At 69.5% G+C, this 57,314-nt stretch carries 47 protein-coding genes, 1 tRNA gene and 1 pseudogene (1 of these 49 running past the window's edge); 17 read left to right on the forward strand and 32 right to left on the reverse strand.

Annotated elements, in window-relative coordinates; genetic code table 11:
• Positions 1 to 166: 166 nt before the first annotated feature.
• Positions 167 to 826 carry a hypothetical protein gene (locus tag LG391_RS32500; protein WP_225772962.1) on the reverse strand — a complete coding sequence of 220 codons (660 nt, stop codon included), beginning with the start codon at positions 824 to 826 and terminating at the stop codon, positions 167 to 169.
• A gap of 193 nt (positions 827 to 1,019) precedes the next feature.
• On the reverse strand, positions 1,020 to 1,919 hold the full coding sequence (locus LG391_RS32505; protein WP_225772963.1) for an AraC family transcriptional regulator: 900 nt from the start codon (positions 1,917 to 1,919) through the stop codon (positions 1,020 to 1,022).
• A 171-nt stretch (positions 1,920 to 2,090) separates the two neighbouring features.
• Here LG391_RS32505 and LG391_RS32510 point away from each other — a divergent pair, with 171 nt between their 5' ends.
• The gene (locus LG391_RS32510; protein ID WP_225772965.1) at positions 2,091 to 3,044 is read left to right on the forward strand and encodes an aldo/keto reductase; all 954 of its coding nucleotides are present in this window, start codon (positions 2,091 to 2,093) and stop codon (positions 3,042 to 3,044) included.
• Positions 3,045 to 3,276: 232 nt separating this feature from the next.
• Here the strand turns inward: LG391_RS32510 and LG391_RS32515 are convergent, their stop codons facing one another.
• The 3 genes from LG391_RS32515 to LG391_RS32525 all read right to left on the reverse strand — a co-directional run bounded on the left by LG391_RS32515 (position 3,277) and on the right by LG391_RS32525 (position 7,695).
• Complete coding sequence (locus LG391_RS32515) at positions 3,277 to 4,920, reverse strand: calcium-binding protein (RefSeq protein ID WP_225772967.1); 1,644 nt, start codon at positions 4,918 to 4,920, stop codon at positions 3,277 to 3,279.
• An 86-nt stretch (positions 4,921 to 5,006) separates the two neighbouring features.
• Positions 5,007 to 7,016, reverse strand: coding sequence for a hypothetical protein (locus tag LG391_RS32520; protein ID WP_225772969.1), 2,010 nt, complete (start codon positions 7,014 to 7,016; stop codon positions 5,007 to 5,009).
• Positions 7,017 to 7,371: 355 nt separating this feature from the next.
• The gene (locus LG391_RS32525) at positions 7,372 to 7,695 is read right to left on the reverse strand and encodes a hypothetical protein (RefSeq protein WP_225772971.1); all 324 of its coding nucleotides are present in this window, start codon (positions 7,693 to 7,695) and stop codon (positions 7,372 to 7,374) included.
• Here LG391_RS32525 and LG391_RS32530 point away from each other — a divergent pair.
• Positions 7,694 to 8,731: a LacI family DNA-binding transcriptional regulator gene (locus tag LG391_RS32530; RefSeq protein WP_225772973.1), complete on the forward strand. Its 1,038-nt coding sequence runs from the start codon at positions 7,694 to 7,696 to the stop codon at positions 8,729 to 8,731. The two genes, LG391_RS32525 and LG391_RS32530, sit on opposite strands and share 2 nt — an antisense overlap.
• 9 nt (positions 8,732 to 8,740) lie before the next feature.
• On the opposite strand, the gene LG391_RS32535 is transcribed toward LG391_RS32530, so the two are convergent.
• Positions 8,741 to 9,241 carry an MmcB family DNA repair protein gene (locus LG391_RS32535; RefSeq protein ID WP_225772975.1) on the reverse strand — a complete coding sequence of 167 codons (501 nt, stop codon included), beginning with the start codon at positions 9,239 to 9,241 and terminating at the stop codon, positions 8,741 to 8,743.
• A gap of 287 nt (positions 9,242 to 9,528) precedes the next feature.
• Here LG391_RS32535 and LG391_RS32540 point away from each other — a divergent pair.
• The 4 genes and pseudogenes from LG391_RS32540 to LG391_RS32555 all read left to right on the forward strand — a co-directional run.
• Positions 9,529 to 11,184, forward strand: a pseudogene (locus LG391_RS32540) (type I secretion system permease/ATPase); the annotation flags it as partial.
• A 214-nt stretch (positions 11,185 to 11,398) separates the two neighbouring features.
• Positions 11,399 to 12,649: an HlyD family type I secretion periplasmic adaptor subunit gene (locus LG391_RS32545; RefSeq protein WP_255646974.1), complete on the forward strand. Its 1,251-nt coding sequence runs from the start codon at positions 11,399 to 11,401 to the stop codon at positions 12,647 to 12,649.
• A gap of 140 nt (positions 12,650 to 12,789) precedes the next feature.
• Positions 12,790 to 12,866: transfer RNA gene (locus LG391_RS32550), tRNA-Arg, on the forward strand.
• 519 nt (positions 12,867 to 13,385) lie between these two features.
• Positions 13,386 to 14,942, forward strand: a complete 1,557-nt coding sequence (locus tag LG391_RS32555; RefSeq protein WP_225772979.1) for an FAD-dependent oxidoreductase — start codon at positions 13,386 to 13,388, stop codon at positions 14,940 to 14,942.
• Here LG391_RS32555 and LG391_RS32560 read toward each other — a convergent pair.
• Entirely contained in the window at positions 14,939 to 15,823 is an 885-nt protein-coding gene (locus LG391_RS32560; RefSeq protein ID WP_225772981.1) for a polysaccharide deacetylase family protein, read from the reverse strand. The genes LG391_RS32555 and LG391_RS32560 overlap by 4 nt on opposite strands.
• 91 nt (positions 15,824 to 15,914) lie before the next feature.
• On the opposite strand from LG391_RS32560, the gene LG391_RS32565 reads away from it, so the two are divergent.
• Entirely contained in the window at positions 15,915 to 16,817 is a 903-nt protein-coding gene (locus LG391_RS32565; RefSeq protein WP_225772983.1) for a LysR family transcriptional regulator, read from the forward strand.
• A 211-nt stretch (positions 16,818 to 17,028) separates the two neighbouring features.
• Here the strand turns inward: LG391_RS32565 and LG391_RS32570 are convergent, their stop codons facing one another.
• From LG391_RS32570 to LG391_RS32585, 4 genes are all read right to left on the reverse strand, one after another.
• Positions 17,029 to 17,715 (reverse strand): NADPH-dependent F420 reductase, encoded by a 687-nt coding sequence (locus LG391_RS32570; protein WP_225772986.1) that lies wholly within the window; start codon positions 17,713 to 17,715, stop codon positions 17,029 to 17,031.
• A 34-nt stretch (positions 17,716 to 17,749) separates the two neighbouring features.
• Positions 17,750 to 18,865, reverse strand: a complete 1,116-nt coding sequence (locus LG391_RS32575) for an alpha/beta fold hydrolase (RefSeq protein WP_225772987.1) — start codon at positions 18,863 to 18,865, stop codon at positions 17,750 to 17,752.
• Positions 18,862 to 19,431 carry a TetR/AcrR family transcriptional regulator gene (locus LG391_RS32580; protein ID WP_225772989.1) on the reverse strand — a complete coding sequence of 190 codons (570 nt, stop codon included), beginning with the start codon at positions 19,429 to 19,431 and terminating at the stop codon, positions 18,862 to 18,864. Before LG391_RS32580 ends, LG391_RS32575 begins: the two co-directional genes overlap by 4 nt.
• A 460-nt stretch (positions 19,432 to 19,891) precedes the next feature.
• Positions 19,892 to 20,641 carry an SDR family oxidoreductase gene (locus LG391_RS32585; protein ID WP_225772991.1) on the reverse strand — a complete coding sequence of 250 codons (750 nt, stop codon included), beginning with the start codon at positions 20,639 to 20,641 and terminating at the stop codon, positions 19,892 to 19,894.
• A gap of 95 nt (positions 20,642 to 20,736) precedes the next feature.
• On the opposite strand from LG391_RS32585, the gene LG391_RS32590 reads away from it, so the two are divergent.
• Positions 20,737 to 21,702, forward strand: coding sequence for an AraC family transcriptional regulator (locus LG391_RS32590; RefSeq protein WP_225772994.1), 966 nt, complete (start codon positions 20,737 to 20,739; stop codon positions 21,700 to 21,702).
• Positions 21,703 to 21,745: 43 nt separating this feature from the next.
• On the opposite strand, the gene LG391_RS35100 is transcribed toward LG391_RS32590, so the two are convergent.
• Genes LG391_RS35100 through LG391_RS32625 form a run of 7 tightly spaced genes read right to left on the reverse strand, consistent with a single transcriptional unit; the run spans position 21,746 to position 28,053 of the window.
• Positions 21,746 to 22,102, reverse strand: coding sequence for a transposase domain-containing protein (locus LG391_RS35100; RefSeq protein ID WP_374200826.1), 357 nt, complete (start codon positions 22,100 to 22,102; stop codon positions 21,746 to 21,748).
• 47 nt (positions 22,103 to 22,149) lie between these two features.
• Entirely contained in the window at positions 22,150 to 22,806 is a 657-nt protein-coding gene (locus LG391_RS32600; RefSeq protein ID WP_225772996.1) for a flavin reductase family protein, read from the reverse strand.
• On the reverse strand, positions 22,803 to 24,248 hold the full coding sequence (locus tag LG391_RS32605; RefSeq protein WP_225772998.1) for a Xaa-Pro peptidase family protein: 1,446 nt from the start codon (positions 24,246 to 24,248) through the stop codon (positions 22,803 to 22,805). The genes LG391_RS32600 and LG391_RS32605 overlap by 4 nt, the downstream gene beginning before the upstream one ends.
• Positions 24,249 to 24,273: 25 nt before the next feature.
• Positions 24,274 to 25,077, reverse strand: coding sequence for an ABC transporter permease (locus tag LG391_RS32610; RefSeq protein WP_225773000.1), 804 nt, complete (start codon positions 25,075 to 25,077; stop codon positions 24,274 to 24,276).
• The gene (locus LG391_RS32615; protein ID WP_225773002.1) at positions 25,070 to 25,897 is read right to left on the reverse strand and encodes an ABC transporter permease; all 828 of its coding nucleotides are present in this window, start codon (positions 25,895 to 25,897) and stop codon (positions 25,070 to 25,072) included. Before LG391_RS32615 ends, LG391_RS32610 begins: the two co-directional genes overlap by 8 nt.
• Positions 25,898 to 25,902: 5 nt before the next feature.
• Positions 25,903 to 26,943, reverse strand: coding sequence for an extracellular solute-binding protein (locus tag LG391_RS32620; protein ID WP_225773004.1), 1,041 nt, complete (start codon positions 26,941 to 26,943; stop codon positions 25,903 to 25,905).
• 21 nt (positions 26,944 to 26,964) lie between these two features.
• Positions 26,965 to 28,053, reverse strand: a complete 1,089-nt coding sequence (locus LG391_RS32625) for an ABC transporter ATP-binding protein (protein ID WP_225773006.1) — start codon at positions 28,051 to 28,053, stop codon at positions 26,965 to 26,967.
• A gap of 352 nt (positions 28,054 to 28,405) precedes the next feature.
• On the opposite strand from LG391_RS32625, the gene LG391_RS32630 reads away from it, so the two are divergent.
• The gene (locus LG391_RS32630) at positions 28,406 to 29,098 is read left to right on the forward strand and encodes a GntR family transcriptional regulator (protein WP_225773008.1); all 693 of its coding nucleotides are present in this window, start codon (positions 28,406 to 28,408) and stop codon (positions 29,096 to 29,098) included.
• A 103-nt stretch (positions 29,099 to 29,201) separates the two neighbouring features.
• Here the strand turns inward: LG391_RS32630 and LG391_RS32635 are convergent, their stop codons facing one another.
• The gene (locus LG391_RS32635; RefSeq protein ID WP_374200827.1) at positions 29,202 to 29,525 is read right to left on the reverse strand and encodes a transporter substrate-binding domain-containing protein; all 324 of its coding nucleotides are present in this window, start codon (positions 29,523 to 29,525) and stop codon (positions 29,202 to 29,204) included.
• A 77-nt stretch (positions 29,526 to 29,602) separates the two neighbouring features.
• Positions 29,603 to 30,472 (reverse strand): LysR substrate-binding domain-containing protein, encoded by an 870-nt coding sequence (locus tag LG391_RS32640; protein ID WP_225773010.1) that lies wholly within the window; start codon positions 30,470 to 30,472, stop codon positions 29,603 to 29,605.
• Positions 30,473 to 30,698: 226 nt separating this feature from the next.
• Between LG391_RS32640 and LG391_RS32650 the strand changes: the two genes are divergently transcribed.
• The gene (locus tag LG391_RS32650) at positions 30,699 to 32,372 is read left to right on the forward strand and encodes a calcium-binding protein (RefSeq protein ID WP_304608582.1); all 1,674 of its coding nucleotides are present in this window, start codon (positions 30,699 to 30,701) and stop codon (positions 32,370 to 32,372) included.
• A gap of 37 nt (positions 32,373 to 32,409) precedes the next feature.
• A complete protein-coding gene (locus tag LG391_RS32655) occupies positions 32,410 to 33,843 on the forward strand; it encodes a calcium-binding protein (RefSeq protein WP_225773011.1) in 1,434 nt (477 codons plus the stop codon).
• Positions 33,844 to 34,038: 195 nt separating this feature from the next.
• Here LG391_RS32655 and LG391_RS32660 read toward each other — a convergent pair whose 3' ends face one another.
• Together LG391_RS32660 and LG391_RS32665 are read right to left on the reverse strand one after the other, a co-directional pair.
• The gene (locus tag LG391_RS32660; RefSeq protein WP_225773014.1) at positions 34,039 to 35,097 is read right to left on the reverse strand and encodes a transporter substrate-binding domain-containing protein; all 1,059 of its coding nucleotides are present in this window, start codon (positions 35,095 to 35,097) and stop codon (positions 34,039 to 34,041) included.
• A gap of 435 nt (positions 35,098 to 35,532) precedes the next feature.
• Positions 35,533 to 36,582, reverse strand: coding sequence for an AraC family transcriptional regulator (locus LG391_RS32665; protein ID WP_225773015.1), 1,050 nt, complete (start codon positions 36,580 to 36,582; stop codon positions 35,533 to 35,535).
• A 90-nt stretch (positions 36,583 to 36,672) separates the two neighbouring features.
• Here LG391_RS32665 and LG391_RS32670 point away from each other — a divergent pair, with 90 nt between their 5' ends.
• From LG391_RS32670 to LG391_RS32685, 4 genes are all read left to right on the forward strand, one after another.
• Positions 36,673 to 36,939, forward strand: a complete 267-nt coding sequence (locus LG391_RS32670) for a DUF1127 domain-containing protein (protein ID WP_225773017.1) — start codon at positions 36,673 to 36,675, stop codon at positions 36,937 to 36,939.
• Complete coding sequence (locus tag LG391_RS32675; protein ID WP_225773019.1) at positions 36,936 to 37,883, forward strand: homocysteine S-methyltransferase family protein; 948 nt, start codon at positions 36,936 to 36,938, stop codon at positions 37,881 to 37,883. The genes LG391_RS32670 and LG391_RS32675 overlap by 4 nt, the downstream gene beginning before the upstream one ends.
• A gap of 50 nt (positions 37,884 to 37,933) precedes the next feature.
• A complete protein-coding gene (locus LG391_RS32680) occupies positions 37,934 to 38,986 on the forward strand; it encodes a class I SAM-dependent methyltransferase (RefSeq protein WP_225773020.1) in 1,053 nt (350 codons plus the stop codon).
• A gap of 211 nt (positions 38,987 to 39,197) precedes the next feature.
• The gene (locus LG391_RS32685; RefSeq protein ID WP_225773022.1) at positions 39,198 to 40,529 is read left to right on the forward strand and encodes a beta-propeller fold lactonase family protein; all 1,332 of its coding nucleotides are present in this window, start codon (positions 39,198 to 39,200) and stop codon (positions 40,527 to 40,529) included.
• Here LG391_RS32685 and LG391_RS32690 read toward each other — a convergent pair.
• The 4 genes from LG391_RS32690 to LG391_RS32705 all read right to left on the reverse strand — a co-directional run bounded on the left by LG391_RS32690 (position 40,463) and on the right by LG391_RS32705 (position 49,591).
• On the reverse strand, positions 40,463 to 41,380 hold the full coding sequence (locus LG391_RS32690; RefSeq protein WP_225773224.1) for a hypothetical protein: 918 nt from the start codon (positions 41,378 to 41,380) through the stop codon (positions 40,463 to 40,465). The genes LG391_RS32685 and LG391_RS32690 overlap by 67 nt on opposite strands.
• Before the next feature lie 228 nt (positions 41,381 to 41,608).
• Positions 41,609 to 44,875 (reverse strand): efflux RND transporter permease subunit, encoded by a 3,267-nt coding sequence (locus LG391_RS32695; RefSeq protein ID WP_225773024.1) that lies wholly within the window; start codon positions 44,873 to 44,875, stop codon positions 41,609 to 41,611.
• A complete protein-coding gene (locus tag LG391_RS32700; protein ID WP_225773026.1) occupies positions 44,872 to 47,988 on the reverse strand; it encodes an MdtB/MuxB family multidrug efflux RND transporter permease subunit in 3,117 nt (1,038 codons plus the stop codon). Before LG391_RS32700 ends, LG391_RS32695 begins: the two co-directional genes overlap by 4 nt.
• Before the next feature lie 265 nt (positions 47,989 to 48,253).
• A complete protein-coding gene (locus LG391_RS32705) occupies positions 48,254 to 49,591 on the reverse strand; it encodes an MdtA/MuxA family multidrug efflux RND transporter periplasmic adaptor subunit (RefSeq protein ID WP_225773028.1) in 1,338 nt (445 codons plus the stop codon).
• A gap of 173 nt (positions 49,592 to 49,764) precedes the next feature.
• Here LG391_RS32705 and LG391_RS32710 point away from each other — a divergent pair, with 173 nt between their 5' ends.
• A complete protein-coding gene (locus LG391_RS32710; protein WP_225773029.1) occupies positions 49,765 to 51,093 on the forward strand; it encodes a hypothetical protein in 1,329 nt (442 codons plus the stop codon).
• Between the two features lie 3 nt (positions 51,094 to 51,096).
• On the opposite strand, the gene LG391_RS32715 is transcribed toward LG391_RS32710, so the two are convergent.
• The 5 genes from LG391_RS32715 to LG391_RS32735 form a co-directional block, all read right to left on the reverse strand.
• The gene (locus LG391_RS32715; protein ID WP_225773031.1) at positions 51,097 to 51,693 is read right to left on the reverse strand and encodes a hypothetical protein; all 597 of its coding nucleotides are present in this window, start codon (positions 51,691 to 51,693) and stop codon (positions 51,097 to 51,099) included.
• Entirely contained in the window at positions 51,690 to 52,274 is a 585-nt protein-coding gene (locus LG391_RS32720) for a hypothetical protein (protein ID WP_225773033.1), read from the reverse strand. Before LG391_RS32720 ends, LG391_RS32715 begins: the two co-directional genes overlap by 4 nt.
• Entirely contained in the window at positions 52,271 to 52,864 is a 594-nt protein-coding gene (locus tag LG391_RS32725; RefSeq protein WP_225773035.1) for a hypothetical protein, read from the reverse strand. The genes LG391_RS32720 and LG391_RS32725 overlap by 4 nt, the downstream gene beginning before the upstream one ends.
• A gap of 89 nt (positions 52,865 to 52,953) precedes the next feature.
• Positions 52,954 to 55,071 carry a pyridoxamine 5'-phosphate oxidase family protein gene (locus tag LG391_RS32730; protein ID WP_225773037.1) on the reverse strand — a complete coding sequence of 706 codons (2,118 nt, stop codon included), beginning with the start codon at positions 55,069 to 55,071 and terminating at the stop codon, positions 52,954 to 52,956.
• Between the two features lie 188 nt (positions 55,072 to 55,259).
• Complete coding sequence (locus tag LG391_RS32735; protein ID WP_225773038.1) at positions 55,260 to 55,889, reverse strand: glutathione S-transferase family protein; 630 nt, start codon at positions 55,887 to 55,889, stop codon at positions 55,260 to 55,262.
• Between the two features lie 107 nt (positions 55,890 to 55,996).
• Here LG391_RS32735 and LG391_RS32740 point away from each other — a divergent pair, with 107 nt between their 5' ends.
• A complete protein-coding gene (locus tag LG391_RS32740) occupies positions 55,997 to 56,920 on the forward strand; it encodes a LysR family transcriptional regulator (RefSeq protein WP_225773041.1) in 924 nt (307 codons plus the stop codon).
• Here the strand turns inward: LG391_RS32740 and LG391_RS32745 are convergent.
• Positions 56,917 to 57,314: the 3' portion of a DMT family transporter gene (locus LG391_RS32745; RefSeq protein WP_225773043.1), read on the reverse strand. Its footprint extends 466 nt past the window's final position; only the last 398 of its 864 coding nucleotides appear in the window; the start codon falls outside the window, past its right edge; the stop codon is at positions 56,917 to 56,919. The two genes, LG391_RS32740 and LG391_RS32745, sit on opposite strands and share 4 nt — an antisense overlap.

Raw genomic sequence — 57,314 nt, forward strand, 5'->3', positions numbered from 1 at the left:
ACCCCTCCCCCTGCCCCCTCCCGCAAGGGGAGGGGGAGAATGGAAGGCTGCGGCGGTGTCGATTTCGCGGGTTGGGTTCGCGGCACGCGAACCAGTTCCCGTTCCCCAGCTGATATGCCCGAGGTCGTGCATCCAGAGATGCGTCGACATTTTCTGGATTGCCGGGTCAAGCCCGGCAATGACAGCTGGAGGGATCGCGTCTACCCGGTGTCCGGCGGCTTGCGCCGGGCAGGGGCAGCGGAACGCGGCTCGGGCGGATCCGCGGCGTCCTCGCCGTCCTGCGGCGCAGGAAGCCGAGCTCCTCCATCGCCTCGTCGGCCATCTCCAGCCACTGCTCCACCCGCACCGGATAGCCCCAGCGCCGGCACAACGCCGCCACCGCCACCTCCGGCCGGCTGGCCTCGATCAGCTCCACCACCTCCGGCCGCTCCAGCCGCTCATGCATCTCGGCTTCACGGCGGTCGGCCTCCTCGCCGTCCCCGGACACCTCATAGGCCGCCGCCATCATCGCGAGATTCACCCGCAGCCCGTGCCAGTCCTCCTGCGCCGCCTCGCGCTGCGCCGCCGCCTTGCGCTTCTCCTCCGCCTGCCGCGACAGCTTGGCCTCCAGCAGCAGGGTCAGACGCAGCGACCGGGTGACGACGGCGATCCGCTGGCCATAGTCGACGCCGGGCTGCGGCGCCTCCACCGCTTCGGTGCGGGTGGCCTCGATGATCTCCATATGGACGTCCGCCGCCCGGGCGAGCATGCGCAGATGCCGGGCCGTCCGCTCCTCCTGAGGAGCGGGCGCGGCCTCCGATGTCCGATCGGTCTGCGTCGCGTCCATGGAACATAGCATGAACACGAACAAGCCGCCCTCGCAATGAACATTGTGTTTACAGCACCATCTTGGCCCTCATCGGCCTTCCGCGTCATCGCGAGGTGCGAGGCACCATGGCGATCCGGAGGCGGAGCCGCTGGTATAGCCGGGCGCGCACTTAAGAGCGGTATTCTGATGCGCCGACATCGGCAGGCTGAACTCAAGCCACCACTGCCAAGCCCGGCGAGGCGCGCAAACGGGCTATGTCGCGTGCCGGCGGTTCTCCAAAGTGGCGGCGATATTCGCGACTGAACTGCGAAGGGCTTTCGTAACCCACACGGAGGGCGGCGGTCGTGATGTCGATGTCCTCTACCAGCATCAGGCTGCGCGCGTCCTGCAGCCGGAGCTGCTTCTGAAACTGCAGCGGCGTCATCGCCGTTACGGCGCGAAAATGCTCGTGCAGGCTCGACGGACTCATGCCCACTTCCGCGGCAAGCCGTTCGATGCTGAACCGTTCCCGGACGTGCTGCCCGATCCAGGCGATGGCGCGGCCGATCTGGGCCACCCGACCCTGGCTGGAGGTGATGTGGCGCATCCTGGCGCCGTCCGGGCCGACCAGCAGGCGATAGAGAATTTCCTGCTCGGCAAGCGGCCCGAGCACGGGCAGCGCTGCCGGATCGTCGAGCAGACGCAGCAGGCGCAGGACCGCGTCGAGTAGTTCGGTACCGGCGTCGGACACCGTCTTGCCTATGGGCGGTGAGGGCGCTCGGGGCGGAGGCGGCACGCGCAACGCCAACTGCCCCAGCATGACCGGATCGAAATCGAGGTACAGGCAGAGATAGGGCCTATCGGGCGTCGCCTCGACCACCTGACCCGTTACCGGCAGGTCATGGGTGACGATCCCATAGCGGCCCGGTGCATATCTGAACACGCGGTCGCCCAGCGTGACCTCCTTTCGCCCCTGCGCGACGAGGCACAGTTGCGGCCGGTAGACATTCGGCATCGGCATTGTGACCGCGGAGGATCGAACAAGCGTCATACGTTCGATCGAGGTGCCGTGAAAGCCATCCCTCGAGACATGCCGGGCAATTATCCCGGCGATTCCAGTCAGTGGTTCCATGAAACGGATCGTCGCACGCGCGCGGAAGGTCGTAAACGCGCGACGCGGCTTCTGGAGGATCGGGCAGAAATCCCGGCCTATCGGGCTAACGGCTCGGCGTCACCACGCATCACGATGCCGGCAGCGCCCGGGTCACGGCAAACCGGGCTGCGGAACAGGCATGGAGCGAACATGACATTCGACAATCTGAAACTTCCCAAGGTCGCGCTGGGGACCTGGGCTTGGGGCGACAGCGGCGAGGCTGGCGACGGCTACTTCGGCAGCCACCTGACTCAGGCTGACCTGGAAGAGGTCGCGGACAAGGCGCATGCGGCCGGCTTCACCTTGTGGGATACCGCCGTGGTATACGGGATGGGCCGTTCAGAGACCGTGCTCGGGGAGGTGCTGAAGCCCTACGCCCGCAGCGACTGCCAGCTCTCCACGAAGTTCACCCCGCAGGCCGCAGGGACCGCCGACGATCCGGTCGCGGACATGCTGGAGCAGAGTCTGGCACGCCTCGGCACGGACTACATCGACCTCTACTGGATTCACAACCCGGCCGATGTCGCGCGGTGGACTCCGCACCTGATCCCGTTGCTGAAGAGCGGGAAGGTCAAGCATGTGGGCGTCTCGAATCACAATCTGAGCGAAATCGAGCTCGCCAACCGGATTCTCAGGGAAGCCGGGTTCCGGGTCGAAGCCATCCAGAACCACTACAGTCTTCTTTACCGCAGCTCCGAGGAAGCCGGCATCCTGGACTACTGCCGCAACCAGGGCATCCCGTTCTTCGCCTATATGGTGCTGGAACAAGGCGCCCTGAGCGGCAAATACAGTCCGGAGAACCCGTTGCCGGACGGCAGCAACCGGGCGAAGATCTACAATGGCATGCTGTCCCGGCTGAAGGCGCTGACGGACAAGCTCGCCTCGATCGGCCAGAAGCAGGGGGCCGCGGCTGCCGATGTCGCGACGGCTTGGGCCATCGCCAAGGGCACAACGCCGATCGTCGGCGTCACCAAGCCCAACCACGTCGATGGTCTGGTCCGAGCCGGCACCATGACGCTCTCCAGCACCGATATTGTAGAGCTGGAAGCTCTCGCTGACGCCGCTAACGTGAACACCCGCGGCTGGTGGGAAAAGGAAATGTAAAGTCTGAAGCTCCCCTGTCCCGAAACCGCGGACCGCCGTTCCGAGCAATACGGCAGGCGATCATCTCGTCCTCTTCGGGGACAGACCGGCATCCCGGCGGGTGCTGGGGCGCGTCGGCTTCGCGCCGGAGGACGAGGTCATGCTGGACGGGGCGCCGGCGATCCGCTGACCCGCTATCCCTGATGGTCCCTGCGAGCGGCCCGGATGCGCCTTGCACCCGGGCCGCCGATGATCACAGCACGAAGTCCGCTGCCGTGAGGGCGTGGTCGGAATAGACGGTGATGATCGCGTCCTGGACCCGGTCGCCGGTGGTCTCGAGATAGACGCCCTGGCGGCCGTCGCCGAAATCCACCACCCGCACCTGCCCGGCGACGCCGGCGGTGAAGTTGCCGGTGCCGAAGGTGAAGGCCGTGTCGCCGTTGGCGCTGTTGCCGTCGGCATCGATGCCGGACAGGTCGATCCTGTCGCCGGTCGAGACATCCGAGATCACGTCCCGGCCGGACGCCGCCACCGTGCTGTCGCCGACCGCGGTATAGACGAAGCGGTCGTTGCCGGCCCCGCCCTTCAGCGTGTCGGCCCCGGCCCCGCCGCTGAGCACGTCGTCGCCGGCACCGCCCCAGAGCCCGTTGGCGCCGCCGTCGCCGCTGAGGACGTCGTTGGCGTCGGATCCCTGCAGCTGCTCGATCCCGGTCAGCGTGTCGCCCTGGGCGTCGCCGCCGGTACCGGTGCCGGAAGCGAGGTCGACCGTCACACCCGTCCGGCTGGCGGTGTACACGGCGGTGTCGATGCCGGCGCCGCCGGTCAGGGCATCGGCCCCGGCCGCGCCCTGGAGGCGGTCGTTGTCGTCGCCGCCGTCGATCCGGTCGTCGCCCGTGCCGCCCCAGATCGAGTCGTTGCCGGCCCCGCCGGAGACCACATCGTTCTCGCTGCCGGCATTGACCGAATCGACGCCGCCGCCACCGTTGATGGTGTCGACCCCGGCTTCGCCGAAGATGATGTTGTTGCCGTCGTTGCCGGTCAGGCTGTCGTCGAAGCCGGAGCCGCGCAGGTTCTCGATATTGGCCAGCGTGTCGCCCTCGGCGTCACCGCCCATGCCGGTGCCCGCCACCAGGTCCACCGTCACCGCGGCGGCCGAGCCCTCGTAGCTGGCGAAGTCCGACCCGTCGCCGCCGTCGATCACGTCCGCGCCCGCGCCGCCGGTCAGGATGTCGTCGCCCTCGATGCCGTTGAGCGTGTTCGCCGCCGCATCCCCGGTCAGGATGTCGTTCAGCTGGCTGCCGCTGACGCCTTCGATGCCGGAAAGCTGGTCCCCGGCGGCGTAGCCGCCCTCCGCCTGGCCGGTGGCGAGATTGACCGTGACGCCGGCATCCGAGTTGAGATACGCGGTGACGTCGTGGCCGTCGCCGCCGATGAGCGTGTCGGCGCCCCAGCTGCCATGCAGCTCGTCATTGCCGGCGCCACCATCGATGACATCGTCGCCCGCCATGCCGATGATCCGGTCATCGCCCTCGATGCCGAGGAGCGTGTTGTTTCCCGCATCACCCCACAGGTTGTCGTTCAGCTGGCTGCCGCTGACGCCCTCGATGCCGGACCAACTGTCCCCAGCGGCAAAGCCCCCTTCCGCCTGGCCAGTGCCGAGATTGATCGTGACGGCGGCGTCCGAGTTGAGATAGGCGATGATGTCGAAGCCGTCGCCGCCGTTCAGCGTGTCGTTGCCCCAGCTGCCGTGCAGCTCGTCATCACCGGCGCCGCCGTCGACGAGGTCGTCGCCCTGCATGCCGATCAGCCGGTCGTTGCCGCCCAGGCCGCTGATGGTGTCGTTCTCGGCGGTGCCGCTCAGGTTGTCGGCACCGTCCGTGCCGTTGATGATCGCCATTGTCAGGTCCCCTTCAAAGATTTCATTGCAAAACGTCAGAAAGCCCAAGGGCCGGGCGCCTTGCGACGCCCGGCCCCAAGGAAGAACTACAGCACGAAGTCCGACGCGGTCAGGGCGTGGTCGGAATAGACGGTGATGATCGCGTCCTGGGTCCTGTCGCCATCGACATCGAGATAGACGCCCTGGCGGCCGTCGCCGAAATCCACCACCCGCAGCTGGCCCGCGACGCCGGTGAAGTTCCCGGTGCCGAAGGTGAAGGCAGTGTCGCCGTTGGCGCTGTTGCCGTCCGCGTCGATGCCCGACAGGTCGATCCGGTCGCCGGTGGCGAAGTCCGAGATGACGTCCCGGCCGGCGGTCGCCGCGGCGCTGTCGCCGATCGCGGTGTAGACGAAGCTGTCGTTGCCGGCCCCGCCCTTCAGCACATCGGCCCCGGCGCCGCCGGTGAGCACGTCGTCGCCGGCGCCGCCCCACAGCGTGTTGGCGCCGGCATCGCCGGTGAGGGTGTCGGCGAGGTTCGAGCCGATCACCTGCTCGATCCCGGTCAGCGTGTCGCCCTGGGCGTCGCCGCCCGCGCCGGTGCCGGAAGCGAGGTCGACCGTCACCGCTGCGGCGGAGTGGCTGTAGACCGCGGTGTCGATGCCGGCGCCGCCGGTGACGGCGTCGGCCCCGGCCCCGCCTTCGATGTAGTCGCTGCCCTCACCGCCATCGATCTCGTCGTCGCCGGCGCCGCCCAGGATGGTGTCGTTGCCGGCCTCGCCGAAGACGATGTCGTTCTCGCTGCCGGCGTCGATCGAGTCGTTGCCGATGCCGCCATGGATGGTGTCGATCCCCGCGCCGCCGACGAGACGGTCGTTGCCGTCGCCGCCGTCGAGGCTGTCGTCGCCGGCCTCGCCCGAGAGCGAGTCGTCGCCGCCATTGCCGATGATGGTGTCGTCGCCCAGCTCGCCGCCAATGATGTTGCGGTCGTTGCTGCCGGTCAGGGTGTCCGCATTGCTCGAGCCGTACAGGTTCTCGATGCCGGTCAGCGTGTCGCCGTCGGCATCACCGCCCAAGGCGGTGCCGGCCAGCAGGTCGACCGTGACCCCGGCCGCCGAGCCCTGGTAATTGGCGAAGTCCGAGCCGTCGCCGCCGATCAGCTGGTCGGCGCCCGCCCCGCCGCGGAGCGTGTCGTCGCCCGCCCCGCCATCGATCACATTGGCGTCGGCGCTGCCGTAGAGATGATCGGTGGAGTCGGAGCCGGTGAGGTTCTCGATGCCGGTCAGCGTGTCGCCCTCGGCGTCGCCGCCCGAGGCGGTGCCGGCCGAGAGGTCGACCGTGACCCCTGCCGCCGACTCGCCATAGAAGGCCGTGTCGATGCCATCGCCGCCATCGATCGAATCGGCGCCGTCGAGCCCCTGCAGGATGTCGTCGCCGGCCCCGCCGGTGAGCGTGTCATTGCCCTGGTCGCCGTTGAGGATATCGGCTCCCGCCCCGCCCTGCAGGGTGTCGTCGCCCTCGAAGCCGTGGAGCTGGTCGGCGCCGTCGCCGCCCGCCAGCACGTTCGCCAGCGCGTTGCCGCGGAGGTTGTCGTCGAAGGCGCTGGCCGTGACATTCTCGAAACTGGTCAGGGTGTCGTCGCCGTCGCCGCCCCTGCCGGCGCCGGTCTGCAGGTCGACCGCAACCGCCGCGGCCGCGTTGCCGTAGAAGGCGGTGTCGATGCCGTCGCCGCCGTCGAGCGCGTCCGTCCCGGCGCCGCCGTCCAGGATGTCGTTCCCGACGCCTCCGGCAAGGGTGTCATCGCCGTTAATGCCCCGCAGGACGTCGTCCCCGCCCCCGCCCTGGAGGTTGTCGTTGCCGTCGAAGCCCCGCAGGATGTTGGCATTGGCGTCGCCGACGAGGGTGTCGGCGAAGGCGCTGCCGTTGATGTTCTCGATGCTGGAATAGGCATCGCCGGCGGCAAAGCCCCCGGATCCCGAATTCGTCACGAGGTTGACGTTCACGGCGGCCGTCGAGGTCTCGTAGGACACCGTGTCGTTGCCGGCGAGGCCGTTATACGTATCGGCGGTACTCAAGCCGTCGAAGAGATCGTTACCGGCAGTTCCGTTGATGACAGCCATGATATGCACCCTCCTTCGAAGTCAGCGGCGCCGTCACGGGGCCAAGCTCCGCGCATCGCCGGAGGCGGGCACGGCCCTGGGCTTTCTCATGATTGGGTTCGATAGGATCGTTCCACCGGCGCAGGTGGCGTATGCGCGAAAACGCACTCCTCGGAATTGAGGATTAAACAAAAATGTCAAGATAGGTAGGACGTATCGCCTATCGTCCCGATTCATCGACAAAAACTGAAAATACGGCAAGAAATTTTTCTCGCACTCTCAAAAATAATTTTGAGACTCCAGCTCAAAGCACGGAATCCCTAGAGATGAATTGTCAGGATATGCCAAATATTGATAAATGAATTTGATCATTATTTTATAAATTTAATACATGAATAAGACCGACGCCGATGCCTTCCGGAGTGATGTGTCTCTGCAGACCTCGCAAGGCCCGGCCGTTCAGCCCGGACCAGCCGAGACCCGAGCCGGCAATCGATTGCCAGATAGTGGCAACGTTACCCTGCTTTGCAAGAGCTTTTTCCCGGGTCACTTTGGAATGGTTTCGATCGACCATATGGGCCGCCGCCCCCGCCCGCGACGACCCGTCGTCACCGGGCGGCACGGCAGCGGCGAAAGCAGGAAGAATACGCAGGATTATGGGCAGGCGCCCGAGCGGCCACGAGGCTTTCGGCCCCCTCATGCGCGATGTCGCGAGATTGGCCGGCGTCGCGACGTCGACGGTCAGCCGCGCGCTGGCCAATCCCGGCCGGGTCAACGAGACGACGCGGCGCCGGATCCTCGCCGCGGCCGAGCAGCTGGGCTACGTCCCCAACGCCGCTGCCCGGAACCTGCGCGTCGGCGCGTCCAACATCGTCATGGCCGTGCTGTCGGAGCCGGCGATCGCCAACGGCGCCTCGCAGATCGTTCCCGAAGTGCTGCAGACCGTCGCCGCGACCCTGTCGGACAGCGGCTTCAACCTCCTGATCGCCGGCCGCAGCCGATCCGCGGCGACAGAGACGCATATCCCCGACCTGGCGGTCGGCGGCATCGTCCGCGGCGCGATCCTGATCGGGGCCGCGGAGCCGCCGTCCTTCGGGCGGCGGTCGCTCGCCGGCGCCGGCATCCCGGTCGTGTCGGTGCTGCAGGACCGCAGCGCGGCCGGGATTCCGAGCGTGGTCGGCAACGACCGCGAGGCCATGCGCGATGCGGTGCTGCACCTGATCGGCCTGGGCCACCGGTCGTTCTTCTACATCGCCGGCCCGGCCGGCAGCTATCACGAGGCCGAGCGGTTCGGCGGGCTGGCCGACGCGCTGGCGGCCGCCGGCCTCTCCGAGCGGGCGGTGGTCCGCCACGGCGGCGGCCATTCCTTCCAGGACGGATTCCAGAGCGGCATCCGCGCCGCCCGGGCCTATCTGGCGCGGGAGCGGCGCCCGACCGCGGCCGTCGCCTGCTGGGACGGCGCCGCGATCGCCTTCATGAGCACGGTGCGGGCGCAGGGGGCGGCCGTGCCCGGCGACGTGTCCGTCCTGGGCTTCGACGGGGTTCCGGTGGGCGCCTTCTGCGAGCCGCCCCTGACCACGCTGCGGCAGCCGACGGCGGAGCTGGGGGCGAAGGCCGCCGAGATGCTGCTGGCGCTGCTGGACGGCGATGCCGCCGCCCCGCCGCTCAAGACCACGCTGCCGAACCGGCTGCTGGTGCGTGGCAGCACGGCCGGCCCCCGCAACGCGCGGGCGTAGCCATCCCGCTCAGATCGCGCCGGTGCCGCGCCAGCCGACCAGCGCGCCTTCGTCCTCCAGCAGGTGCAGGCGCTGGGCCGCGACGCGGCCGAACTCCAGCACCAGGGCCTTGCGCCGGGGCGGCGGCAGGCGATGTTCCGGCGGCGGGCGCAGCAGCACGGCGTCGAAGCCGTCGGCGACGATCAGGCCGCAATCCGGGCCGATCAGCTCCTGCGGGAAATCCTCCGGCACGGCGAAGCAGAAACGATCGCAGTAGGCGGCGTAGTTCGGCCATTTCCGGTCGCCGCGGAAATCGGCGATCGAGACCTTGACCTCGACCAGGGTGATGCCGCCCGCCCCGTCGACCGCGAAGATGTCGGCCCGACGGCCGTCGGGCAGGCCGAACTCCGGCAGGCTGGCCTGGCCGGCGGCGGCGAACCAGCGCCGGACGCCGCGCGTGACCTGCACCGTCTGCAGCCGCGCCAGGGAGTCTAGCCCGGATATCCGGGCTGAGTTGCTTCTTTGTTCCATGCGGGGCCATCCTAGCGCCCGACCGGCCCCGCCGCCAAGGGGTCAAGGATCGGTCGCGAAACGGTCAGAATTTTGCCAAGCGAAGCGCAGAATCTGTCGAGACAATGGGTGTTCCCTGTGAGACAGTTACAAAACTCGGAATGAATTATTCAAATACGGGTCCTCAGGGGGTTTCAGTTCGCTTTCCGGTAGCGAGGCGGTCTGTTTCTCGATCAGTATAAGCCGGTATATAAAGTCGGCTTCGGGCGCTGGCGCCTGGGGACGCCGACGAGGGGATAAAAGACATTATGGCGAAGACCGAATCGACACCGCCGAGCGCCGCCCGCCGGGCCCTGCAATCGGTCAGGCCATGGTTCCTGGTGGCGGGGGCGTTCAGCTTCGTCATCAACCTCCTCGTCATGGTGTCGCCGCTCTACTCCTACCAGCTGTTCGACCGGGTGCTGGGCAGCGCCCATATCGAGACGCTGGTGTTCCTGACCATCGTCGCCTGCTTCGCCTTCATCATCCTCGGCTGGATCGACGGGCTGCGCTCGGCCCTCCTGGCCCGGATCGGCACCCGGTTCGAGCGCCAGCTGGCCGGCACGCTGGTCGAGACCGGGGTGAACGGCGCCGTGCTGGGCGCGCCGGTGGGCGGCCAGGCGCTGCGCGACCTGTCGCAGATCCGCGCCTTCATCGGCGGTCCGGCGATCGGCCCGCTGTTCGACGCCCCCTGGGCGCCGGTCTTCATCATCGTCATGTTCCTGCTGCACTGGGCGCTCGGGGTCACGGCCCTGCTGTCCGCCATCGTGCTGTTCGGGCTGGCGCTGGCCAATGAGAAGATGCTGCGCGGCCCGACCACCGACGCCAACAAGCTGCAGGTCACCGCCCAGCGCCAGGCCGAGGGCGCCATCCGCAGCGCCGAGACGGTACGCGCCATGGGCATGCTGCCGGCGCTGCTGACCCGCTGGCGGCGGGACCAGGAGGCGGCGCTGCAGGGCCAGGAGAAGGGCGCCGACCTGTCGTCGATCATCGCCGGCGCCTCGAAATTCGTCCGCATCTTCGTGCAGAGCCTGGTGATGGGCGTCGGCGCCTATCTGCTGCTGCACGGCGAGCTGACCTCGGGCGGCATGATCGCCGGGTCGATGATCCTGTCCCGCGCGCTGGCCCCGGTCGAGCAGGCGATCAGCTCCTGGCGCCAGTTCATCAGCGCCCGCCAGTCCTATGAATCGATCGAGAAGATCCTGACCGCCCTGCCGAAGCGCCGCGACGGGCTGACCCTGCCGCCGCCGACCGGCAAGGTGCAGATCGACAAGCTGGTGTTCGTGGCGCCGCAGGCCAAGACCCCGATCATCAAGCGCGTCAGCTTCGAGATCGCGGCCGGCGAGGTGCTGGGCGTGGTCGGGCCCTCGGCCTCGGGCAAGAGCACGCTGTGCCGCCTGCTGTGCGGCATCTACCCGCCGACCGACGGCGCGGTCCGGCTCGACGGCGCCGATCTCGGGCAATGGTCGCCGGAGACGCTGGGGCCGTATCTCGGCTATCTGCCGCAGGCGGTCGACATCTTCCCCGGCACGGTGGCCGAGAACATCGCCCGCATGGGCGAGGTCGACTCCGAGGCGGTGGTGGCGGCGGCGCAGCTGGCCGGCGTGCACGACATGATCGTGCGGCTGCCGCAGGGCTACGACACGCCGATCGGCGACGGCGGGGTGCCGCTGTCGGGCGGGCAGCGCCAGCGCGTCGGCCTGGCCCGCGCCGTGTTCGGCAACCCCAAGCTGGTGGTGCTGGACGAGCCCAACTCCAACCTCGACGCGGATGGCGAGGCGGCGCTGATGGGCACGATCGCCGGGCTGAAGGCCCAGGGCACGACCGTCGTCATCGTCGCCCACCGTCCGCAGATCCTAGCCGATGCCGACCGCCTCCTGGTGATGCGCGACGGCGAGATCGCGCTGCTCGGACCGCGGGCCGAGGTTCTGGCCCGCATCGCTGGACCACGCGCCGCAGAGACCACGCCGGCGCCAAAGGGAAGTTCGGAAAATGTCGCTTATCCCTCAGGAGCCTGGACAGCCACTGCCGCCAGCCGTCCGCAGCAGCCCCCGCCTGCCCGCTCCGCCGGATGGGACGGTCGCGGCGCTGAAGCGCAACGCCTACGGCCTGAACCGCCTCAGCCTGATCGGCGGCGTCGTGATCGGCGTCTTCGTCTTCGGCTTCGGCGCCTGGGCCGCGGTGGCCCCGCTGGCCTCGGCCGCGATCGCCAACGGCGTGGTCAGCCCGGAAGGCAACCGGCGCACGGTGCAGCACCTGGAAGGCGGCATCATCCGCGAGCTCCTGGTCAGGGACGGCGCCGAGGTCAAGGCCGGCGACACGCTGCTGGTGCTCGACGACACGCGCGACCTGGCCAGCTATGATTCGGTGCGCATGCAGCGCCTGGCCGACATCGCGGCGCTTGCCCGGCTGGACGCCGAGCAGGCCGGCGCGGCCTCGATCGCCATGCCGCAGGAGGTGCTGGACGAGGCGGCGAAGAACCCGGTGGCCGCGGCCCTGGTGCGGGCGCAGCAGGAGCAGTTCGTCTCCCGCCGCGAATCGATCCTGGGCCAGAAGTCGGTGCTGGAGCAGCGCGTGGCCCAGAGCCGCGCCGACATCGAGGGGCTGCGCGCCCAGATCACCGCGGCGAACACCCAGCTCGACCTGATCCAGCAGGAGATCGACGGCGTCGCCCCGCTGGTGGCCAAGGGGCTGGAGCGCAGGACGCGCCTGCTGCAGCTGCAGCGCGGCCAGGCCCAGATCGAGGGGCAGCGGGCGTCCGACACCTCCTCCATCGCCAAGGCCGAGCAGACCATCGGCGAGAGCCAGATGCGGATCCTGGCGCTGGACAGCGACTTCCGCGACAAGATCGCCCAGGAGCGCGCCAGCACCCAGAAGGAGCTGGCCCAGCTGGAGGAGAAGCTGCGGTCCACCGGCGACGTGGTCGGCCGCACCCGCATCCTGGCGCCGGTCGACGGCGTCGTGGTGAACCTGAAGTACCACACGCTCGGCGGCGTCATCCAGCCGGGCGCGCCGATCCTGGAGCTGGTGCCGAAGAACGAGCGGCTGGTGATCGACGTGCAGGTGCAGCCGAACGACATCGACACGGTGCGCGAGGGGCAGTCGGCGCTGGTCCGCTTCACCGCCTATCACCAGCGCAACATGCCGCGGATCGACGGCCGCGTGATCTATGTCGCCGCCGACAGCACCCAGGACGAGCAGACCAAGCGGTCCTACTTCCTGGCCAAGGTCGAGGTCGACCCGACGCTGCTGAAGCAGGTGGCGCCGCAGATCAACCTGTCCGCCGGCATGCCGGCCGAGGCCTCGATCCAGACCGGCACCCGCACCGCCCTGCAATACGCGGTCGACCCGCTGGTGCACGCCTTCCAGCGCAGCTTCGTCGAGGACTGAGGCGGGCATCCGGTCTCGGGCGAAACGGAGAGGCCACCCCCGCCCGGCGCGGGGGTGGCCTTCTTCGCATCCGGCCTCCGCGCCGCGACATCACGGCGGGGGTGTCATCGCCCTCGCCGGCTTGCTATAAGGGCGCCCGGGTCCCCGTAGCTCAGCAGGATAGAGCGGCTGCGTCCTAAGCAGCGGGTCGGGAGTTCGAATCTCTCCGGGGACGCCATCCGCCCGTTCTCTCCATAGATATCGACCGGTCCGACGGGAGCCCTTTCCCTTCGCGCCGGCCGTACCGGACCGCCGTGCGTCCGGCCGGAGCCGCCTTCCCTGATCGGCCGCCGGCGGCCCGGAGCGGCCGGGGCAAGCGGAGCGATGCGGTGCGGCATTGCGCGCGCCGTCGACATGCCGGAAGATCGTCCCAGGCAAGGATCGATCCGGGCGGCCTCGGCGCGGCCGACGGAGAACCGGGCGACCTGCCTTTGGGGGGACACGCTCAGGGGGAAATCCGGACCGGCCAATCCCATGGCCCGACGACGACGGCGTCGCGCCCGTCCATCCGTCCGCGACAGCGCCGCGGCCGGCCGACAGGCCCTACGTCAAGATCCGACCGACGCCTGCCGATCGGCAGCCTGGCCCGCATCGGCCCGGCAGCATCGGCCATGCGCCCGCGGATCGTCGGGAACGGGAAGCGCCGGACCATCCGGGAGGGAATTGCCCCTCGCGAGCACCGGGATGGAGGATTTCCGTGAAATATTATGATTCGGTCGTGTATGGCGCCACCCCGTCCGGCATCGTCGCCGCCAGCCTGATGGGAAAGCTCGGACTGCGGGTCCTGGTGATCGAGCCGACGGCCCATATCGGCGGCCTGATGACCAGCGGGCTGAACGCGACCGACATCATCGGCAGCGGCGCCATCCTCCGCGGGGCATCCCGGGAGGTCTTCCGGCGGGCCGGCGCGGCCTATGGCAGCGAGGACGTCGAGTTCAGGGCCGAGCCGCATGTCCTGGGCGGGATCTTCCGGGGCCTGCTGGCCGAGGCCGGCGCGGAGGTCAGGACCGGGATCCGGATCGCGTCGGTCGTCAAGTCCGGCCCGGCCCTCAGCCACGCGACGCTCGAGGACGGCGACACCATCTGGTCCGCCTTCTGGATCGACGCGACCTATGAGGGGGACCTGCTGCCGCTGGCCAGGGTGTCCCACGCCGTCGGCCGCGAGAGCGCCGACGCCTATGGCGAGAGCCTGGCGGGGCGCCGCAGGCTCGGCCGCATGCTGCCCGCCCCCCTCGACGAACCGATCCCGGCCCGGAACGACCGGGGACAGCTGCTGCCGTTCCTGCTGCCGCCCGACGGCGTCAGGCTGGGCGGCGGGGATTCGCGGCTGCAGGCCTTCTGCTATCGGCTGACGCTGACCCGCAATCCCGACAACCGGATGCCGATCCCCGAGCCCGACCGCTACGACCGGGCCGATATGGAGCTGTTCCGGCGGCTGGCCCTGTCGGGCCGGAGACAGGGCGCCGGCGCCGTCGCCATCGTCCACGGCACCACCTTCAATTCGATCTTCTTCAACCTCGCCCGGCTGCAGGGCGGCAAATACGACATGAATTCCGGGCATGCGGCGCCGATCAACCTGCCGCTCGCCGGCATGGACTGGCTCAACTCCGGCCCGGCCGGCCGCCAGCGGATCGCCGCCATCTATCGCGACTATACGGCCAGGATCCTGCACTTCATCCGGACCGACGAGAGCGTTCCCGAGGAGACGCGGCGGTTCTTCTCGGAGTTCGGCTTCTGCCGCGACGAGTATCACGGGACCGACGGCTGGCCGCCGATGCTGTATGTCCGCGAAGGCCGCCGCCTGCGGGGGGCCGATACCCTGACGGAGCACGACGTGCTGGGCGCCAGGCTGGATCCGGCGGCCGATATCGGGATCGGCCGCTATCCGCTGGACTGCAAGCCGATCCAGTGGACGGTGACCGCCGACGGGGAGCGGGCGGTCCGGGAAGGCATGATCTTCGGCAAATGCGACCGCTACGGCATCCGCTACGGCATGCTGCTGCCGAAGGCGGAGGAAGCCTCCAACCTCCTGGTCCCGGTCGCCGCCTCCGCCACCCATGTCGCCTTCGCCAGCCTGAGGATGGAGCCGCACTGGATGATCATGGGGGCCGCGGCCGGCGCGGCCGTCGTCCTGGCGACCCGGCAGCGCAAGCCGCTCCACGCCCTGGCCGCCGGCGCCGTCAGGACGCTGGCGGAGACCGACCTGCCCCGCGCGCTGCCGGGCCGGGAACCGGCCATGGCCGCCGCCGGCTAGGCTTCCGCACGGGCCTTCCGGTACCAGTCGGCGATCTCGCTGCCGGTGGCCAGCCAGACGCCGTCATGCGCGGCGATGTGCGCGAGCGCCGCGGCGAAGTGCCGGGCCCGGTGCGGATGGCCGATCAGGAACGGGTGCAGGGCGATGCCCATCACCCGGCCGGTCGCGGCGCCGTCCTCGTAGAGGACGTCGAACTGGTCGCGGATGGTCTGCGCGAACTGCTCGCCGGTCTGGCCCTGGAAGAGGAAGGCGTTGAAGTCGTTGATCTCGATCGAATAGGGCAGCGACAGCATCGACCCCGACTTCACCCGCATCGGATAGGGCTGCTCGTCATTGACCCAGTTGGCGACGTAGTCGATGCCGGCCTCGGCCAGGAGGTCGAGCGTGCGGTGCGATTCCGTCAGCGCCGGGCTGAGCCAGCCGCGGGGCCGCCGGCCGGTGGCCCGTTCGATCGTGTCGACGACGCCGCGCACGATCTCCCGCTCCTCCTCCTCCGGCTGGGCGTGGATCAGCGTCGAGTTGGTCATGCCGTGGCCCATCCACTCCCAGCCCAGCGCCTGCCCCGCCTCGATGATGCGGGGATAGTGCCGGACGACGTCGGAGTTGAGCGCCACCGTGCCCTTGAAGCCGTGCTTCTCCATCACCTCCATCAGCCGCCAGATGCCGACCCGGACGCCGTAGTCGCGCCAGGAATAGTTCAGCACGTCCGGGACGAGGCCGGCGGTGTGCGGGTTGATCGAGCTCGACGGCCGGTCGAACAGGAAATGCTCGATGTTCGGGACCACCCAGACCGCCACCCGGGCACCGTTCGGCCAGCGCAGCGGCGGCCGGTCGACGATGGCCGAATACGGGAACCGGTCGTGATGCTGCGGGGCGTCCATCCTTGCCTCCTCGTGTCGGGAACTGCCGAGAATGTGAGGCCGCCGCGCATTCCGGAGAACTGGGCTATAGTTCCGGACACTTGAGAGACTGATGTCCGGAATGACGATGCGGCACACCGACAGCCTCGGCGCGCTCGACGCCTTCGTCCGGGCGGCCGACGCCCGCAGCTTCACCGCGGCGGGGCGGCAGCTCGGCGTCTCCTCCTCCGCCGTCGGCAAGGCGGTGGCGCGGCTGGAAGAGCGGCTGGGCGTGCGCCTGCTGCACCGCTCGACCCGCTCGGTGACGCTGACGCCGGAAGGCGCGCTGTTCCTGGAGCGCTGCCGTCGGATCTTCAGCGAGATCGAGAGCGCGGAGACCGAGCTGGCGCAGACCCGGGGCGCGCCGCGCGGCCGGCTGCGCGTCAGCCTGCCGCTGGCCGGCATGCTGATGATGCCGACGCTGGGCGCCTTCATGCGCGCCTATCCCGAGATCGAGCTGGACCTGGACTTCACCGACCGGCTGGTCGATGTGATCGAGGAGGGCTTCGACGCCGTGATCCGCGCCGGCGAGGTGAGCGATTCCCGCCTGATGAGCCGCTTCCTGGGCGTGTTCCGGCTGCAGCTCGTGGCCGCGCCCTCCTATCTCGAGCGCCGCGGCGTGCCGCGGACGCCGGAGGAGTTGGCCGGCCATGCCTGCCTGCAGCACCGCTTCGCCACCAGCGGCAAGTTCGAGCCCTGGCCGCTGCGCGGCGGCAGGGACATTGCCCTGTCGAGCACGGCGGTCGCGAACACGATCGAGCCGCTGATCGCCCTGGCCGAACAGGGGCTGGGCATCGCCTGCCTGCCCGACTTCGCCATCCGCCGCCAGGTCGAGGACGGCCGGCTGGCGGTGGTGCTGGCCGACCACACCGCGCATGAGGGCGCGTTCCGCCTGCTGTGGCCGTCGAGCCGCTACCCCGCGCCGAAGCTGCGGGTGTTCGTGGATTTCATGGCGAAGCACCTGTTTCCGGCGTAGAGACTGATCGCGGTTCCGGACAGACAAGAGCCGTGGCTGCAAGGGGCGGGAAGCGATACGAGGAACCACGGCGTCGCCCTGCCGCGTGGCCGGAAAGGGTGACGACCGGACCTTAGGGCAGAGCTCAGGACGCATCCGGTCCATAGCAGCCATCGCACGCGGGCCCAAAAAGCAGTCATCGTGTTCACGTCTGGAAGCGGACGTGCCGCGGTCAGCCAGTTTCCGGCGTCGTCGCTGCGTCATCGACGACTTGACCGACCGCCCGGCCCGCCGAGAGGGTGAGCGCGACATAGGGCGCAAACCCTCGGCCGAAGACGATATCGATTTCGAAGGCCGCCAGGTTCTCCAGATGGCGCGCCTTGCGCAGGCCTCCAGCGTCGACAACGGCATAGCCGAGCTGCCGGCCGATGGCGTCGATCGCCGATTTGGCCGCAGGATCGTCCCCGGCGATGAAGAGGTTGATCGGCGCTCCGCCCGGAAGCGGCATGTCGCTCTCGATGAGCTCGGCGTAGATCGTGTTGAAGGCCTTCACGACCCGCGCCGTGGGAACCGCCCGGGCGATGTCCTCGGCGAGCGAACCGGCGGATCCGTAGCGGTTCTCGAAATCCGGCGGATCGACGGGATTGTTGCAGTCGACCAGGATCTTGCCGGCCAGCAAGCCAGGCGCGACGCCGGCCAGGGCAGGGAGAACAGCGTTGTTGTGCAGAGCGACGAAGACGATCTCGCCGAAGGCAGCGGCATCGTCATAGGAACCGGCGCGACCGGCGCCGATCGCTGCCGCGATCTTTCGGGCCTTATCCGGACTGCGGGATCCGATCAGCACCTCATGCCCGAGCAGGACCAGGCGCCGGCCCAGCACTCCGGTCATCTCCCCTGCCCCGATGAATCCGATCTTCATGCGGCTTCCTCCCGGCCCCAATGCCGACGGGACGTCACGCAGGGAAACGCCGATTCAGCCAGCTGACGGCCAGCGCGTTGAGCTCCGCCGGCCTCTCCTGCGGCGTCCAATGCCCGCAACCGGCGATGACGTGCTTCTCCAGGTCGGGGACGCAGGCCTCCATCCCGTCCGCCATGGCGGGGGTGAGCACCACGTCGTCCTCCGCGCTGATCATCAGCGAGGGCACCCGGACGGTCTGGTCGACCGCAAGGCCGGCCTGCCAGTTCCGCGACAGGTTGCGGTACCAGTTGATGCCGGGCGTGAAGCCGGTCCGCTCGAAGCTGCGCACATAGACGTCGAGCTCCTCGGGGGTGAGGATCGGCTTCCCGGGCAGCGTTTCCGGCTCGGGAGCCCCAAGCGGCGTGAGGAATGTCATGTGACGCGCCTCGCGCGGCAGCTTCATGTACGCCGCACGGCTGATCACATCCTTGCGCATGACCGTCCGGAAGGTGCGGCGCACGTCGCGGGCCATCAGCCTGTCGCCGAGATCCCCATCCTGGAACATCAGCACGTACATATCGGGGCTGTAGACCCGGCGCATCTGGACGATCGGATCCTCGTGCGGATCCGGGACGAACGACTTGCCCGGAGGCATCAGGTCCCGGATCAGGTCGGGATGCAGCCAGAGCATCTCATGCGGGACGAAGGGGGTGTTCACGCCGATCACGCCGGCGACGCGGCTCTCGTGGAAGAGCGGCATCTGCCAGGCCACCAGGCCGCCCCAATCATGCCCCATGAACACCGCCCGCTCGATGTCGAGAGCGTCGAGCAGCCCGACCAGGTCGCCGGTCAGATGCGCCAGGTCGTAGTCCTCGACACGGGCCGGCCGGTCGGTCAGACCGTAGCCGCGCATGTCCGGCGCGATGACGCGATAGCCCGCGGCCGCGAGCGCCGGGATCTGGTGCCGCCAGGAAAAGGCGAGCTCCGGGAAGCCATGCAGGAGCACGACCGCCGGCCCGGCCCCTGCCTCGTACACGGCCATGCGGATGCCGTTGGCCTCGATCATGCGGACCGGCGGCATGGCGGCCTGGTCGCCGAAAGCGGGAACGAGCGGGGCCGTGAGGGCCGCGCCGATGCCGGCGAGGACCCTCCTGCGGGACATATCCGTCATGATCGCATCTCGCGGAGCTGGTTGAATTCGGCGTGGATCACATCTACGCAGGCCGCGACGTCGCGCCCGGCGCGGACCAGCACGAGAATTCCCTGGTAGAGAAGAAGGAGCCGCGTGACGACCAGGTCGACGCGATCACCGGCGATCTCGCGCTCCAGCACTCGTCGCATCCCTTGCTCGAGCAGGGCGAAGCCGTCCCGCACCCCGTCGGTCGCGACCGAGGGCCGGGCGCCGAACTCGACCGCAGCGTTGGTCAGAAGGCAGCCGTGGCTATCGGCCTCGGGAGAGCACAGCATCGACAGGAACAGCTGCTCGAGTCCGTCGAGGCCGGCGGCTTCGCCGGCATAGGTTTCGAGCCTGCGACGGATGACGGCGTCGATGTAGTGGTTGAAGGCGGCCCGGTAGAGCCCGTCCTTGTCGCCATAGGCGTTGTAGATGCTGCCGGAGGTCAGCCCGGTCGCCGCCTCGAGCGCCTTGATCGAGACGCCGCCAAATCCTTCCCGGCGAAAGGCATCCATCGCCGCCCACAGGACATGCCCCTCGTCGAATGATCGCGTTCGAGCCATCACGGCACTCGATTTGAAATGACCATTCTAGAATGATCAATTTAAATCCAGAGTCAACCCATCAGCGTGCGTCGGGAGGCCAGCCCCCGAGAAGCCGTCCTCATCCCCACGCGCGGTCAGTTCATCGGACTGGAGAGCGCCATATCCGGTTATCACGTCGGCGCCTTGATACCGGACAGCACTCAAGGCCATAGGCTTCCAGCCCTTTCCGGCCAACCCAGCCCGGCGAAGGCACCCCCAGCCGGCCGTCGCAGCGGGCGCCGGAGAGCGGACATGACCGGAGGTGCCCCTTCCCAGTCAGCCGGGCCAACCGCGGGACTCTCGAAACCACTCATGCACTCCGCTCCCCAGGGCAGACGAGTTCCCCCGAACACACTGGGCGGGGGCCGGGGCGGTGGCGCCCGCCACATCTCTGTCCGAAATCAATCTGCGAATGGCGAGCTAAGTTGACGCAAGCAGTTTATTCCGCCTCCGCCATCAAGGCTTCCGCATCGCGTCCTGCGGCGAGGCGGAATGGCGATGCTGGATCCGTGGCACATCGCCAGATCGCCGCAGCGACGTCCGACGGGTGGGTTATCGGTCCCGACTGGTTGCGCATGTGTGCAACGATGCGCTCGATCATCGGCGCATAGTCGGCGTTGTCGCGGCCCCGCAGATGCGGAATGCCGTTGTCGCCGAACCGCGTCTCGGGTGCGCTCCCCGGTATGACCAGATGGGCGCGCACACCAAACTCGCGCACTTCCACGGCCAGCGTCTCGGTTATGGAGTTCACCGCCGCCTTGCTGGCCCTGTATACGCCGACCATTGGCTGCGACTTGAGCGTGGTCGACGATGAGATGTTGATGATGATACCCGACCGGCGCTCACGAAACGATGGGAGTACCGCCTGGATCATTGCGAGCGTGCCCAGCGTGTTGGTCTCGAACATGGCGCGCGCCATGTTGGGTTCGGTCAGTTCGACCGGCGACGGCACGCCGAAGCCGGCATTGTTGACCAGGACGTCGATCGGACCAGCCTCGGTGACGGAACGGGCGACACTGGCCGGATCGGTGACGTCGAGTTGTAGGATGCGGAGCCTCTCGGACGCCGGAATTATCTTGGGGTCGGGTGTTCGCATGGTGGCCGCCACATCCCAGCCACGATCGAGAAACAGCCGGGCGGTCTCCAGCCCGAAGCCAGAAGAGCAGCCCGTGATGAGGATTGCCGGCATAAGAATCTCCGCGTGTTGATGTTGACGACAATCTAGCTGAGCCACCCAGGACGTGATATGGCTCGGGGTATTGATTTCTTTTGAAATGGTCCTGAATGACCGCCGATCCTCTCGCCGAAGTCGTAACGCTGCTCCAACCAACGGCCCGCTTTTCCAAGCTTATTGAGTGCGCCGGCTCCTGGAGGTTCCGCCGCAAGGGAACGGGAGATCCTTTTTACTGCGCGGTGCTGGAGGGGCATTGCCGTGTGACGGTCGACGGGCAACCGCCCCTGATCTTGCAGGCCGGGGATTTCCTGCTGGTTCCGGCCATGCGCGACTTGATCAAGGAAAGCCTGGACTTGCCGCAGGACGAGACATCAAGAGAACCGATCGAGGTTGGCAAGGGCTGTTTTCGTGTCGGCCGGGAAGACGAGCCGCCAAACCTCCGCATCCGGATCGGGCATTGTTCGTTCGGTTCGCCGGAAGTGGCTCTGCTCGTGCCGCTGCTTCCACATGTCGTCCTTGCGCGCGGAGAGCCGCGGCTCGCGACGCTGACGCAATTGGTCGGCGACGAGACCCTTGCGCATCGACCGGCACGCGAACTTGTGCTCGAACGGCTGCTGGAGGTATTGCTGATCGAGGCATTGCGATGCGGTGGTGAGATACAGAATGCGCCGCCGGGCTTGGCTCGCGGTCTTGCCGATGATCGCGTTGCAGCCGCGCTGCGCGCCTTCCATGCGCGTCCGGAATATCCCTGGACGGTTGCTGGACTGGCTTTCGAAGCGTCTTTGTCGCGCTCGGCCTTCTTCGCCCGTTTCAGCCGGACAGTGGGCATGCCGCCGATGGAATACCTTTTGGCGTGGCGTATGGCTTTGGCCGGACGTCTCCTTCGCGGACAAGAGCTTGGCTTGGATCAAGTCGCTGAACGCGTTGGTTACAGTTCGTCCAGTACTTTCAGCGTCGCCTTTGCCCGATACGCGGGTGTGTCTCCAGCTCGCTACGGTCGGATGATGCACCTGAATGGACAACATAGCTCCGGCGTGCTGCCGCCGGCACTCCTGCAAAACGCCTTCACGCGTTAGCTGAGATTGGTAGATCTGTTGACCGCTTGACTTAGGAAGCAGGTCAGGCCGCTTGAGCGTCGACAGTCGGCGGTGTCCAGTTCCACGGAAGCAGTTGCTCCAGCCTGGTAATCGGCGTGTCCGCGATGCGGGCAAGAACGTCGGCAAGGTACGCCTGCGGATCGATGTCGTTGAGCTTTGCCGTCATGATCAGCGTGGCCATGAAGGCGGCCCGGTAGAGCCCGTCCTTGTCGCCATAGGCGTTGTAGATGCTGCCGGAGGTCAGCCCGGTCGCCGCCTCGAGCGCCTTGATCGAGACGCCGCCAAATCCTTCCCGGCGAAAGGGTGCATCCCAGCCTGACAGGTCTCTCCCACGGGACCAGCCAATCACAGACCAGACGCCGACGCCGGGCGGCCCCACGCCACGACCGAGGCAGTCGAATCATGGGCCGGGCGAGCGAGACAGCGTTATGCTCGGCGGTGGTGGAACTGGTCGGGGGTCAGCGTCTTGATCTCGAACTGGTCTTGCGTTCGCGCGTAGCTGTGCCCGCCGAGCCGGCCGATCGCGTCCATCTTGTGCTGGTCGACATGGAGGCTTCGCGCGTCGACCGCGTCGGTGCGCACGAACACCCCGAGCACCTCGCCGAGAATGATCTCACGCGCCGGGCTGAGCTGAAGGGTCATGTATCTGCGGCATTCCAGCGCTGCCGGCGCCGCCAGAATCCTTGGGCTGCGGACCATTTCGCCCGGCGTCGTCTCAAGGCCGGCTTGCTCCAGCTCATTGACCTCGGGACCGAACTTGATGGCACAGATCTCCATCCGTTCGGCCAGAGCGGTGTCGCAGATGTGCACGGTGAACTCGCCGGTCTCGCGGATGTTGCGCGCGGTGTCCTTGAAGCTCATATCGGCATGGTTCTCCACGCCGATGGCGACGATCGCCGGGTCATGCGTGAGCACGTTGAAGAAGCTGAACGGCCCGGCATTGGGCCGGCCGTCACGGCTCAGGGTCGTCACCAGCGCGATCGGCCGGGGAATGACCGTTCCGATCAGCAGCTTGTAGCGCTCGCGCTCCGTCAGGGCCGCGAAATCGAAATGGGCGTGCCCGCGCCTCTCCAACACGTTCATCGGAACCCCGGAACACGGAAGGTTTCGAGCGGTGTATGGCGGCTGAGGTTCTCGAAGCCATCGGACGTGACGAGGTAGCAATCACCGATATTGCAGCCGGCCGACTGAGCTTCGAGCCACTGAGCATGCAGCACGAACACCATTCCTTCCTCGAGCCTGTCATGGTTGTGCGAGGAGACGTTGAAGCTGTTCTGCGCGCCCGCCATGCCGACCGAATGACCGAGATTCGGATTATGGGGGCCATGGGTGGCGGGATAGACATGCATCAGCCGGCGTCCGCGCGCCTCCCAGTCGGCGTCCGGCACATATTGCAAGGGCACGAGCCGCGGACCGCCGTCGTCGGCCGCCTGCCAGTTGTAGGGCATGGTGCGCGCATGCGGCGAGGTGAGCAGACCATGCTCGACGTAGGAACTGAACGCGGCGTTGTTGACGTCGCTGACGAGTGCACCGGGGCGGATCAATCGTTCCGCGCGCCTGACGCCTTCCGTGCAGGCGGCGAGCACCTTCTCCTGCCGTGCCGTGATTTCGCCCACTGCGATCATGCGCGCGGTCTGCGCCGTGTAGCCCTGATAGGTGACGTTGGAGACATAGAGGTTGATCAGGTCGCCGGGGCGCACCACGCGGCCATAAGGCTTGCCGCAATGCGTGCCGTACTGGTTGATGCCGATCTGGTAGCCGTCGCCGGTCTCGCCGCCGCGGGCCAGCTGGGCGAAGGTGAAGGCCGCATAGATCTCGGCGTCGGTCACGCCGGGACGGATGACATGATAGGCGGCCTGGGTGCCGATGGAGATCAGCTGCGCGGCCGCCCGGACCATCTCGATTTCGCGGGGCGAGCGGATCTTCTGCATGCGATCGATGATCGGATTGTCGGAGACGAATTTCGCCTTCGGCATCAGATCGTCCAGATGGCCGAACAGGGATGAGCTGGTCCGGTCGCCGAGCCGGCCGATCTGGCCGGTGGACAATCCGAGATCGGTCAGAATCTTCGCAGCGGCTTCAGCGGTCTTTGCCGTCGACGAGCCCGGCCGGTCGGCATATTCGCGGCCGATCGCGCCGATCTGCCAGATCCGGTCCACGCCGACCGGTTCACCGCCCGGCGGCAGGATGACCGACTGGGTGAAGAACGACAGCAGCACCATCTCCTTGTCGCTGTCGGTCGGAATGATCAGCACGCCTTCGCGCATCCAGTCGCAGACGTAGCGCAGATAGGCGTTCGAGGTGTGGAACCAGCCGACCATATCGGTGTGGACGATCAGCGCATCGTGCTCGGCCAGCACCGCCTCGCGGCGGATGCGGCGCACCCGTTCCGCGAACTCCTCGTCCGGCAGCGGCAAGGGCGGGCTGAACTCGAAATCGGGTTCGAAATCGGCGAGCAGGGATTCGATCCGGCGACCGGATGCCGGAGTTCTGTTCATGGTCACGATGCGATAGTCCTGTTTCATGCGCCGGCGGATGGCGCAACTGGCGTTAGCGGGACGGGCCGAAGAGCTTGCGGCCGACGAGCACGACGACGAACGTCACGGCGATCAGGACGCCGGACATCGCGGCGACGCGGACATCGAGGGATTCCTCGATCATCGCGAACATCCGAAGCGGCAGAACCGTGGTGCGCGCATCGGCGAGAAAGAGCGAGACCGAGACATTGTCGAGCGACTGGATGAACACCAGGAAGGCGCCGGCCAGGATGCCCGGAACCAGCAGCGGCAGGGTCACGCGCCGCAGCGTCGTCAGCGGCGTCGCCCCCAGGGTGGTCGATGCCTCCTGCAGCGACGGGTCCATTCCCTGCGCAATGACAGCCGTCGCGCGATACATCAGCGGCCCGAACACCACGATATGGCCGGCGACGGTGAGCCAAAGCGACGGCTGGACGCCGAGGAGACCGGATACGACCAGTGCCGCGAGCCCATAGACGAGGCTGGGCAGCACCAGCGGCGCCAGGAGCAGCGGTTCGGTGAGGTTGGCCGCCCGGCCCCGGATGCGGGCCATGCCGATGGCGGCGGGCACGGCGAACAGCAGCGAACCGACCACCGCGAGGCCGGCGATCTTCAGCGAATTGAACGCGGCGATGTGCTCCGTCGCCGACGCCACCGGGTCGAGAAGGGCCGCGTACCAGCGCAGGGAAAGCCCTTGCGGCGGAAACTGGAGCGTCTGGCCGGCCGTGAAGGACATCACCAGGGCGATGACGATCGGCGCGATCAGAAAGAGCATGGCCAGCCCGCCGATGCCGTAGACGAACGCCCGATAGAGAAAGGTCGAGGCCGCTTCACGCATGACCGACGAGCCTCCGATGGCGGGCGATTGCGGAGAGCGCCAGAAGAAGGGTGCCGGTGGACAGCAGAAGGACGACCGCGATCGCGGACGCCAAGGGCCAGTCGAACAGCACCCCCACCTCGCGGTAGATGAGCTGCGGCACATAGACGTTGCGGGCGCCGCCGATCACCGCCTGGGTCACGAAGGATGCGCTGGTGCTGGCGAAGACCAGGATCCAGCCGGCGAGCAGGCCGGGCAGCATGAGCGGAAGCAGCACGGTCAGAAACACCCGCCACGGCCCGGCCCCAGACACTTCGGCGGCGTCGGTCAACTGTCTGTCGACGCGCGACAGCACCGCGATGAGGGGCAGGATGATCAGCGGCAGGTCGATCTGGCACATGGTCAGCACCAGCCCCAGCTCCGTGAACATCAGGCTGATGGGTTGTCCGGTGAAGCCAAGGCCGAGCAGGGCGTGGCTGATCGGCCCCTGGCGGCCGAGAATGACGATCCACGCAAAGGTCCGGACGATGTTGCTCGTCAGCATCGGCACCAGTGACAAAAAGATGATGACCTGCCGCGCCCGGGGCCGGCTGTGCCAGTAGAGCAGCGCGATCGGAATCCCGAGCAGGGTCGTTCCGAGGACGGTCAGGACTCCGAGCCTGATGGTGTTCATGAGCACGCGGAAATTGAACGGATCGCCGAGGAACGCCGCGTAGTTGTCGAACGAGACGCCGGTCGTGCCGGACAAGCTGTAGGCCATGAGCAGAGCGAGCGGCGTCGCGAAGAACACCACCGAAAGCAGAAGCATCGGGAGGAGATACGGAACGCCGCTCGATCTCATCGCCGTCATCCCCCCGCCACCAGCGTGTCGAACGCCCTGATCCAGGCGGCGCGGTTCCTGTTGATCAGCGACCAGTCCGGATAGACCAGCGAAGCGACCTGCTCGCGCGTGACATAGGCCTCGATGCCGGGCGTCAGCCCGACATCCCTGTTGGTCGGGAACATCTCCGTCGGCGGCATCTTCAGGATGTCCTGGGCAGCCTTCGAGATCGCCGCATCCATATAGGCATAGGCCGCGTCGACATTCGCCGACCCTTTGGCCAGGTGGATGTTGACCGGCGCGGCCGGGGACCCCGTCTCGGGATGGGCGAACTCCGCCGCCAGGCCCAGCGCCTTCAGGCGCGCCACATTGTTGGTCGAGCACATGAACACGGCGATTTCGCCCTGCTGATAGAGCGTCATCTGGTGGTTGGTGCTGTCGACGACGTTCCTGAGGTTCTCGGGGTGGTCCTTGAACAGCTTGAAGACCGCGTCCATGTCCTCCGGCCCCGAGCCGAAGATCTTCGCCAGCTGGGTGTAGGCCATGACCGCGGTGTTCGACCCGAATCCGGTCCAGGACACCTTGCCGGCATAGGCCGGGTTCTCGAACAGGTCGCGATACCCGGCGGGCTTCGGCACGATATCGGGATTGTAGGCGATGCCGTTGACCTCGACGGTCACGGTCGGGCCGTATTCTCCCTGGAAGGCGGGATCGAGCATGCTCCAGTTGGAAAGCCTGCTGGGATCGATCTTCTGGATCAGCCCGTTCTCGATCGCGACCGCACCCTGCCCGGGCGACATCAGAAGCGTGTCGTAAGCCGGATGGCCCGGGCTGGCCTGGATCTTCGCCAGCTGGTCCTGCGCCAGGGCGGGCGCGATGGTGAGGTCGTAGCCGGCCGACGAAACGAGCGGCGTCAGCACGCGCCGATAGGCATCCTCCCAGCTGCCGGGAAACGTCGCCGCGACGAGCCGGCCGGCGGCGCGTGCCCTGGCGGGCAGCAGTGCGGCCGCAGCGATGCCTGCCGCCAGGATCCCGAAGCCGCGTCTGCTCAATCCGAACTCGGTCATGGGGGCACCTCTCCTGTTGGGTCAGTTGCCGGTGTCGCGGGGGAAGACATGACACCGGTCGGTGTCGATCTGGACGTAGACCCGGCCGCCTGGAACGGCCGGGCTGCCTGTCGCGCCGCGCATCTCGGTGGCGCGGATCTCCGTTCCGTCGACGAGCTGGAGGTCGTGGACCAGGGTGGGCCCGAGCGGAACGGAAACGGTGAGCCGGGCCTCGATCGCCGCCGGCCCGGGGTTGGCAAGGAGGCGCACGTCTTCCGGCCGGCAGGTGACGACCACGGGGGCACCGGGGATGAAGGAGAGCTCGCGGCTCAGCAGGAGGACATCGCCTGTCGAAAGCCTGATCGCGCCCTCTCCGCTGCGGGAGGATTCGACAACGCCCGGAAGCCGGCTTGCGTGGCCGATGAAGCTGTTGACGAAAAGGGTCCTCGGACGGTCGTAGACGACCGTCGGGCTGTCGATCTGTTCGACGCGTCCTCGGTTCATGAGGACCAGCCGGGTCGCCAGGCTCTGCGCTTCCTCCTGGTCGTGGGTGACGATCAGCGTGGTGATGCCGAGCGATTTCTGCAGGCGCAGCATCTCGACCTGGAGGTCGAAGCGCAGCGCCCGGTCCAGCGCCCCGAATGGCTCGTCGAGCAGCAGCAGCGACGGACGGGACGCGAGCGCACGCGCGACGGCCACGCGTTGCTGCTGGCCGCCCGACAGCTCGCGCGGCAGGCGGCGGCCAAAGCCATCGAGACGGATCAGCGCAAGCAGTTCGGCGACCCTGGTGCGCCGTTCGGCTCGCGGCACATGCTGGCAGGCCAGCGGATAGGCAATGTTCTCGGCGACCGTCAGATGGGGAAACAGCGCATAGTTCTGGAACACCATGCCGATGCCGCGCGCTCGGGCGGACAGGACCGTCAGGTCGGTCGATCCCAGCGAGACGGTGCCGCGGTCGGGCCGGATCAGGCCGGCTATCGCGCGAAGCACCGTGGATTTGCCGCAGCCGCTCGGTCCCAGCAGCGCCGCGATCTCGCCCGCGGGGACATCGAAGCTGACATCGTCGACCGCCGGCGCGCCTCCCCCATAGGAATGCGTGAGCGCGCGCACCGACAGGGCGCGGGCGGTCACTGGCGCGGCCGAGGCGATTCGTGCCGCTGTGGCGGTGTCCGGCTCAGGACGAGGGATGGTCGTAAAGGCAGGGCTCATATTCATGTCGACATGGTCACGCAAGCCCCGTGCCAACCGGATCGGAGCGCTCCGAAAATCAGGCAACAATTTGAATTTAAAAATGAAACTGTCTTACGCATATAGTTTCGAAACCTCATTCGGAACATTAGACGTAAGGAAATGCGCAAAAAATAGCGCATGCGGAAGCGCCAATTGGTGTAAATCTGGGCAGCCGTTCACGGAGATCGGAATGCGAAACAGCGTAAAGCGCCGTGTCAGACCGCAGCCCCTGCCTCAGGACTCTCGACCCGAATTGGCGGACGCAGCGGAGGATGTCAGCGACCGGATCTGCTCGACCCTGGCCGCGGCGATCCGCGAAGGCGCGCTGAGGCCCGGATCCAAAATCCTGGAGGATGCGATCGCCGACCACTTCGGGGTGAGCCGGACCGTCGTGCGTGGTGCGCTCGGGATCCTGGAGCACGACCATCTGCTGGAGCGCAAACGCAACCGCGGGTCCTTTGTCGCCGAGCCCTCCATCGGCCAGGCCCAGGAGCTGTTCGAGGCCCGGCGGTCGATGGAACGCGTGATCCTCGAACTGGCGATCGAGCGCGCCTCCGCCGCCGATTGCGATCGGCTCGAAGCCATCATCGAGCAGGAGCACGCCGTCCATCAGGGCACGGACGAGAAGGCGAAGGCGGGCCTATCCGGCCAGTTCCATATCGAACTGGCGCGGATCAGTGGAAACGGGGTCCTGACGGAGCTTCTGGGAAAGGTCGTGGCGCGGCTGTCGCTGGTGATGGCGCTCTACGAAGACGAGCGCCACGATGATTGTGGAACCGACCATCACAGAGCCATTCTTGCCGCCGTGCGGAACAAGGACCTCAAGCGTGCGCAGCATCTGATGGACGAGCACTTGGCGGACATCGAGGGCCGGGTCCGCCTGACGCAGGACCACGGCGACCGTCACACATTCGAGGCGGTGTTGGCCAGCTTCTCATCTCAATGAACGGAGCCACCGCGCGTCAGCCGGCCGGGAGCGGGCCTCTCCCGCCCTGGCCGGCCCGCGCCAGAACCGCCTCCGAGGGCATCGGACGGAGCGGTCCGCCCCGCTACGACTTGCCGAACCAGCGTTCGCGCAGCTCCTCGTAGCTGCCGTCCTGGCGCATCGACAGCAGGGCGGCGTCGACGTCGCGGCGCAGGTCGCTGTCGTTGCGGAAGACGAAGCCGTAATCCTCCGGCTGGAAGATCGGGCCGACGAGGCCGGCGCGCCCGAGCCCCTCATGCGCGGCGATGTATTGCAGCACCGGCGCGTCGTAGACGACGGCGTCGACCCGGTCGTCGATCAGGGCCCGGTACGCGTCCTCCGCATTCGCGAAGGTTACGGGCTGGATGTTGGCGGCGCCGAGATAGCGGGCCGAGGTGGTGCCGCCCACGGTGCCGACCGCCTTGCCCGGCAGGTCGCCGGGGCCGTTGATCGCCTGCCGGATCTGCTGGACGGCGGCCAGGGCCGCTACGGCGGCTCCGGCATTTCGGCCAGAAGCCAGGCGCGAAAGGTGCCGGCCGCCGTCGAGAGCCGGCGCCCGGCCGGCATCAGGAGCTGGAACCAGTCGCTCGGCACGCTCTGCGGGAACGGCCGGACCAGGCGGCCCTGCGCGAGCTCCGCGGCGCAGGTGACGTCGTCGCCCAGCGCCACCCCCATCCCCATCGCCGCCGCGTCGAGGGCGTGCGACAGGTCGCTGAAACGCAGCACCGTCGCATCGAGCGCACCGACGCCGGCGAGATCCAGCCAGGCGGCCCACAGGCCGGGGCTGTCGTCGTGCAGCAGGGTCTGGGTCCCGAGGTCGGAGGGGGCGGACAGGTGGAACGCGACCGACGGCGCACAGACCGGAAAGGCGTTGGGCCGGACCAGGGGCTCGGCCTCGAAGCCGGGCCAGGACGAGGCGCCGTAGCGGATGGCGAAGTCGAAGCCGCCATCGGCGCGGGGCGGGCCGGCGGCGGCTTCGACCTCGATCGCGATCGCCGGATGCGCCTGCCGGAAGGCGCCGAGCCGCGGCATCAGCCAGCGGGCGACGAAGGACGGGTCGACGTCGAGCCGCAGCCGCGCCTCGCCCGCCTCCTCGGCCAGCGCCGCGAGCCCGGTGTCGATCGCCGCGAAGGCGTCGCCGACGATGCGGGCGAAGCGCAGGCCGGGCTCGGTCGGCGCGATGCCGCGGCCGCTCCGCCGGAACAGCGCGACGCCGAGCCGAGCCTCGAGCGCGCGGATGTGGTGGCTGACCGCGGCCGGGCTGACCCCGAGCTCCGACGCCGCGGCGACGAAGCTGCGGCACCGGGTGGCGGCTTCGAAAGCGCGGATGGCGTTGAGCGGCAGCGGTCGGCGCATCGGCAAGTTTTTCTCGCGAGTGGCGTGAGGTTTTCCCGTTTGTTCCGCAAAGGCAAGCCGTGGACACTCCGCGCTGCCACAAGACGCCCGGAGGCCCGGCACAAGGGCCCGCGTCGGCACCCCCCCCCGGCTTCGACCCGACTCCGCCGCTCGCACGACGGCGGCGAGGGCCCGTCCGCGCCAGGCGCGGACCGGGTCGATCCCGATCACACAGAGGCATGCGACCATGGCGACCATATTCGGCACGGAAAACTACGACCTGATGGAGGGAACCCCCGACTACGACCACTATTGGGGTCGTGGCGGCGACGACGACCTCTCCGGCGGGGGCGGCAACGACGTGCTGTGGGGCGATGACGGCGACGACGACCTCGACGGCGGCGACGGCAACGACACTCTCGAAGGCGACGACGGCGACGACGACCTCGACGGCGGCCACGGCAACGACGTTCTCGAAGGCGGGGACGGCGACGACGACATGATCGGCGGCGTCGGCAAGGACCGGCTGAAGGCTGATGACGGGGACGACGACCTCGAAGGGGGCGCCGGCGACGACACGCTCCTCGGCGGCGACGGCGGCGACGTGCTGGAAGGCGGCGACGGGAACGACGTGCTCAACGGCGGGCGCGACGCCGACCTGCTGTTCGGCTCCACCGGCTTCGACACCGCGTCCTACGACCACAGCCAACAGCCCGTCAGCATCAATCTCGGCACCGGCGCCGCATCCGGGGGCGATGCTGCGGGCGACTACTTCTCGTCGATCGAGAACCTCTTCGGATCGATCTTCGCCGACGTGCTGATCGGCGACAACGGCGCCAACCGGCTGAGCGGCAGCCTCGGCAACGACGTGCTGCAAGGTGGGGTCGGCGCCGACATCCTCTACGGCGGCGATGGGGTCGACACGGTCGTCTATTCGGAGGGAACCGTCGGCGTCACCGTCAACCTGCTGACGGGGATCGCCTCCGGCGGCAACGCCCAGGGCGACGGCATCGCGCTGGTCGAGAATGTCGAGGGCAGCCAGGGCGGGGACACGATCACCGGCACTGCCGACGCCAATGTGCTGTGGGGGCTCGCCGGGGACGACATACTCGTCGGGCGTGGCGGGGATGATCGGCTGGAGGGCGGCGACGGCACCGACCGGGCCGACTACGCGGCCTCCGGCGCCGGCGTCACCATCGACCTGGGGCTCGACCTCGCGATCGGCGGCGACGCCGAGGGCGACGGCTTCGGCTCGATCGAGAACCTGTCCGGCAGCGGCTTCGGTGATTCGCTCACCGGCACCGCGGGGGCCAACACCCTGGCCGGCGCAGGCGGCGGTGACACGCTGCGCGGCGGCGCCGGCGGCGACCGGCTGGACGGCGGCGCCGGCATCGATACGGTGACCTATACCGAGTCCAACATCGGCGTGGTGATCAGCCTGCCGGCGATGCAGGTGTCCGGCGGCAACGCCCAGGGCGACGTCCTGATCGGAATCGAGAACCTGCTCGGCTCGGGCGGCGCCGACAGCCTGACCGGCGACGGCCTGGCCAATGTGCTGAACGGCTGGGCCGGCAAGGATCAACTGACCGGCGGCGGCGGCGCCGACCGGTTCACCTTCCATGCCGTCACCCATTCCGCGGTCGGCGACGCGGCCGACCGGGTTGCCGACTTCAGCCGGACCCAGGGCGACCGGATCGATCTGTCGACGATCGACGCCAATACCACACAGGCCGGCAACCAGGGATTCAGCTTCATCGGAACGGCGAACTACTCCGGCACGGCAGGGCAGCTCCGCTACCAGCAGTCCGCCGACGGCACCACCACCGTCGTCGCCGGCGACGTGAACGGCGACGGCGCGTCCGACTTCCAGATCCGCTGCGCCGGCACCATCGCCTTCGCCAGTGCCGACTTCGTCCTGTGACGACAGCCGGCATCCAACCCCACATCAGGAGATCATCATGGCAGACGTGCAGGGCACCGTCCTTCCGGACGCGATCATCACCGGGGATATCGTCACCGTGATCCCGCCCGGCTACAACGTCATCGAGACCGCGACCGATGGCGACGACTTCATCAGCGCCCTGAACGGCGACGACCTCGTCATGTCGGGCGACGGCGACGATCAGGTCCTTGCCGGCAATGGCGACGACGAGGTCTTTACCGGCGACGGCGACGACTGGGCCTATGGCGGCCTGGGCTTCGACTCCCTGCACGGCGGGGACGGTAACGACACCCTCATCGGCGGAGCAGGGGACGACTACGCCTATGGCGGCGCCCACGACGACCAAATCGAGGGCGGCAACGGGATCGACCGCCTGATCGGCCAGGCGGGCAACGATCGGCTCAGCGGCGACGAGGACGCCGACTATCTCTATGGCGGATTCGGCGCGGACATCGCCCTGTATTACGGATCCTTCGCCGGGGTCACTGTCGACCTCGTGACCGGGCGTGGCCTCGGCGGGGCCGCCGAGGGCGACTGGCTGTTCGAGATCGAGGGCATCACCGGCAGCGGCTATGACGACGCGCTGCGCGGCGACGCGGGGAGCAACGCGCTGAGCGGCTCGTACGGGGACGACGTCCTGACCGGACGCGGCGGCGGCGACCGGCTGGACGGCGGCAACGGCACCGACCGGGCCGACTACGCGGCCTCCGGCGCAGCCGTCACGGTCGACCTGGCGACCGGACTCGCGACCGGCGGCGACGCCGGCGGCGACAGCTTCGTCTCGATCGAGGATGTGGGCGGCAGCGGCTTCGGCGATTCGCTTACCGGCACCGCGGGGGCCAACATCCTGAGCGGCGCAGGCGGCAACGACACGCTGCGCGGCGGCGCCGGCGGCGACCGGCTGGACGGCGGCGCCGGCATCGACACCGTGACCTATACCGAGTCCGGCATCGGCGTGGTGATCAGCCTGCCGGCGGTGCAGGTCTCCGGCGGCAACGCCCAGGGCGACGTCCTGATCGGAATCGAGAATCTGCACGGCTCGGGCGGCGCCGACAGCCTGACCGGCGACGGCCTGGCCAATGTGCTGAACGGCTGGGCCGGCAAGGATCAACTGACCGGCGGCGGCGGCGCCGACCGGTTCACCTTCCATGCCGTCACCCATTCCGCGGTCGGCGACGCGGCCGACCGGGTTGCCGACTTCAGCCGGACCCAGGGCGACCGGATCGATCTGTCGACGATCGACGCCAATACCACACAGGCCGGCAACCAGGGATTCAGCTTCATCGGAACGGCGAACTACTCCGGCACGGCAGGGCAGCTCCGCTACCAGCAGTCCGCCGATGGCACCACCACCGTCGTCGCCGGCGACGTGAACGGCGACGGCGCGTCCGACTTCCAGATCCGCTGCGCCGGCGCCATCGCCTTCACCGCCACAGACTTCGTCCTGTAGTCCCCGGCGGCGGCGGAATCCGCCGCTCCCGTTCTTGAAGAGGAGGCAAGCACCTTGAAAGATCAGCAATGGGGACGAACCGCCTCCGAGGGCATCGGAGTGAGCGGTCCGCATCGAGCCGCATCCGGACCGGCAAGCGGAGCGTGGTGCCTCCGGCCGCTCCGGGTCGAATCCGGCCGTCGCCCCGCCTCCCCGCTACGACTTGCCGAACCAGCGTTCGCGCAGCTCCTCGTAGCTGCCGTCCTGGCGCATCGACAGCAGGGCGGCGTCGACGTCGCGGCGCAGGTCGCTGTCGTTGCGGAAGACGAAGCCGTAATCCTCCGGCTGGAAGATCGGGCCGACGAGGCCGGCGCGCCCGAGCCCCTCATGCGCGGCGATGTATTGCAGCACCGGCGCGTCGTAGACGACGGCGTCGACCCGGTCGTCGATCAGGGCCCGGTACGCGTCCTCCGCATTCGCGAAGGTCACGGGCTGGATGTTGGCGGCGCCGAGATAGCGGGCCGAGGTGGTGCCGCCCACGGTGCCGACCGTCTTGCCCGGCAGGTCGCCGGGGCCGTTGATCGCCTGCCGGATCTGCTGGACCGTCAGGCTCGCCGTCAGCGTCGCCGTGTAGAAGGCGACGAAGACCACGCCGGTGAACATCCACAGCACCGCGACGCCGCGGGACAGCCAGTGGCGCGGCATCGCATCCGCCTGGGTGGCCAGGGTGCCGAGCCCCCAGAAGAAGGCCTGGAAGATCCCGGGGAAATAGCGCCTCGTGCCGATCAGGCCGTCCGGCTGGCCGCGTTCGACGAACCAGACGATGTGCGCCGGGATGATCGTCAGCAGCCCGGCGATGCCGAGCCAGACCAGCACCGCGGGCGACAGCAGCAGATGCAGCAGGCTGCCGAAGGCGGTGGCCTCGCGCCCCGGCCGCTCGCTGCGCGTCAGGATGCCGAGCCCGGCATTCAGGATCGGCTGCGAGAAATCGTAGTCGGTGATGCGGTCGGCGGTGATCGAGATCGCGCCGACGCCGACATCGGCCTCGCGGCCGGACACGGCGGCGAGCTGGGCCTGGACGCTGGGCACCACCGTGAACTCGGTGGTCCAGTGGCGGCGGCTGGCGATCGCGTTCCAGAGATCGACGCTGACGCCGCTGAGCTGGCCGTGGGTCTCCCCCCCCATCGGCGGGACCCCCCGCACCGCCACGGGCACCACCCGCTGCGGCGCCTGCGCCGCGGCCGGCAGGACCGTCGCCGCCAGCGCGGCCGCCATCGTCAACATCCGCAACCTTGCCGACACCGCACTCGCTCCCCGGGGACGCCGAGCAGCATCCTGGCCGCGGCGCCGGACCCGGGCCCAATGCCTTCGCGTCATGGGGCCAGATCGGAGGGACATGACGGGGCGGGCGCCGGCACCGCCATCCGGGCGATCCGCAGGGCTCGCCCGGATCTCTCACACCCCCTGCGACCTGCGCCGGTTCAAAATGCCGACGGGGCAGGAGAGCGGCGCAGCGCGATGCCTTTGCATCGGGCAAGCCGTTCGACGCACCCTGTCCGCATTTTCAACCGGCCCGAAGGGTCGTCTTGCGGCGGCCGCCTGCGGGGGCGGGCCGCTCAACCGTATGTCCCTATGCGCTTTTCGCGTCCCGCCCCCGCATCCGACTCGCCGCAAGACGACGCAGGGCGTAGGGGGGGTGAGAGATCCGGGCTAACTCCCGGCCGACTGCGCCTGCCTGCGCCAGGTCGCGGGGGGAACGCCGAACTCCCGCTTGAAGGCGCGGATGAAGGCGGCCTCCGCCTCGTATCCCACCTCATAGGCGACCTGCGCGATCGGCTGGCGCCCCTCGCGCAGCTTGTCCCTGGCGGCCTGCATGCGCCAGAAGGTGAGATAGCGCTTCGGCGGCATGCCCACGAGCGCCGTGAACCGTTCGGCGAAGGCCGAGCGGGACAGCGCGACGTCCCTGGCCAGGCTCTCCGCCGTGCAGCGGCGGTCGAGGCTGCCATGCACCAGGGCCAGAGCCCGCCCGACGAACGGGTCGCGGATGCCGGCGAGCCAGCCGCGCTGCCCGGGCGGCAGCGTCGCCGCATAGCTGCGCACCGCCTCCACGAACATCAGCTCCGACAGGCGCGACATCACCGTCGACGTGCCGACCTCGCCCCGCTGCAGGCCCCGGATGGCAAACCGCAGCGAGGATTCGATCCACTCGCTCGATCGTGCCCGGCCCGTGTCGACCTTCAGGATCCGCGGCAGGGTCGCGATCAGCGGGTTCCTGTCCTGATCGCTGCCCAGGAACCCGCAGATGATGTGGGTGGCTTCGCCGCCGCCGCCATGGACGATCCGCAGCATGCCGTCCGTGTCCTCGGCCTGGATGAGATCATGGCCGTAGACCGGCTTCAGCCCGATCGAACTGCAGAGCAGATGCGGATCGTTGCGGGGCAGCAGCACCGTCTCGCCCGCGCGGACCTCCACCGGGTCCTGCCCGTCGACCCCCACGAGCATCCGGCCCGCCACAACGTAGTGGTAGCCGATCACCTGGCGGGGTTCGGCGAGGAACGGCCGGCAATCCTCGGGATCGATCTTCGACAACACGCACCAGGGCGCGGTGAAGCGCGCGTCGAGGAACACCCCTCCGGTCAGCCGCACGGCACGCAGCACCTCCGACAACGGGTCGGCGGAGCCGTCCGGCCCGCCGGCGCCGGTCGGACGGTCAATCGATCCGGCGGGTCGATCATTCACCCTGGGCAGGCCGCGCTTCATCCTGGCACCGCGGCCGAAGTGACGCCGCCCCGCCGGCGGCCGAGCCCGACTGCGGTGGTCCCGTGACCCGAACGAGCACAGGGGACGATCATGACTGCCCCCACTCCGGCAGCGCGCATCGATGCGGCTGCCGATACCGAGACTGTACACCGCGCAGCGGGCTGGATCACGGCGATTGCGAGCCGGCTCACCGCTCCCATGACCCGGACGGCACGGGCGCGGCGCTCCGGCGACGCCCTGGCGCGGTTCAACGATCACATGCTGCAGGACATCGGCCTGACCCGAAGCGACGCCGTCCACACCGTTCTCTTCGGCCGCTGCCAACCTGCCGAAACGGCCAAGGATCCCCGATCATGACCCAGTACAGATCCTGCCTGCCCCAGCTTCAGGGCGGGCTGTTCCTCACCGATGGCGGCATCGAGACGACCCTGATCTTTCACGAAGGGCTGGAGCTGCCCCATTTCGCCGCGTTCGATCTGCTGAAGGACGAAGCCGGCCGGACCGCGCTGCGCCATTACTATGCGCGCTACATCGAGATCGCGCGGAGGGACGGCACCGGCTTCGTCCTGGAGAGCCCGACCTGGCGCGCCAGCCCGGACTGGGGCCGGAAGCTCGGCTACTCCGACGAGCAGCTGGACCAGGCCAACCGGGACGCGGTCGCGCTGATGCAGGAGCTGCGCCGTCAGTTCGAGATCCGGCGCACGCCGATGGTCGTCAGCGGCTGCGTCGGCCCGCGCGGCGACGGCTACGATCCGGGCCAGGTGATGAGCCCGGAGGAAGCCGCCGGCTATCACGGACGGCAGATCCGCACCTTCGGCCAGGCCGGGGTCGACATGGTGACCGCCATCACCATGACCAATGCGAACGAGGCCATCGGCGTGACGCGCGCCGCGCAGGAGGCCGGCCTGCCCGTGGCCGTCTCCTTCACCCTCGAGACCGACGGCAGGCTGCCGACGGGCCAGGGCCTGAAGGAGGCCGTCGAGGAGGTGGACGCGGCGACCTCCGGCGGGCCCGCCTACTACATGATCAATTGCGCCCATCCGACCCATTTCGAGGAAACGCTTTCCGCCGGAGGCGCCTGGACCGAGCGCGTGCGGGGCCTGCGCGCGAACGCCTCCCGCCGCAGCCATCAGGAGCTCAACGACGCGCCCGATCTCGACGATGGCGATCCGGTGGAGCTCGGGCGGCAATACGGCGACCTGCTGAGGCGCCATCCGCAGATCAACGTGCTCGGCGGCTGCTGCGGCACCGACCATCGCCATGTCGAGCAGATCGGCGCGGCCTGCCGGGCGTTCGCCTGACGGGCATGCCGGCGGCGAGCGCCGACACTTCAGCGTGAGAGGACCGGGACATGACTCTGGACATGACGAAGCTCGAGCCGCTGCTCGGGATGATGGTGAACGAGCTCGGCGCGGCGGCGAACGCCGCGCTGGTGCTGACCGGCGAAAAGCTCGGCTTCTACAAGGCCCTGGCCGGCGGCGAGCCGGTCACCCCGGCCGAGCTTGCCGAGAAGACCGGCACGCATGAGCGCTACGTGCGCGAATGGCTGTCTGCCCAGGCCGCCTCCGGCTTCGTGACCTATGATGCCCGGTCGGGACGGTTCACGCTGTCGCCCGAGCAGGCGGCCGTGCTCGCCGACGACGACAGCCCGGTCTATATGGGCGGCGGGTTCACGTCGCTCGCGGCCGTCTTCGCCGATGAGCCGAAGCTGACCGCGGCCTTCAGGACCGGCAAGGGCGTCGGCTGGGGCGAGCATTGCAACTGCCTGTTCTGCGGCACCGAGCGGTTCTTCCGCCCGGGCTACAAGGCCCATCTCCTGTCGGAATGGCTGCCTGCCCTCGACGGCGTCGTCGGGAAGCTGGAGCGCGGCGCCAGGGTCGCGGATGTCGGGTGCGGGCACGGCGCCTCGACCGTCATCATGGCCGAGGCGTTCCCGAATTCGGAGTTCGTCGGGATCGACTTCCATGAGCCCTCGGTCCTGTGCGCCAGAGACAATGCCAAGAACCTCGGCAATGTCCGGTTCGAGGTCGCCCGTGCCCAGGACTATGCGGGATCGGGCTACGACTTGGTCACGATCTTCGATGCGCTGCACGACATGGGCGACCCCGCCGGGGCAGCCGCGCATGTGCGGCGGACATTGCGGCCCGACGGCACCCTGATGCTCGTGGAGCCGAGGGCCGGCGACACCCTGGCCGACAACCTCAACCCGATCGGGCGCGTCTACTACGCCTTCTCGGCGAGCATCTGCGTCCCGGCATCGCTGGGGCAGGAGGTCGGGACGGCCCTGGGTGCGCAGGCAGGGGAGAAGCGGCTGGCCGAGGTCGTCTGCCGGGGCGGCGGATTCTCGCGGATCCGCCGGGCGGCCGAGACGCCCTTCAACATGATCCTGGAAGCGCGTCCGTGACCGCGCGCCGCGCATGGGCAGACCGCTGCCTGCCGACGTACACGTATCGATCGATGCGCGGACGGCATCGACCGATACCCGTTTCGGCTTGGACGGCGAGGCCGGGGCCGTAACACCCTCCCGGAGGGGGAACGGAGGCACCGAGGTGCCCGTCGCCTTTCGGGGAGGGACCATGCACAGTGCGTTGCGGGTGCTGGCAGGAGCGTTCATCATGGCGTCATCGTTCACCGCCTTCGGCACGGCGCCGGCGGCCGCCGGGACCTTCGTCTACGTCTCCAACGCCGATGACGGGGACATCGACGGCTATGCCCTGGACCAGGCCTCCGGCGCGCTGACGCCGCTCGGCAGGACCCCGGCCGGGCCGAAGGTGATGCCGATGACGGTCAGCCCGGACAGACGGCACCTCTATGCCGTGGTCCGGTCGGAGCCCTTCGCGGTCCTGACCTATGCCATCGATCCCGCCAGCGGCGCGCTGCGGCAGGAGGCGACGGCGCCGCTGCCCGACAGCATGGCCTATGTCTCGACCGACGCCACCGGCCGCGTCCTGTTCACCGCCTCCTATGGCGGCGACAAGGTGGCGGCGAGCCCGATCGGCGCGGACGGGCTGGTGAAGGCGGAAGCGGGCCAGGTGATCCCGACCGGCAGGAACGCCCATGCGATCCGCGCCGACCGCAGCAACCGCTTCGTCTATGCGACCAATCTCGGCAGCGACCAGATCGTCCAGTTCCGGTTCGACGCCGCGACCGGCCGGCTGACGCCGAACGATCCGCCGGCCGTCGAGGTGGCGGCCGGCAACGGCCCGCGCCATCCGGTCCTGTCGCCGGACGACAGGCACCTCTACGTGCTGTGCGAGCTGTCCGGCAACGTCCTGCATTTCGCGGTCGATCAGGACAAGGGGACGCTGACCCTGCGCGACAGCACCGGCACGGTGCCGCCGGAGGCCGGGCTGGTGCCTGGCCTGCCGCCGGGGGCGCCGCCCGCCACCGACGGCAAGGCGAGGATCTGGGCCGCGGACCTGCAGGCCACGCCCGACGGCCGCTTCCTCTACGCCACCGAGCGGACGACCAGCCGGATCGCGCTGCTGTCGATCGATCCCGGCACCGGCAAGCCGGCCTATGTCGGCAACTACGCCACGGAGACGCAGCCGCGCGGGATCCGGGTCGATGGGAGCGGGAGCTGGCTGGTGGCCACGGGCGAGAAGTCGGACCGGCTGTCGGTCTACCGGATCGACAAGGCAGACGGCGCCCTGACGCCGGTCGGCCGCTATCCGGTGGGCCGGGGCGCCAACTGGGTGGAGATCGTCGAGGTGCCGCGACGGCGGGGCGGCTCCGGCGATCAGGCTGACGGCGCGCTGCGACGCACACCGGACAAAAAAGCCGGGGCCGCGTCACGGACGCGACCCCCGAGGCGAATACGACGAGCGATCCCTGCCGGCTCACGGTGCAACAAGGATATCTCTCGGCGGGCCGCCGGCTGTCAGCTGTTCGGTATCTCGTTGATCGAGATGTTGATGAAGCCGGGTCCGTTGACGACGCCGTCCTGATACACGACGCCGGTCGGTGGGTTCGACTGATTGAGGACGGGCACGAAGCTGGAACCGCCGCCCCCGCCACCGCCGCCCCCGTTCGGGGCTGGGGTCGCACCGCCCTGGTCCAGGCCCCCGCCACCACCGCCGCCCGCGTAGCCGCCGCCACCGCCGCCGCCCGCGAGACCCTTGTTCCACGAGGTCCCGGACCCGGCTCCGCCGCCGCCGCCTTCCGCCGGGACGGCCCCTGGATGCCCGTTGGACGAGGGGCCGTTTCCGCCGGTGCCGGGCTGGGCTCCGACGGCCCCGAGGCCTCCGCCGCAGGTCGTGGCGCCGCTGCTGTTCGTACCGGAGCCGCCGGCTGTGGCATTCTGGCCGCCGTTGCCGCCGGCTCCACCGCTGCCGTGGTTGCACGAGGTGCCGCTGCCGCCACCGCCGCCGGCAAAGAGGATATACTGGCCCGGCTGGCCCGACGGCATCAGCTGGATGCTCGAGCAGCCTCCGCCGCCCCCTCCGTTTCCGTCGTGATGGGCGTGGCCGCCATTGCCGCCCCCGCCGCCGCTGCTGCCATTGCTGCCGCCGCCGCCGCCGTTGTCGCCGGTGGCGCCCGGCCCCCCCACGCTGATTTGCATTTGGTACGGCCCCGGTCCCCAGTCCGAGGTGACAGGGATCGTGGCGGTGACCTGCCCTCCCTTGCCGCCTGCGGGACCATAATGACCGGCACCGCCCACCGCGCCGCCGGCCACCACGCTGATGCCCGTGACGGTGTAATTCGAGCTGCTCGGCGTGACGTAGATCGTCCTCGTTCCAGGCCCGTAGGCGGTGAGACCGTCCTTGGCGGTCAGGGTCTGGATCTTGTTATCAGCCATCTCCAATTCTCCTCTTGCGTATGAAATTTCCAAGCAGCCCAAAGCCAGACGACAGGCCGGATGCTGCTCGCCCAAATCACCCGCTCGTTCGCCGGCACGGCCACGTTCCCGTCGCGGCGCCGGCAATCCCTTGCGGATAGGAAGTAAAGCTTACCATCATATAATGTTATGCAATAGATCCAGATGGCTCCCATCGATGGATCCAGATGCACGTGCATAGGCGCCCCTCTACTCCGCCCCCGACGCAGGTCCCGCCAGGCGCGGGAACGCTTGCGCCCATCGTCCCCGCGCCCAGTGCCGGAAACGATCGAGCACCAGGTACAGCACCGGGGTGGTGTAGAGCGTCAGCACCTGGCTCACGATCAGCCCGCCGACGATGGCGATGCCGAGCGGCTGGCGCAGCTCGCTGCCGGCGCCGAAGCCGACCGCCAGCGGCACCGCCCCGAAGATCGCCGCCATCGTCGTCATCAGGATCGGCCGGAAGCGCAGCAGGCCGGCCTGCAGGATCGCCTCGCGCGGGGCCAGGCCGCGGCTGCGCTCCGCCTCCAGCGCGAAGTCGATCATCATGATCGCGTTCTTCTTGACGATGCCGATCAGGAGGATGACGCCGATCATCGCGATCAGGCTGAACTCGGTGTCGAACAGCATCAGCGCCAGCACCGCGCCCACGCCCGCCGAGGGCAGGGTCGAAAGGATGGTGATCGGGTGGATCGTGCTCTCGTACAGGATACCGAGCACGATGTAGACCGCGGCCAGCGCCGCCAGGATCAGGATCGGCTCGTTGCTGAGCGAGCTCTGGAACACCTGGGCCGTCCCCTGGAAGCTGCCATGGATGGTGGCCGGCATGTGCAGCGCGACCATCGCCTGCTGCACCGCCGCCGCGGCGTCGCTGAGCGACCGGCCCGGCGCCAGGTTGAACGAGATCGTCGTCGCCGCGAACAGGCCCTGGTGGTTGACCGACAGCGGCGTGTTGCCGGGGCCGACATGGCTGATCGCCGCCAGCGGCACCATCGTCTCCGCCGTCGTGCTGACCGCGGCGCCGCTGGAGGTGCCCCTGCGCCCGGCATTGGCGAGCGCATTGGTGGCGGCGTTGGCGGCCGACTGCGCCGCCAGGCTGGCGGCGCCGGTGCCGGTGGCGCTGGCCGGCGCGTTGGTGCTGGCGGTGCCGCCGGCGCTGCCGCCCGAGGTGCTGATGTACAGGTCCTTCAGCGTCTCCGGGCTCTGCCAGTATTGCGGCGCCACCTCCATCACCACGTGGTACTGGTTGATGGCGCTGTAGATGGTCGAGACCTGGCGCTGGCCGAAGGCGTCGTACAGCGTGTTGTCGATCTGCTGCGGCGTGATGCCGAGCCGCGAGGCGGTGTCGCGGTCGATGACGATGTCGGTCTCCAGCCCCTTCTGCTGCTGGTCGGAGTTGACGTCGGCCAGCACCGGGCTGGCCTGCAACGCCAGCAGCAGCTTCGGGCCCCATTCCTGCAGCTCCGCCGAGGAATCCGATTGCAGCGTGTACTGGTAGGCGGCGTTGCTCTGCCGCCCGCCGGCGCGGATGTCCTGGGCCGAGACCAGGAACAGCCGGCCGCCGGGCACCGCGGCCAGCTTGTCGCGCAGCCGGGCGATCACGTCGTCGTCGCTGGCGCCGCTGTCGGATTGCGGCTTCAGCGTGACGAAGACCTGGCCGGTGTTGGTCTGCGACCGGCCGCCGCCGCCGCCGGTGAAGCCGACCACGCTGTCCACCGCCGGGTCGGCGCGGACGATGTCCATCAGCTGCGCCAGCTTCCGCTGCATCGACTGGAACGAGATGCTCTGGTCCGCGACGATGCCGCCGATCAGCCGGCCGGTGCTCTGCTGCGGGAAGAAGCCCTTCGGGATGATCGCGAACAGCGCGATGTTGAGGCAGACCGCGCCGAACAGCACCAGGATGACGACGCCGCTGTGGCGCAGCGCCCAGACCAGGCTGCGCTCATAGACCCGCATCACCCGGGCCAGCGGGCCGGGCCCGCGCCCGGCCCGGCGCGGCCGGCGGCGCAGCAGCAGGGCGCACAGCATCGGCGTGGTGGTCAGCGAGATCGCCATCGACACGGCGATGGCGATCGACAGGGTCAGGGCGAACTCCCGGAAGATGCGGCCGACCAGCCCGCCCATCAGCAGAATCGGCAGGAACACCGCGACCAGCGAGATGCTGATCGACAGCACGGTGAAGCCGACCTCGCGCGCGCCGCGCAAAGCCGCCTGGCGCCGCGGCATGCCGGCTTCGACATGGCGGGCGATGTTCTCCAGCACCACGATGGCGTCGTCGACGACGAAGCCGGCGGCGATGGTCAGCGCCATCAGCGACAGGTTGTCGAGGCTGTAGCCGACCAGGTACATCGCGCCGAAGGTGCCGATGATCGAGACCGGCACCGCCACCGCCGGGATGATCGCGGCCCGCGGGTCGCGCAGGAAGGCGAACACCACCAGCATCACCAGCAGGACCGAGATCACCAGGGTGAGCTGGGTGTCGTCGAGCGAGGCGCGGATGGTGCCGGTGCGATCGGCGGCCGGGGTGATCTCGATGTCCCGCGGCATCGCCGCGCGCAGATGCGGCAGCTCGGCCTTCACCCGGTCGACCGTGTCGATGATGTTCGCCCCGGGCTCGCGGAACAGCAGCACCAGCACGGCCGGCTTGCCGTCGGCCAGGCCGGCGTTGCGCAGGTCCTCGACCGAATCCTCGACGTCGGCGATGTCGGACAGCCGCACCGTGGCGCCGTTGCGGGCGGCGATCACCAGCGGCTTGTAGTCCTCGGCCCGGCTCGCCTGGTCGTTGGCATAGATCTGGAAATGCCGCCCGGCCTCCTCGATCGCCCCCTTCGGGCTGTTGGCGTTGGCCGCGGCGAGGGCGGCGCGGACATCCTCCAGCCCGATGCCGTATTGCGCCAGGGCCTGCGGGTTCAGCTCGACCCGCACCGCCGGCAGGGCGGCGCCGCCCAGGGTGACCTGGCCGATGCCCTCGATCTGCGACAGGCGCTGCTGCAGCACGTTGCTGGCGGCGTCGTAGATCTGGCCGCGAGTCAGGGTCGGCGAGGTCAGCGCCAGGATCAGCACCGGCGCGTCGGACGGGTTGACCTTGCGGTAGGTCGGGTTGCTGCGCAGCGCCGCCGGCAGGTCGGCCCGGGCGGCGTTGATCGCGGCCTGCACATCCCGCGCGGCGCCGTCGATGTCGCGGTCCAGGCCGAACTGCAGGGTGATGCTGGCCTGGCCGACCGAGCTGCGCGAGGTCATCTGGGTGACGTCGGCGATGGCGCCGAGATGCCGCTCCAGCGGGCTCGCCACCGTGGCCGCCACCGTCTCCGGGCTCGCCCCGGGCAGCGAGGCCGAGACCGAGATGGTCGGGAAGTCGACCTGCGGCAGCGGCGACACCGGCAGCTTCAGATAGGCGAGGAAGCCGGCCAGGACGATACCCAGCGTCAGCAGCGTCGTCGCCACCGGCCGGGCGATGAAGGGGGCGGAGAGGTTCACGCCCCCTCCTCCCCCTCGGTGAAACGCGACCGCGGGCGGCGGCCGGTGAGGCGCCGGGCCAGCCGGTCGAAGGCCAGGTAGATCACCGGGGTGGTGAACAGGGTCAGCAGCTGACTCACGACCAGGCCGCCGACGATGGCGACGCCGAGCGGCCGGCGCAACTCCGACCCCATGCCGGTGCCGAGCATCAGCGGCAGGGCGCCCAGCAGCGCCGCCATGGTGGTCATCAGGATCGGCCGGAAGCGCAAGAGGCAGGCCTGGAAGATGGCCTCGCGCGGCGGCCTGCCCTCCTCGCGCTCCGCCTGCAGCGCGAAGTCGATCATCATGATCGCGTTCTTCTTGACGATGCCGATCAGCAGGATGATGCCGATGATCCCGATCACATCCAGCCCGTCCCCCGCCGCCATCAGCGCCAGCAGCGCGCCGAGCCCGGCGGACGGCAGGGTCGACAGGATCGTGACCGGGTGGATGAAGCTCTCGTAGAGCACGCCCAGCACGATATACATCGTCGCGATGGCCGCGAGGATCAGCAGCGCCTCGTTCGCCAGCGAGGACTGGAAGGCGGCGGCCGAGCCCTGGAAGGCGGTGACGAAGCTGTCGGGCAGGCCGACCTCCTGCTCCGCCTTCTGGATGGCGTCAACCGCGGCGCCGAGCGAGGATCCCGGCGCCAGGTTGAAGGAGATCAGCGTCGCCGGGAACTGGCCGAGATGGGTGATCTGCAGCGGCCCGGCCCGCTGCTCGACCTTGACGATGGCCGACAGCGGCACCTGACCGCTCGAGGATGTCGAGGATGGCAGGTACAGCGCCTTCAGCCCGTCCAGCGACTGCTGCAGCGACGGCGCGGCCTCCAGGATCACGCGGTACTGGTTGGCCTGGGTGTAGATGGTCGAGACGATGCGCTGGCCGAAGGCGTCGTAGAGCGCGTTGTCGACCGTGGCCGGGGTGATGCCGAAGCGGGCGGCGGTGGCGCGGTCGATCACCAGGTCGACGGCGAGGCCCTGCTGCAGGTAGTCGCTGGCGATGTCGGCGATCTCCGGCACCTGCTGCAGCCGCTGCATCAGCTTCGGCACCCACTCCTGGAACTGGTCGAGATCGGCGTTCTGCAGCACGAACTGGTACTGGGTGCGGCTGACGGTGGAATCGATCGTCAGGTCCTGCACCGGCTGCAGGTAGAGGGTGATGCCGGGCACGCCCGCCGTCTCGCCGCGCAGCCGATCGATCACCGCGCCGGCATCGGCGGTGCGCTGGCCCAGCGGCTTCAGCGTGATCAGGAAGCGGCCGCTGTTCAGCGTGGTGTTGGTGCCGTCGACGCCGATGAAGGAGCTCAGGCTCTCGACATCGGGGTCCTTCAGGATCGCTTCGGCCAGGGCCGACTGGTGCTTCGCCATCTCGCCGTAGGAGACGGTCTGCGCCGCCTCGGAGATGCCCTGGATCATCCCGGTGTCCTGCGCCGGGAAGAAGCCCTTGGGAATGACGACATAGAGCGCCAGGGTCAGCGCCAGCGTGGCCACCGCCACCAGCAGCGTCAGGGGCTGATGGTCCAGCACCCAGCCGAGGGCCCGGCCGTACTGCCCGATGATCCAGCCGAAGGCGCGCTCGGCGCCGCGGTCGAAGCGGCCGCGCTCGGCCTGCGGCCGGTGGCGCAGCAGCCTGGCACACATCATCGGCACCAGGGTCAGCGACACCACCGCCGAGATCACGATGGTGACGGCCAGCGTGACCGCGAACTCATGGAACAGCCGGCCCACCACCTCGCCCATGAACAAGAGCGGGATCAGCACGGCGATCAGCGACACGGTCAGCGAGATAATGGTGAAGCCGATCTGCTCGGCCCCCTTCAGCGCCGCCTGCAGCGGCGGCTCGCCCGCCTCGACGAAGCGGGCGATGTTCTCGATCATCACGATCGCGTCGTCGACGACGAAGCCGGTGGCGATGGTCAGCGCCATCAGCGACAGGTTGTCGAGGCTGAATCCCAGCAGATACATTGCCGCCAGGGTGCCGACCAGCGACAGCGGCACCGACAGGCTGGGGATGATGGTGGCCGCCGCGGTGCGCAGGAACAGGAAGATCACCATCACCACCAGGGCGACGGCCAGCATCAGCTCGAAGCCGACATCGGCGACCGAGGCGCGGATGGTGACGGTGCGGTCGCTGAGCACCGCGACCTCGGCGGCCGCCGGCAGGCCGGCCTCGAGCTGCGGCAGGATCGCCTTGATGCCGTCGACCACCGCGATCACGTTGGCGCCGGGCTGGCGCTGGATGTTGACGATGATCGCCGGCGTCGAGTTCGCCCAGGCGGCGAGCTTGCCGTTCTCCGGCCCGCTGACCACGGTGGCGACGTCGGACAGGCGGATCGGCGCGCCGTTGCGGTAGGCGACGACGACGTCGTTGTAGTCCTGCGCCCGGGTGATCTGGTCGTTGGCGTTGATCGTCGACGACCGGGCCGGCCCGTCGAAATTGCCCTTCGGCGTGTTGATGTTGACGTTGCCCAGCGTGGTGCGGATGTCGTCGATGGCGAGGCCGTAGGCGGCCAGCGCCTGCGGGTTCACCTGGATGCGCACCGCCGGCCGGGCGCCGCCGCCGAGGCTGACCAGGCCGACGCCGGGCTGCTGCGAGATCTTCTGCGCCAGGCGGGTGTCGACTAGGTTCTGCAGGTCGGTCAGCGGGATGGTCTTCGAGGTCACGGCCAGCGACAGGATCGGCGCGTCGGCCGGGTTGACCTTGGCGTAGATCGGCGGCGCCGGCAGGTCGCCCGGCAGCAGGTTGCCGGCGGCGTTGATCGCGGCCTGCACCTCCTGCTCCGCCACGTCGAGGCCGAGGTCGAGGTCGAACTGCAGGGTGATGACCGAGGCGCCGGCCGAGCTGGCCGAGGTCATCTGGTTCAGCCCCGGCATCTGGCCGAACTGCTTCTCCAGCGGCGCGGTGACGGAGGAGGTCATCACCTCCGGGCTCGCCCCCGGATAGAAGGTCTGCACCTGGATGGTCGGGTAGTCGACCTCCGGCAGGGTCGACAGCGGCAGGAAGCGGTAGGCCACGGCGCCGACCAGGAGGATCGCCGCCATCAGCAGCGAGGTGCCGACCGGCCGCAGGATGAACGGACGGGAGGGGTTCATGGCCGGGCTTCGGCCGAGGGGCCAGCTTTGGCCGTTTCATCCTCCCCTCCCCTTGCGGGAGGGGGTAGGGGGAGGGGTTTGGCGCCGGAGGAGACGACGCCGAAGGATCATCGCAGCCCCTCAACGTCTCTAAATTGGGACGGACCAGCTCTCTTCGATCGACACCCCCTCTACCCCTCCCGCAAGGGGAGGGGGAGAGTAAAAGGCAAGGCTCGGTGCAAGCCGCCGACCGAGGGCAGCCGGTTCCGCTCTCGCAGTCGCGCACTCATGGATTCGCCGGCGGCTGCTGGCCCTGGTTGTTGCGGCGGCGGTGCTGGCCGCCGCCCTCCCCGGGGCCTTGGCGATGGCGCTGCTGGCCCGCCTGGCCGTCCGCCGGGGCGGCGGGTGCGGCGCCCTGCCCTGCCCCGTCGCCACCGGCGACCGTGACATGGGCGCCGTCGCGCAGGCGGTCGGTGCCGTCGACCACCACCCGGTCGCCGGGCTGCAGCCCGTCCTCGACCGCGACCATGCCGCCATCCGACGGACCGGTCTTGATCGGCCTTACCGCGACCGTGTCGCCGGCGCCGACCAGGTAGACGAAGGCGCCGGGCGCGCCGTGCTGGACCGCTGCGACCGGGACGGTGACGACGTCCTGCCGCGTGTCGACCAGCAGCCGGGCGTTGACGAACTGGTTCGGGAACAGAGTCTCGTCGGCATTGTCGAAGCCGGCGCGCAGCTTCACCGTGCCGGTGGTGGTGTCGATCTGGTTGTCGAGCGTCGACAGCGTGCCGGCGGCGATCTGGGTGGTGCCGGAGCGGTCGAAGGCGATCACCGGCAGGCTGGCGCCGGCGCGCAGCCGGGCCTGGATCTGCGGCAGGGCGTCCTCCGGCAGCGAGAACACCACCGAGATCGGGTGCAGCTGGGTGACGATGACCAGCGCGTCCCCGACCTGGACGTAGTTGCCGGGGTCGACCTGGCGCAGCCCGACCCGGCCGTCGACCGGCGAGACGATGCGGGCGTAGGCGAGGTTCAGCTTCTGGGCGTCGATCTGCGCCTGGTCGGACTGGATCGTGCCCTGGTCCTGCTGCACCAGGAAGGCCTGGTCGTCGACCTGCTGCCGCGAGACGGCGTTCTGCTTCAGCATCTGCTGGTCGCGCGCCAGGTCGCTCTGCGCCTGGGCCAGCGCCGCCTGGTCGCGGGCCAGCTGGCCCTGGTCCTGCTCCAGCGCCACCTGGTAGGGGCGCGGGTCGATCTGGGCCAGGAAGTCGCCCTGCTTCACCGTCTGCCCTTCCTGGAAGCCGACCTCGGTCAGCTGGCCGGCGATCTGCGGCTTGACCGTGACGGTGGCCAGCGGGGTGACGGTGCCGAGCGCGTCGAGGGTGATGCGGATGTCGCCGCGGCCGACCGTGACGACCCCGACCGGCTGCGGCGCGGCGTCGGCGAAGCGGCCGCCGCGGGCCGGCGCGGGCGTGCCGGGGGCGGTGACCACGCGCCAGGTGGCGAATGCGATCAGCGCCGCGGCGGCAAGGCCGAGAGTCCCCCAGACCAGCCGCCCCCGCCGTCGCGCCGGGCCCGGCCTCTTCTCCTCGCCCGGCCGCTGTCGGTCCTCGACGCGAGCATCCATGGATCGACCCCCTTACATCCGGCGCCTCCCCTCCCGCCGTGCTACACGGCCGGACGGCGCGGGTCCGTCGAGCCGCGATCGCGGCCCGGATGGGGCACAAAGACGCAGGTCGCGCGTTACTGTGCCCGTTGCAACGGTGTGGGGTCGCGCCGCAGGCGCGGGGTGGGGACGGAATGCATCGCGAGTTGCTGGCACCGCTGGTGCTGACCGGGAAGCTGTGGTGGCGCTTCTGGCCCCAGCTGACGCTGCTGGTGCTGATCGGGATCCTGCTGAACGACCAGCTGCTGCTGCTGTCGGTGCATATCGGCTTCGCCGACAGCTCGCTCGGCCTCGCCGCTCTGGCGGTGGTGGTGCTGGTCAAGCTGGTGGTGACCGTCATGGGCTTCCTGGTCATGCGGCCGGCGCTGCCGGCCGTCGCCGCCGCCCAGGCCCTGTCGGCCGGGACGGCGGTGCCGATCACCGGGCCCGATCCCGAGGCCGCCGCCGCGGCGGTCCCGGCGGCACCGACACGCCGGCAGCGGCTGACCGGCTTCGCCACCACCCTGACCGTCGCGCTGGTGCCGTTCTTCGCCTATTACGCGGCCTGGGGCTTCCTTCGCGAAACCATCCGCGAATACTCGATGCTGTCGCTGAACCTCGCCCCCTTCGGCGAGAGCGTCAAAGTCCTCGACGCCATCGGCGCCCGCTGGCTCGTGGTCTCCGTCGTCGGCACCTGGATCCTGCGCCGGCTGTTCAAGGCGCTGCGCGACCGCACCGACGCCCCGATCTGGAAGCTGCTGATCGTGCTGTGCGAGACCAACTGGGTCTTCATCGGCCTGTTCGTGCTGTCGCAGTGGAAGGACGAAGCCATCGCCTGGGTGGCCAGCGGCGCCGCGTGGGAGTGGCTCAACCGCATCTGGCAGGCGGTGCTGAGCCCGATCTCCACCGCCTTCGCCGCCGGGCCGATCGAGCAGGCGCCGCTCGACCCGACGACCGTCGCCACCGGCCTGTTCTTCTATGCCCTGCTGCCGCTGATCTGGCTGGTGCTGGCGGCGCTGATCTACGGCCACGACCTGGGCAGCGACCCCGGCTGGATGCGGCACCGGCGGCTGGAGCGCATCGGCAGCCGCTACGCCGCCCTGCCGAAGTTCGTCCGCGACTTCATCGGCCATTTCATCGACGGCTATCGCAGCCGCTACCTGCCGATCGCCAACAGCATCCGGCTGGTGCTGCACGCCGACCTTTTTCTCCTGCTGACCTTCATCCTCGGCTGGCGCGGGCTGGAATGGGCGGCCGACTGGCTGTGGATCGGCGCGACGCATGTGATCGGACCGCATCCGCTCGACCTCTGGCAGGTGCTGGGCGACGCTCTGGCCCTGCTGCTCGGCAGCCCGTCCGGCACCACGCCCGGCATCCTGGTCGAGCCGCTGCGCATCTGCCTGATCGCCGCGGTGCTGGAGATCGCCTTCGCCCGGTCGCAGGCGCCGGCCGAGCCGGAGGCCGAGGCCGAAGCGAAGGCGTAGGGCTCAGCCGCCGCGCCGGAAGCGCAGATAGGACGGCCGCTCGCCGTCCATGCTGACGGTCGGCTCCACCGCTCCGGCCAGATCATGCGGGACGGTGAAGTCCTGCTCGATCCGCAGCACCGTGCCGGGCGCCCGCGGCTCCAGCGTCGCGGCGCCGCAGGTCATGGTGCCCTCGGTCGACCGCGGGCCGCCAAAGCTGCCGGCCGACCAGCGCCGGCCCTGATCGTCCTGCAGCGACGCCCGGCAGCGCCGCCACAGCACGTCGATGCCGGGGTCGCGCACGGTCACGGCGAAGCGGACGCGGACGGGCGTGCCCTGCCCCTGCCGGCGCGGCCATCCCGACTGCTTCAGCGGCAGGACCTCGACGGTTTCCAGCCGCCAGTCGGCCCCGGCGAAGCGGGTCTCGGATCCGGCGGGCACCGGCTGCTCGAACAGCTCCTGGCCCTGCCACCACTCCTCCAGGTCGCCCCTGGCGGACAAGACGAAGGGGACGGGCACCGCCACCAGCAGCGCCCCGAGGCTGAGGCGGCGCCAGCGCCGCTCGCCGCTGTCGGTCGGAACGAGGGTGGTGTCCTCGCCCGGCTGCTCGGCCGCCGTCATTCCATCGCTCCCGGCGTGCGGTTGAGGTCCAGGCTGTCGAGGATCGGCAGCGCCGCGCCGCCGCTGCCGGCGCCGAGTGCGACGCGGACGACGGAATCGAGCGGGTTGAGGCCGGGGTTCGGGGCCACGAACGTGGCGCCGCGGGCCTGGTCCTCGCGGATCTCGAAGATGAACCAGCCGCGCCGCGGCAGACCGGGCTGCAGCAGGGCGTCGGTCAGCAGCGGCCGGACGCCGGACAGCCGGTTGCTGTGGGAATAGAGCAGCCCCGCCGGCCCTTCCCAATAGGCGTCGTTCACCATGGTGGTCTCGGACCGCGCGGCCAGCGTCGCGGTGACGACCGCCCAGAGGCCGGAGGTGTCGCGGACCTCCTCCTTGCCATAGGCCTCGAACCGAAGCTGCCGCGCGAACTGGATGGTCTCGATCCGGATCGTGAACTTCCGCGCCGCGACCGTGTCGCCGATCTGCCCACGGGCCGGGATCGACGCGATCATCTCGTCATACAGAGGCGTGGTCCACTGCATCGCCAGCAGCAGCACGGCGGCGACCAGCAGGGCCGCCAGACGGCCGAGCCATCGCATCATGCCGGATCCGGCCCCTGGACGGGCATGTCGAGGGTGCCGAGCACATGCGGGTTGTACCAGCCGGAATGGCCCCAGAGATTGTCGCGCCGCTTGTAGTCCGAGGTGTGGACCGCGAAGGTCAGCACCGGCGGCACCGCCGCGCCCTGCGGCAACGTCCAGACCGCCGCCACCCGCTCCGTCATGTCCGGATGCACCTCCCACAGCAGGTCCTGGTCGCGCAGCAGCATGTAGGTCGGCCGGTCCTCGGCTCCGATCGACGGATCCAGGGTCAGCAGGCGGGCGAAGCTGTTGCTGGAGGCGGCGGTGCGATTGGTCAGCTCCATCTCCACCACCAGGGCCTTCTGGCCGTCCCGGACCTTCCGCCCGTCGGGGGTGGTGGTGGTGGCGATCCGCGCCGACAGCGGCACGAAGCGCCACTCCCCGGCTTCGATCGGCGCGCCGAGCGGCAGCTTCGGCACCGGCTGGTCCGTGCGGTAGGAGGCGATGGTCATGACCAGGGCCACACCCGCGGCCAGAAAGCCGCCGATGCCCGTGGTCAGCCAGACCACGGTCCTGCTCTTCAACCCGCCGAGCCCTTGTCCGAACGACATGCCGATGCGCCGAAGCGCTCCCCCACCCCACAGGACCGATCGAACGCATGAGGCAGGATTTGGTTCCGGATCCGAGAGGAATGCCTGCTCTACAGCTCCAGCACCACCCGTCCGCTGGCGGGCACGGCGCAGCAGACCAGCGCCTCGCCCGGGCGGGGGGCGCCGGCGGGCGGTTCGGCATAGGTCACGGCGCCTTCCGCGACCCGCGCGGCGCAGGTGCCGCAGAGGCCGGAGCGGCAGCTCCACGGCGCCTCGATCCCGGCCGCTTCGGCGAGGTCGAGCAGCGAGCCCTTGGACGGGTCCCAGCCGGCGGTGCGGGCGGAGGCGCGGAACTCGACCTCGGCGGTGGTCACGGCGGGCGGCAACGCCACCGCCTCCTCCGGCGCGGCCGATCCCGCGGCGAAGGCTTCGCTGCGGATCCGCTCCGGCCGCACGCCGAGGCCGGCCAGGACCTCGCGCATCGCCTGCATGAAGCCGGCCGGGCCGCAGAGATAGACGTCGTAGTCGTCGAGCGGCAGCAGCCGGCGCAGCAGTGCTGCGTCGATATGGCCGGCATCGTCGTAATCGCGGCCCTGGACGTCCTGCGGCCGCGGCCGGCTGTAGCGGACATGGACGGTCAGGGTCGGCGCCCGCGCCGCCAGGGCTCGGAGATGGGTGCCGAAGGCGTGCTCGGCCCCGTCGCGCGCGGCGTGGACGAACCAGAGGCCGCGGCCGGGATGGCGCAGCCGGTCCGGGTTGCGGCCGACGAGGTGGTTCAGCATCGCGATCATCGGCGTCACCCCGACGCCGGCCGAGAGCAGCAGCACCGGCCGGCGGCCGTTGGCGTCGAGCACGAAGTCGCCGCGCGGCGCCAAAGCGCGGATCGTGTCGCCGACCCGGACATGGTCGTGCAGCCAATGGCTGGCCAGGCCGGGCGTGCCGTCCCGCCCGGTCTCGCGCTTGACGCTGATCCGGTAGGTCCGGCCGTCCGGCGCGTCGGACAGGGTATAGGTGCGCCTCACCGGCCGGTCCCGCCCGGGGATATCGAGCGCGATCGGGAGGAACTGGCCGGGCCGGTGGCCGACGACGCTGCCGCCGTCCGCCGGCTCCAGGACAAAGGAGCGGATGGTCGCGCTCTCCTCCACGATCCGGGTCACGGCGAAGGGGCGCAGCGTGTTGCGCGCGGCTTCCGCCGCGGCCGCCCGGCCGGCCTCCTCCCAGGTGCCGGTGGCGGCGAGTTGCGGCGCCTGCTCCGGCGCCGACCAGCGCAGCGGCACCGCGTCCTCGATCCACCGCCCCTCCTCCACGCGGACGCGCAGCAGCCGCTCCGCCCCGGCGAAGGCCGCGACCTCCGGCCCGTCCCACACCACCTCCGCGGTGCCGGTCAGCAGCAGCACGCCGCCCGTGTCGAAATCGACGAAGACCAGGCCGGCGCGGGGGTCGGCCTCGATGTTGCCGAAGGTGTTGAAGTAGAAGTTGCCGACGAAGTCCGGCGCGGTCAGCACCGTCCGCCCGCCCTCCTCCGCCACCCGGACGAAGCCGGGCCGGCCGCCGCGATGCGAGACGTCGACGCCTTCGCTCGGCGCCTCGCCCTCCCCGGCGTCGGCGGAGCGGGTGGCGATAAAGAAGGTGTCGGCCGCCGCCACCAAGGCCGCCGCCCGCGGCGACAGCACAGGCCCCTCGGCATGGACCGGCCGCGGCTCGCCCAGGCTGTCCGGTTCGGCGACGAAGCTCGGCCTGCGCGCCTGGATGTATTGCGGGCAGTTGCCGAAGCTCTGCCCGACCGTGACGGCGAAGCGGCCGTCGGCCCGGTCGGTGACGGTGCCGTTCATCCGGTTGCGCCGCCGCGTCTCCAGCTGGATGCCGAGCAGCCCGATGGGCGCTCCGGCGGCCAGGTTGTCGCCCAGCGGGTCGCCATAGGCCGGCCGCGCGGCGACGGTCAGGGTGCGCGGGTCGGGCGAGCAGAGGAAGCCCGGCCGACCGGACAGGATCGAGGCCCAGGGCCGGCCCTGCCGGTCGAGGCTGCCGACCACGACGAAGGGCAGCATGGCGAAGAAGTCGCGGTGCTGGTCCGGCATGATGCCGCGGATCGCCCGGCGTCCGGCCGACGCCATGCGCTCGCGCACCCCGGCCTTGGCCTGGGCGGCCACCTCGCCCGGATGGAAGGGCGGCTCGTCATGCGGCCAGCCGGGGAGCGGCGCCGGCGCGGATGTGGCGGTATCGGACATGATGCACCTCAGGAGAGGCAGTGCTGATCGGACGGACCCAGCCCCCTCACCCTCCCGTCGCCTTCGGCGTCGGGCCCCTCCCTCTCCCCGAGGAGAGGGGATCGGAGCGGCGCCTTGTCACCGCTCCTTGGGAAGAGGTCGAAATCGCGCCGGCGATTTCGGGTGAAGGGGAGGCCCGGCCTGGCGGTTTACGCAGCCACGGCGCTGCGCGGCATCGGGACGAAGCCGGGCAGCGCCTCGATCCGGGCGAGCCAAGCGCGGATGTTGGGATAGGGCTGCAGCGAGACGCCGCCCTCGGGCGCCACCGCGGTGTAGGTGTAATTCGCGATGTCGGCGATGGTCGGCTGCGGCCCGGCCAGAAAGCCGCCCCGGGCCAGATGCGCCTCCATCACCCCATAGAGGCGGGCAGCGATCGCCTTGGCGCGCTCATGGTCCACCTGCGCCTTGAACACGGGGACCAGCCGCGCCGCCGCCGGGCCATAGGCCAGGAAGCCGGCGGCGACGGACAGCCAGCGCTGCACCTCGGCCGCGGCCAGCGGGTCGCGCGGCAGCCAGCGCCCGGCCTCGTCATAGCGGCCGGCGAGATAGACCAGGATGGCGTTGCTGTCGGCCAGCGCGACATCGCCGTCCTCGATCGCCGGCACCTGGCCGAAGGGGCTGCGTGCCAGGAAGGCGGGGGTCTTGTGCTCGCCACCCGGCAGGTCGACGTCGATCGCCTCGAAGGGGAGGCCCAGCAGCGACAGGAACAGCTCGACCCGGTGGGAATGGCCGGACAGGCCGAAGCGGTAGAGACGGATGGGCTGGGCAGGGGCAGGCATGGCGGCGGCCTTTCATGGAGAATTGACACCACCAAGATGCCCATTCCCCGATTTATGGAGAATGCGCGCACTTGACAGATCACCATTTCAATCAGCGGAATAATCCGATGGACCGGCTGGACAGCATGCGCATCTTCGTCGCCGTGGCCGAGGCCGGCGGCTTCGCCCCGGCGGCCCGGCGCCTGGCCCTGTCGCCGCCAGCCGTGACCCGCGCCGTGGCGGCGGTGGAGGAGCGGATCGGCGCCCGGCTGCTGCACCGGACCACGCGGATCGTGCGGCTGACCGAGGCCGGGACGCGCTTCCTGGAGGATTGCCGCCGCATCCTGGCCGAGATCGAGGAGGCCGAGGCCGCGGCGGCCGGGCTGCATGCCGAGCCGCGCGGGCCGGTCGGGGTCACCGCGCCGGTGCTGTTCGGCCGGCTGCATGTGGCGCCGGTGCTGTTCGAGGTCGCCGGCCGCTATCCGGGGCTGGTGGTGCGCAGCTTCTTCATCGACCGCATCGTGCACCTGGCCGAGGAGGGCTACGACGTCGCCGTGCGCATCGCCGAGCTGCCGGATTCCGGCCTCAGCGCCGTCCGCGTCGGCTCGGTGCGGCGGGTGGTCTGCGCCTCACCCGCCTATCTGGCGGCGCATGGCGCGCCGCGCAGCCCGGCCGAGCTGGCGGAGCACGAGACGATCCCGTTCTTCCAGGGGTCGACGCCCCGCGAGTGGACCTTCCATCACGGCGGCGGCCGGACCGGGGCGGTCAGCCGGACCGAGACGATCACCCCGCGGGCGCGGCTGATCGTGAACCACGCCGATGTCGCGGTGGCGGCGGCGGTGGCGGGGCGCGGCGTGACCCGGGTGATGTCCTACCAGGCGGCCGCGGCGATCCGGGCCGGGGAGCTGGTGGTGCTGATGGAGGAGTTCGAGCCGCCGCCGATCCCGATCCATGTCGTGCACCAGGAGGGCCGCCGCGCCTCCGCCCGTGTGCGGGCGCTGGTGGATTTCCTGGCGGAAGGGCTGCGCGCCGATCCCGCGCTGCGGGGCTAGCCGCGCAGCACCAGCACGTTGCCGCACAGGATCGCGGCGGCGCCGAGCAGCAGGCTGGGGCCGAGGGCGAGGCCTTCGAAGCCGGCCGACAGCGCCAGCGCGACCACCGGCACCAGAGCCAGGGTGTAGGCAGTGCGGGCCGGGCCGATGCGGCGGACCAGGTCGAAATACATCAGGAAGGTGACGCAGGAGGCGGCGACGGCGAGATAGGCCAGGCTGCCGAGATAGCGCGGCGAGGTGTCGATCGCGAAGGACGACCCGGAAGCGGCCGACCAGGCGAAGGCCGCCGCCGCCCCGGTCAGCGCGCCCCAGCCCATCACCGCCGGGATCGGCACGCCGCGCTTCTGGTTGCGGGCGCCGAGGATGGTGCCGCCGGCGGTGGCCAGGGCCGCCA

The sequence above is a fragment of the Inquilinus sp. Marseille-Q2685 genome, from assembly GCF_916619195.1.
Classification (GTDB): domain Bacteria; phylum Pseudomonadota; class Alphaproteobacteria; order DSM-16000; family Inquilinaceae; genus Inquilinus.

Coding starts and splice junctions, on each gene's coding strand:
- LG391_RS32500 (WP_225772962.1), bottom strand. CDS start 826: ATGGACGCGACGCAGACCGATCGGACATCGGAGGCCGCGCCCGCTCCT.
- LG391_RS32505 (WP_225772963.1), bottom strand. CDS start 1,919: ATGGAACCACTGACTGGAATCGCCGGGATAATTGCCCGGCATGTCTCG.
- LG391_RS32510 (WP_225772965.1), top strand. CDS start 2,091: ATGACATTCGACAATCTGAAACTTCCCAAGGTCGCGCTGGGGACCTGG.
- LG391_RS32515 (WP_225772967.1), bottom strand. CDS start 4,920: ATGGCGATCATCAACGGCACGGACGGTGCCGACAACCTGAGCGGCACC.
- LG391_RS32520 (WP_225772969.1), bottom strand. CDS start 7,016: ATGGCTGTCATCAACGGAACTGCCGGTAACGATCTCTTCGACGGCTTG.
- LG391_RS32530 (WP_225772973.1), top strand. CDS start 7,694: ATGCGCGATGTCGCGAGATTGGCCGGCGTCGCGACGTCGACGGTCAGC.
- LG391_RS32525 (WP_225772971.1), bottom strand. CDS start 7,695: ATGAGGGGGCCGAAAGCCTCGTGGCCGCTCGGGCGCCTGCCCATAATC.
- LG391_RS32535 (WP_225772975.1), bottom strand. CDS start 9,241: ATGGAACAAAGAAGCAACTCAGCCCGGATATCCGGGCTAGACTCCCTG.
- LG391_RS32560 (WP_225772981.1), bottom strand. CDS start 15,823: ATGGACGCCCCGCAGCATCACGACCGGTTCCCGTATTCGGCCATCGTC.
- LG391_RS32565 (WP_225772983.1), top strand. CDS start 15,915: ATGTCCGGAATGACGATGCGGCACACCGACAGCCTCGGCGCGCTCGAC.
- LG391_RS32570 (WP_225772986.1), bottom strand. CDS start 17,715: ATGAAGATCGGATTCATCGGGGCAGGGGAGATGACCGGAGTGCTGGGC.
- LG391_RS32575 (WP_225772987.1), bottom strand. CDS start 18,865: ATGACGGATATGTCCCGCAGGAGGGTCCTCGCCGGCATCGGCGCGGCC.
- LG391_RS32580 (WP_225772989.1), bottom strand. CDS start 19,431: ATGGCTCGAACGCGATCATTCGACGAGGGGCATGTCCTGTGGGCGGCG.
- LG391_RS32585 (WP_225772991.1), bottom strand. CDS start 20,641: ATGCCGGCAATCCTCATCACGGGCTGCTCTTCTGGCTTCGGGCTGGAG.
- LG391_RS32590 (WP_225772994.1), top strand. CDS start 20,737: ATGACCGCCGATCCTCTCGCCGAAGTCGTAACGCTGCTCCAACCAACG.
- LG391_RS32600 (WP_225772996.1), bottom strand. CDS start 22,806: ATGAACGTGTTGGAGAGGCGCGGGCACGCCCATTTCGATTTCGCGGCC.
- LG391_RS32605 (WP_225772998.1), bottom strand. CDS start 24,248: ATGAAACAGGACTATCGCATCGTGACCATGAACAGAACTCCGGCATCC.
- LG391_RS32610 (WP_225773000.1), bottom strand. CDS start 25,077: ATGCGTGAAGCGGCCTCGACCTTTCTCTATCGGGCGTTCGTCTACGGC.
- LG391_RS32615 (WP_225773002.1), bottom strand. CDS start 25,897: ATGAGATCGAGCGGCGTTCCGTATCTCCTCCCGATGCTTCTGCTTTCG.
- LG391_RS32620 (WP_225773004.1), bottom strand. CDS start 26,943: ATGACCGAGTTCGGATTGAGCAGACGCGGCTTCGGGATCCTGGCGGCA.
- LG391_RS32640 (WP_225773010.1), bottom strand. CDS start 30,472: ATGCGCCGACCGCTGCCGCTCAACGCCATCCGCGCTTTCGAAGCCGCC.
- LG391_RS32650 (WP_304608582.1), top strand. CDS start 30,699: ATGGCGACCATATTCGGCACGGAAAACTACGACCTGATGGAGGGAACC.
- LG391_RS32655 (WP_225773011.1), top strand. CDS start 32,410: ATGGCAGACGTGCAGGGCACCGTCCTTCCGGACGCGATCATCACCGGG.
- LG391_RS32660 (WP_225773014.1), bottom strand. CDS start 35,097: ATGGCGGCCGCGCTGGCGGCGACGGTCCTGCCGGCCGCGGCGCAGGCG.
- LG391_RS32665 (WP_225773015.1), bottom strand. CDS start 36,582: ATGAAGCGCGGCCTGCCCAGGGTGAATGATCGACCCGCCGGATCGATT.
- LG391_RS32670 (WP_225773017.1), top strand. CDS start 36,673: ATGACTGCCCCCACTCCGGCAGCGCGCATCGATGCGGCTGCCGATACC.
- LG391_RS32675 (WP_225773019.1), top strand. CDS start 36,936: ATGACCCAGTACAGATCCTGCCTGCCCCAGCTTCAGGGCGGGCTGTTC.
- LG391_RS32680 (WP_225773020.1), top strand. CDS start 37,934: ATGACTCTGGACATGACGAAGCTCGAGCCGCTGCTCGGGATGATGGTG.
- LG391_RS32685 (WP_225773022.1), top strand. CDS start 39,198: ATGGCGTCATCGTTCACCGCCTTCGGCACGGCGCCGGCGGCCGCCGGG.
- LG391_RS32690 (WP_225773224.1), bottom strand. CDS start 41,380: ATGGCTGATAACAAGATCCAGACCCTGACCGCCAAGGACGGTCTCACC.
- LG391_RS32700 (WP_225773026.1), bottom strand. CDS start 47,988: ATGAACCCCTCCCGTCCGTTCATCCTGCGGCCGGTCGGCACCTCGCTG.
- LG391_RS32705 (WP_225773028.1), bottom strand. CDS start 49,591: ATGGATGCTCGCGTCGAGGACCGACAGCGGCCGGGCGAGGAGAAGAGG.
- LG391_RS32710 (WP_225773029.1), top strand. CDS start 49,765: ATGCATCGCGAGTTGCTGGCACCGCTGGTGCTGACCGGGAAGCTGTGG.
- LG391_RS32715 (WP_225773031.1), bottom strand. CDS start 51,693: ATGACGGCGGCCGAGCAGCCGGGCGAGGACACCACCCTCGTTCCGACC.
- LG391_RS32720 (WP_225773033.1), bottom strand. CDS start 52,274: ATGATGCGATGGCTCGGCCGTCTGGCGGCCCTGCTGGTCGCCGCCGTG.
- LG391_RS32725 (WP_225773035.1), bottom strand. CDS start 52,864: ATGTCGTTCGGACAAGGGCTCGGCGGGTTGAAGAGCAGGACCGTGGTC.
- LG391_RS32730 (WP_225773037.1), bottom strand. CDS start 55,071: ATGTCCGATACCGCCACATCCGCGCCGGCGCCGCTCCCCGGCTGGCCG.
- LG391_RS32735 (WP_225773038.1), bottom strand. CDS start 55,889: ATGCCTGCCCCTGCCCAGCCCATCCGTCTCTACCGCTTCGGCCTGTCC.
- LG391_RS32740 (WP_225773041.1), top strand. CDS start 55,997: ATGGACCGGCTGGACAGCATGCGCATCTTCGTCGCCGTGGCCGAGGCC.